The organism is Kitasatospora sp. NPDC086009 (genome assembly GCF_044540385.1).
Classification (GTDB): domain Bacteria; phylum Actinomycetota; class Actinomycetes; order Streptomycetales; family Streptomycetaceae; genus Kitasatospora.
This window is the reverse complement of the sequence record NZ_JBITSA010000015.1, coordinates 1-57,671: the sequence shown is the minus strand read 5'-3', so window position 1 is coordinate 57,671 and position 57,671 is coordinate 1. Positions and strand designations below refer to the sequence as shown.

At 73.5% G+C, this 57,671-nt stretch carries 48 protein-coding genes, 1 rRNA gene and 2 riboswitches; of the genes, 18 read left to right on the top strand and 31 right to left on the bottom strand.

Annotation, left to right across the window (positions count from 1 at the left end; translation table 11 throughout):
* Positions 1-117: 117 nt before the first annotated feature.
* The 3 genes from ACIF6L_RS29140 to ACIF6L_RS29130 all read right to left on the bottom strand — a co-directional run bounded on the left by ACIF6L_RS29140 (position 118) and on the right by ACIF6L_RS29130 (position 3,241).
* Entirely contained in the window at positions 118-1,584 is a 1,467-nt protein-coding gene (locus ACIF6L_RS29140) for an MFS transporter (RefSeq protein WP_396490457.1), read from the bottom strand.
* Positions 1,581-2,318, bottom strand: a complete 738-nt coding sequence (locus ACIF6L_RS29135) for an ArsR/SmtB family transcription factor (RefSeq protein ID WP_396490455.1) — start codon at positions 2,316-2,318, stop codon at positions 1,581-1,583. Before ACIF6L_RS29135 ends, ACIF6L_RS29140 begins: the two co-directional genes overlap by 4 nt.
* A 125-nt stretch (positions 2,319-2,443) precedes the next feature.
* Complete coding sequence (locus ACIF6L_RS29130) at positions 2,444-3,241, bottom strand: hypothetical protein (protein ID WP_396490454.1); 798 nt, start codon at positions 3,239-3,241, stop codon at positions 2,444-2,446.
* Between the two features lie 319 nt (positions 3,242-3,560).
* On the opposite strand from ACIF6L_RS29130, the gene polX reads away from it, so the two are divergent.
* Both polX and ACIF6L_RS29120 read left to right on the top strand, forming a co-directional pair.
* On the top strand, positions 3,561-5,288 hold the full coding sequence (gene polX / locus ACIF6L_RS29125) for a DNA polymerase/3'-5' exonuclease PolX (RefSeq protein WP_396490453.1): 1,728 nt from the start codon (positions 3,561-3,563) through the stop codon (positions 5,286-5,288).
* A 531-nt stretch (positions 5,289-5,819) separates the two neighbouring features.
* Positions 5,820-6,716, top strand: a complete 897-nt coding sequence (locus ACIF6L_RS29120) for a (2Fe-2S)-binding protein (protein WP_396490451.1) — start codon at positions 5,820-5,822, stop codon at positions 6,714-6,716.
* Between the two features lie 127 nt (positions 6,717-6,843).
* Here ACIF6L_RS29120 and ACIF6L_RS29115 read toward each other — a convergent pair whose 3' ends face one another.
* The 5 genes from ACIF6L_RS29115 to ACIF6L_RS29095 form a co-directional block, all read right to left on the bottom strand.
* Positions 6,844-7,896, bottom strand: a complete 1,053-nt coding sequence (locus tag ACIF6L_RS29115; protein ID WP_396490449.1) for a hypothetical protein — start codon at positions 7,894-7,896, stop codon at positions 6,844-6,846.
* 123 nt (positions 7,897-8,019) lie between these two features.
* A complete protein-coding gene (locus tag ACIF6L_RS29110; RefSeq protein WP_396490447.1) occupies positions 8,020-9,654 on the bottom strand; it encodes an alpha-amylase family glycosyl hydrolase in 1,635 nt (544 codons plus the stop codon).
* Between the two features lie 134 nt (positions 9,655-9,788).
* Positions 9,789-10,499, bottom strand: a complete 711-nt coding sequence (locus ACIF6L_RS29105; RefSeq protein ID WP_396490445.1) for a bifunctional 4-hydroxy-2-oxoglutarate aldolase/2-dehydro-3-deoxy-phosphogluconate aldolase — start codon at positions 10,497-10,499, stop codon at positions 9,789-9,791.
* Positions 10,496-12,118: an amidohydrolase family protein gene (locus ACIF6L_RS29100; protein ID WP_396490444.1), complete on the bottom strand. Its 1,623-nt coding sequence runs from the start codon at positions 12,116-12,118 to the stop codon at positions 10,496-10,498. The genes ACIF6L_RS29105 and ACIF6L_RS29100 overlap by 4 nt, the downstream gene beginning before the upstream one ends.
* Positions 12,118-13,419 carry an alanine racemase gene (locus ACIF6L_RS29095; RefSeq protein WP_396490443.1) on the bottom strand — a complete coding sequence of 434 codons (1,302 nt, stop codon included), beginning with the start codon at positions 13,417-13,419 and terminating at the stop codon, positions 12,118-12,120. The genes ACIF6L_RS29100 and ACIF6L_RS29095 overlap by 1 nt, the downstream gene beginning before the upstream one ends.
* A 126-nt stretch (positions 13,420-13,545) precedes the next feature.
* Between ACIF6L_RS29095 and ACIF6L_RS29090 the strand changes: the two genes are divergently transcribed.
* From ACIF6L_RS29090 to ACIF6L_RS29080, 3 genes are all read left to right on the top strand, one after another.
* On the top strand, positions 13,546-14,835 hold the full coding sequence (locus ACIF6L_RS29090; protein WP_396490441.1) for a sugar kinase: 1,290 nt from the start codon (positions 13,546-13,548) through the stop codon (positions 14,833-14,835).
* Positions 14,832-15,593, top strand: a complete 762-nt coding sequence (locus ACIF6L_RS29085; protein ID WP_329490902.1) for an IclR family transcriptional regulator — start codon at positions 14,832-14,834, stop codon at positions 15,591-15,593. Before ACIF6L_RS29090 ends, ACIF6L_RS29085 begins: the two co-directional genes overlap by 4 nt.
* Before the next feature lie 67 nt (positions 15,594-15,660).
* Positions 15,661-16,077, top strand: a complete 417-nt coding sequence (locus ACIF6L_RS29080) for a RidA family protein (RefSeq protein ID WP_329490901.1) — start codon at positions 15,661-15,663, stop codon at positions 16,075-16,077.
* A 94-nt stretch (positions 16,078-16,171) separates the two neighbouring features.
* Here the strand turns inward: ACIF6L_RS29080 and ACIF6L_RS29075 are convergent, their stop codons facing one another.
* On the bottom strand, positions 16,172-17,386 hold the full coding sequence (locus tag ACIF6L_RS29075) for an MFS transporter (RefSeq protein ID WP_359806336.1): 1,215 nt from the start codon (positions 17,384-17,386) through the stop codon (positions 16,172-16,174).
* Between the two features lie 227 nt (positions 17,387-17,613).
* On the opposite strand from ACIF6L_RS29075, the gene ACIF6L_RS29070 reads away from it, so the two are divergent.
* The gene (locus tag ACIF6L_RS29070) at positions 17,614-18,333 is read left to right on the top strand and encodes a DUF2470 domain-containing protein (RefSeq protein WP_396490439.1); all 720 of its coding nucleotides are present in this window, start codon (positions 17,614-17,616) and stop codon (positions 18,331-18,333) included.
* Positions 18,334-18,708: 375 nt separating this feature from the next.
* Here ACIF6L_RS29070 and ACIF6L_RS29065 read toward each other — a convergent pair whose 3' ends face one another.
* Positions 18,709-19,743 (bottom strand): peptidoglycan DD-metalloendopeptidase family protein, encoded by a 1,035-nt coding sequence (locus ACIF6L_RS29065; protein WP_380390687.1) that lies wholly within the window; start codon positions 19,741-19,743, stop codon positions 18,709-18,711.
* 4 nt (positions 19,744-19,747) lie between these two features.
* Positions 19,748-19,908, bottom strand: a riboswitch (cyclic di-AMP (ydaO/yuaA leader).
* A 310-nt stretch (positions 19,909-20,218) separates the two neighbouring features.
* Here ACIF6L_RS29065 and ACIF6L_RS29060 point away from each other — a divergent pair.
* Positions 20,219-21,757 (top strand): MFS transporter, encoded by a 1,539-nt coding sequence (locus tag ACIF6L_RS29060; RefSeq protein WP_396490437.1) that lies wholly within the window; start codon positions 20,219-20,221, stop codon positions 21,755-21,757.
* A gap of 7 nt (positions 21,758-21,764) precedes the next feature.
* Here ACIF6L_RS29060 and purB read toward each other — a convergent pair whose 3' ends face one another.
* The 4 genes from purB to ACIF6L_RS29040 all read right to left on the bottom strand — a co-directional run bounded on the left by purB (position 21,765) and on the right by ACIF6L_RS29040 (position 25,077).
* On the bottom strand, positions 21,765-23,195 hold the full coding sequence (purB, locus tag ACIF6L_RS29055; protein WP_359806347.1) for an adenylosuccinate lyase: 1,431 nt from the start codon (positions 23,193-23,195) through the stop codon (positions 21,765-21,767).
* Positions 23,196-23,322: 127 nt separating this feature from the next.
* A complete protein-coding gene (locus ACIF6L_RS29050) occupies positions 23,323-23,778 on the bottom strand; it encodes a MarR family winged helix-turn-helix transcriptional regulator (RefSeq protein ID WP_396490435.1) in 456 nt (151 codons plus the stop codon).
* 133 nt (positions 23,779-23,911) lie between these two features.
* A complete protein-coding gene (locus ACIF6L_RS29045) occupies positions 23,912-24,325 on the bottom strand; it encodes a DUF3037 domain-containing protein (protein WP_396490433.1) in 414 nt (137 codons plus the stop codon).
* Positions 24,322-25,077: a HipA family kinase gene (locus ACIF6L_RS29040; RefSeq protein ID WP_359806355.1), complete on the bottom strand. Its 756-nt coding sequence runs from the start codon at positions 25,075-25,077 to the stop codon at positions 24,322-24,324. Before ACIF6L_RS29040 ends, ACIF6L_RS29045 begins: the two co-directional genes overlap by 4 nt.
* Before the next feature lie 171 nt (positions 25,078-25,248).
* On the opposite strand from ACIF6L_RS29040, the gene ACIF6L_RS29035 reads away from it, so the two are divergent.
* Entirely contained in the window at positions 25,249-26,607 is a 1,359-nt protein-coding gene (locus ACIF6L_RS29035) for an NAD(P)/FAD-dependent oxidoreductase (RefSeq protein ID WP_359806357.1), read from the top strand.
* Positions 26,608-26,673: 66 nt separating this feature from the next.
* Here ACIF6L_RS29035 and ACIF6L_RS29030 read toward each other — a convergent pair whose 3' ends face one another.
* Positions 26,674-27,870, bottom strand: a complete 1,197-nt coding sequence (locus tag ACIF6L_RS29030) for a GDSL-type esterase/lipase family protein (RefSeq protein ID WP_396490432.1) — start codon at positions 27,868-27,870, stop codon at positions 26,674-26,676.
* Between the two features lie 200 nt (positions 27,871-28,070).
* The gene (locus ACIF6L_RS29025; RefSeq protein WP_396490431.1) at positions 28,071-29,408 is read right to left on the bottom strand and encodes an aminotransferase class I/II-fold pyridoxal phosphate-dependent enzyme; all 1,338 of its coding nucleotides are present in this window, start codon (positions 29,406-29,408) and stop codon (positions 28,071-28,073) included.
* Positions 29,409-29,442: 34 nt separating this feature from the next.
* Between ACIF6L_RS29025 and ACIF6L_RS29020 the strand changes: the two genes are divergently transcribed.
* The 6 genes from ACIF6L_RS29020 (at position 29,443) to ACIF6L_RS28995 (ending at position 35,131) form a co-directional block, all read left to right on the top strand.
* On the top strand, positions 29,443-30,105 hold the full coding sequence (locus tag ACIF6L_RS29020; protein WP_329490889.1) for a pyridoxamine 5'-phosphate oxidase family protein: 663 nt from the start codon (positions 29,443-29,445) through the stop codon (positions 30,103-30,105).
* Between the two features lie 9 nt (positions 30,106-30,114).
* Positions 30,115-30,738 (top strand): FMN-binding negative transcriptional regulator, encoded by a 624-nt coding sequence (locus ACIF6L_RS29015; RefSeq protein WP_396490429.1) that lies wholly within the window; start codon positions 30,115-30,117, stop codon positions 30,736-30,738.
* Between the two features lie 125 nt (positions 30,739-30,863).
* Positions 30,864-32,276 (top strand): sugar porter family MFS transporter, encoded by a 1,413-nt coding sequence (locus ACIF6L_RS29010; protein ID WP_359806366.1) that lies wholly within the window; start codon positions 30,864-30,866, stop codon positions 32,274-32,276.
* 113 nt (positions 32,277-32,389) lie between these two features.
* A complete protein-coding gene (locus tag ACIF6L_RS29005; RefSeq protein ID WP_329490886.1) occupies positions 32,390-33,091 on the top strand; it encodes an alpha/beta fold hydrolase in 702 nt (233 codons plus the stop codon).
* Positions 33,092-33,218: 127 nt separating this feature from the next.
* A complete protein-coding gene (locus ACIF6L_RS29000) occupies positions 33,219-34,496 on the top strand; it encodes an MFS transporter (protein ID WP_396490426.1) in 1,278 nt (425 codons plus the stop codon).
* 101 nt (positions 34,497-34,597) lie between these two features.
* Positions 34,598-35,131: an HAD domain-containing protein gene (locus ACIF6L_RS28995; protein ID WP_329490884.1), complete on the top strand. Its 534-nt coding sequence runs from the start codon at positions 34,598-34,600 to the stop codon at positions 35,129-35,131.
* Here ACIF6L_RS28995 and ACIF6L_RS28990 read toward each other — a convergent pair.
* Positions 35,109-35,897, bottom strand: a complete 789-nt coding sequence (locus tag ACIF6L_RS28990) for a CPBP family intramembrane glutamic endopeptidase (RefSeq protein ID WP_352291806.1) — start codon at positions 35,895-35,897, stop codon at positions 35,109-35,111. The two genes, ACIF6L_RS28995 and ACIF6L_RS28990, sit on opposite strands and share 23 nt — an antisense overlap.
* Positions 35,898-36,016: 119 nt before the next feature.
* Complete coding sequence (locus ACIF6L_RS28985) at positions 36,017-37,522, bottom strand: glutamate--cysteine ligase (RefSeq protein WP_396490424.1); 1,506 nt, start codon at positions 37,520-37,522, stop codon at positions 36,017-36,019.
* Positions 37,523-37,890: 368 nt separating this feature from the next.
* Between ACIF6L_RS28985 and ACIF6L_RS28980 the strand changes: the two genes are divergently transcribed.
* On the top strand, positions 37,891-38,463 hold the full coding sequence (locus tag ACIF6L_RS28980; protein WP_352291810.1) for a hypothetical protein: 573 nt from the start codon (positions 37,891-37,893) through the stop codon (positions 38,461-38,463).
* Positions 38,464-38,814: 351 nt separating this feature from the next.
* Positions 38,815-39,006: a DUF5999 family protein gene (locus ACIF6L_RS28975; protein WP_329490880.1), complete on the top strand. Its 192-nt coding sequence runs from the start codon at positions 38,815-38,817 to the stop codon at positions 39,004-39,006.
* A gap of 109 nt (positions 39,007-39,115) precedes the next feature.
* Here the strand turns inward: ACIF6L_RS28975 and gcvP are convergent, their stop codons facing one another.
* Complete coding sequence (gene gcvP, locus ACIF6L_RS28970) at positions 39,116-42,016, bottom strand: aminomethyl-transferring glycine dehydrogenase (RefSeq protein WP_396490423.1); 2,901 nt, start codon at positions 42,014-42,016, stop codon at positions 39,116-39,118.
* 239 nt (positions 42,017-42,255) lie between these two features.
* A riboswitch (glycine riboswitch) is annotated at positions 42,256-42,359 on the bottom strand.
* Positions 42,360-42,582: 223 nt separating this feature from the next.
* Between gcvP and ACIF6L_RS28965 the strand changes: the two genes are divergently transcribed.
* Positions 42,583-43,857, top strand: coding sequence for a DUF2382 domain-containing protein (locus tag ACIF6L_RS28965; RefSeq protein ID WP_396490422.1), 1,275 nt, complete (start codon positions 42,583-42,585; stop codon positions 43,855-43,857).
* A gap of 142 nt (positions 43,858-43,999) precedes the next feature.
* Entirely contained in the window at positions 44,000-45,490 is a 1,491-nt protein-coding gene (locus ACIF6L_RS28960) for an MFS transporter (RefSeq protein ID WP_329490877.1), read from the top strand.
* 153 nt (positions 45,491-45,643) lie between these two features.
* On the opposite strand, the gene ACIF6L_RS28955 is transcribed toward ACIF6L_RS28960, so the two are convergent.
* From ACIF6L_RS28955 to rrf, 12 genes are all read right to left on the bottom strand, one after another.
* Positions 45,644-47,059 carry a DNA polymerase IV gene (locus ACIF6L_RS28955; RefSeq protein WP_352291816.1) on the bottom strand — a complete coding sequence of 472 codons (1,416 nt, stop codon included), beginning with the start codon at positions 47,057-47,059 and terminating at the stop codon, positions 45,644-45,646.
* Between the two features lie 52 nt (positions 47,060-47,111).
* Positions 47,112-47,840 (bottom strand): ElyC/SanA/YdcF family protein, encoded by a 729-nt coding sequence (locus tag ACIF6L_RS28950; protein WP_359806385.1) that lies wholly within the window; start codon positions 47,838-47,840, stop codon positions 47,112-47,114.
* A gap of 125 nt (positions 47,841-47,965) precedes the next feature.
* Positions 47,966-48,646: a MerR family transcriptional regulator gene (locus ACIF6L_RS28945; protein ID WP_396490420.1), complete on the bottom strand. Its 681-nt coding sequence runs from the start codon at positions 48,644-48,646 to the stop codon at positions 47,966-47,968.
* A gap of 265 nt (positions 48,647-48,911) precedes the next feature.
* Complete coding sequence (locus ACIF6L_RS28940) at positions 48,912-49,388, bottom strand: bifunctional nuclease family protein (RefSeq protein WP_329490873.1); 477 nt, start codon at positions 49,386-49,388, stop codon at positions 48,912-48,914.
* Between the two features lie 74 nt (positions 49,389-49,462).
* On the bottom strand, positions 49,463-50,233 hold the full coding sequence (locus tag ACIF6L_RS28935) for a MerR family transcriptional regulator (protein ID WP_396490418.1): 771 nt from the start codon (positions 50,231-50,233) through the stop codon (positions 49,463-49,465).
* Positions 50,234-50,337: 104 nt separating this feature from the next.
* Positions 50,338-51,219 (bottom strand): FHA domain-containing protein, encoded by an 882-nt coding sequence (locus ACIF6L_RS28930; protein WP_380392504.1) that lies wholly within the window; start codon positions 51,217-51,219, stop codon positions 50,338-50,340.
* 214 nt (positions 51,220-51,433) lie between these two features.
* Positions 51,434-52,258, bottom strand: a complete 825-nt coding sequence (locus ACIF6L_RS28925) for a DUF881 domain-containing protein (RefSeq protein WP_329492359.1) — start codon at positions 52,256-52,258, stop codon at positions 51,434-51,436.
* Between the two features lie 382 nt (positions 52,259-52,640).
* A complete protein-coding gene (locus ACIF6L_RS28920; RefSeq protein ID WP_030062488.1) occupies positions 52,641-52,973 on the bottom strand; it encodes a small basic family protein in 333 nt (110 codons plus the stop codon).
* Positions 52,970-54,079 carry a DUF881 domain-containing protein gene (locus ACIF6L_RS28915; RefSeq protein WP_359806387.1) on the bottom strand — a complete coding sequence of 370 codons (1,110 nt, stop codon included), beginning with the start codon at positions 54,077-54,079 and terminating at the stop codon, positions 52,970-52,972. The genes ACIF6L_RS28920 and ACIF6L_RS28915 overlap by 4 nt, the downstream gene beginning before the upstream one ends.
* Before the next feature lie 162 nt (positions 54,080-54,241).
* Positions 54,242-56,737, bottom strand: coding sequence for a mannose-1-phosphate guanyltransferase (locus tag ACIF6L_RS28910; RefSeq protein ID WP_359806389.1), 2,496 nt, complete (start codon positions 56,735-56,737; stop codon positions 54,242-54,244).
* 124 nt (positions 56,738-56,861) lie between these two features.
* Positions 56,862-57,482 carry a CDP-alcohol phosphatidyltransferase family protein gene (locus ACIF6L_RS28905; protein WP_329490870.1) on the bottom strand — a complete coding sequence of 207 codons (621 nt, stop codon included), beginning with the start codon at positions 57,480-57,482 and terminating at the stop codon, positions 56,862-56,864.
* Between the two features lie 98 nt (positions 57,483-57,580).
* A 5S ribosomal RNA gene (rrf, locus tag ACIF6L_RS28900) occupies positions 57,581-57,671 on the bottom strand; the annotation flags it as partial.

Here is a 57,671-nt window from a genome sequence, read left to right as displayed (position 1 = left end):
CCGGTGACGCGAGCCCGTGGCACGAGCCGACGGCCCGAACCAAGGGCACGACCGCGCGGCACGACCGGCGGCGGCCGCCGGAACCGCTCGGCCGGCCTGCCGTCGGGCCTGCCCGACTCAGCCGTCGGCCTTGGCCCCGGCCACCGAGAGGAGGTGCCGGTCCGCCCCTGCGCCCGACTCCGCGGCGCCGGGCGGCGACGGCACCGGCGGCGCCGACCGTTCGGCCTCGCGGGGGTCGGCCGCCGGCCCGCGACCCCGCAGGCGGTCCATCTCCCGCCACTCGGGCCGCAGGGCCGCCAGCGAGGTGGTGGCGAAGTACAGCCCACCGCCCACCAGCAGCACGGGTATCAGGCCGGACAGGGCGACGGCCGCGCCGGCGAGGAGACCGCCGAGGGGGATGCCGGCCCAGGCCAGCGAGTCGCCGAGGGCTCCGACGCGGCCCAGCAGGTGGCGCGGCACCCGCTCGAACGTCACCGCACCGAGGATCGGGTTGAGGAAGCCGGAACCGAAGCCGCCCACCGCGAAGACCGCCAGCACTACACCGATCGGCGCGTCCAGGGCGAGGACCAGGAACCTCGGTGCTCCGCAGAGCAGGAAGCCCGCGAAGAACACCACCCGGCGCGGAAGCCGATGGGCGACGGCCGCCGCTATCAGGCTCCCCGTCACCGCCGCGATCCCCCAGGCGCTGCCGGTCAGCCCGATGGCCGCGGGGCCACCCCCGGACTGCTGCGCCCAGAGCGGCACCAGGACGGTCATGAAGCCCGCGTCCAGCAGGTTGGTCACCGCGATCATGACGATCACGGTGAGCAGCAGCGGCTCGCCGCGCAGGAAGGTGAAGCCCTCCCGGAACATCTGCCAGTAGCCGGCCGGCCCGTCGGCCCGCGTCGGCTGCGCGGACTCGACGGACTGCGCGGACTCGACGGAATCGGCGGCCCGCGCGGACTTCGCGGTGGCCGGTGCGATGGCACCCCGGCCCATCCCCCGGGGCAGCACCACCAGCACGACCAGCGCACCCAGCCCGAAGGCGACGGCGTTCAGCGTCAGACCGGCCATCGGACCGAGCAGCGCCACCAGCCCGCCGCCCACCGCCGGGCCGATCGTCGAGGCCAGCCGCTCGGTGACTCCGGACAGCCCGGTGGCGCGCTCCAGCGGCACCCGGGCGTGGTCGGCCGCCTCGGGGACCATCACCTCCTTGGCCAAGTCCCCCGGGCCGCGCACCGCGCCGACCGTCGCGACCAGGACCAGCAGCAGCCAGAACGGCAGCAGGCCAAGCCCGTGCAGCAGCGGCACCAGGGCCGCCGCGACGGCACTCACCGTGTCCGTCGTCCAGGAGACGACGCGCGGGCCCAGCCGGTCGATCACCGGGCCCGTGAACGCCTTGACCAGCACGTACGGCGTCATCTCGACGAAGGCCACCACGCCGGTCATGGTGGCGCTGCCGGTGGTGGCGAGGACGAACCAGGGCAGGGCGATGGCCGAGACCCGGGTTCCGGTGAGCGAGACGGCCATCGCCGACAGCACGCCGACCAGGGGCCGGAGGCTGCGCGGGGCGGCGACCGCCTCGACGGCGGTGGACCCGGTCATGACCGCCCCCCGGAGTCCTCGACCGAACCCCCGGGCCCGCCCGCCGCAGGCGCCGTCTCCCCGCCGCCGCGCCCGACCCCGTCCTGCTCGGCCCCGCCCTGATCGACGCCGTCCTGTCCGGCGTCGTCCTGGTCGGCGCCCCCTCGGGGCTCGGGCAGCACCTGGAGGACCACCCCGATCCGCTCGGCGCCGGCCGGGGCGTCCGCCGCGTCGAACTGCCGGTAGCGGCCGACGACGGCGGCCAGCTCCTCCGTCATGGCGCGGGCCTCCTCGGGAGTGAGCAGGACCGCCATGTCGCTGAGGTTGAGGATGTGGCGCCAGGCCCGCGGCATGGTCTCGTACCCGTTCAGCGCGCGCTGGGCGAGCAGCGTGTGCGCGGCGACGATGGACCGCAGGTAGCCGAGGGCCGCCTCCGGCTCCTCGTCCGCCAGCTCCATGTCCGACCACACGGTGAGCTGGTGGACCGCCCGCCACCACCGCTCGCGGGCGTTGCCGCGCTCGGAGTCCTCCTCGACGAACCCCGCGGCCGCCAGCTGCCGCAGGTGGTAGCTCGTCGCGCCCGACGTCAACCCCATCTGCTCGGCGAGCCGGGTCGCGGTGGACGGCCCGCCACGGCGCAGCAGCCCGATCAGCTGCACGCGGACAGGATGGGCCAGCGCCCGCAGGCCCTTGGCATCGAGCACGACGTCCCGCTGCGGGTCGGGACTGTGCGGCCACCGCTTCTCTTCGGTCATGGCAGCAGCCTAGGACCGCAAAGACTTCTTCGCAAAGGGTTTTTGCGAAGAAGTCTTTGCGGTCCTCCCGGACGGCCTTCCGGCACCCCCGCCCGGCCGTCACGGCCCGTCCGCGGCGCCCCGTCTCACTCCCGGGCGACCGACAGGGCCAGCACCACGGTGAGGCCACCGCCCGGAGTCTGCTCCACCGCCAGCCGCCCGCCCGCCGCACGGACCAGGCCGTCCACCGCCGGGCCGGCCGCACCGGCGGAGCGCAGGCCGGCGAGCAGCCACTGCCGGGCCTCCGGCAGCTCGCTCTGCCCGCGGTCCACCACCCTGAGCTCCACCCGGGCCCGACCGGCGCCGGGACCCGCCGCGCTCGCGAGCCCCGCCGCACCCCCGGCCCCCGCCCCCGCCCGCGGGACGTCCCGCCCACCGAAGTCCCGCACACCGGGGTCCACCGCACCGGCGTCCACCACATCGGCGCGCACCAGCACCCTGGCCCCCCACGGGCTGCGCCTGATCGCGTGATCGACCAACCCCGCCAGCGCCGACTCCAGCCGCCGGGCGTCCGCGACCACCACCGGCAGGCCGGCCGGTATTCGGACCGCCACCTGCCCCGCGCGGCCGCCCCCGCGCAGGACCCGCTGGACCACGTCGGCCACCTGGACGTGCGGCGCCCGCGGACCGCACCCCTCCGCCCGGTCCGTCCACCGCACCCGCTCCAGCTCCGGGCGGCTGAGTTCGCGGGGCCCGGCCATCACCCCGGCCGGCGGCCGCCCGAGACCGTCCGCGGGTCCGAACCCCGCCTTCTCCCCGGTACCGTCCTCGCCCGCGCCCGGACCACCGCCCCGGCCGCCCCCGGCGGCGGCGCCGAACGCACCGAACCCGCCGAGCGCCCGGGCGCCCGACGCGACATAGCCCCAGAGCTTCCCGCGTGCCATCGCCCTGCCCCTCGTACCTCACCGATCGTCGCCGCCGGCCGCACGGCGGACCGGAGTCGGCCGCGCTCCGGGTCCTCCGCCAAGCCTGCGCCCGGACCGCACGGGTGACAATCCGGCTCCCGGGCACGAACCGGGCACAGTACCCCGCCGACCGACCGGGAACGAACCCGTCGACCGACGGGGGTCCGGTCGCCCCCGCTCGCACGGCGCCGCCCGAGCGCACCGGCCCGGCCCGCACGCCCCGACGCGCGCCCGCACGCCCCGAGGCCACCGAGCCGCACCCCCTGCCCGATCGGGCCGCCGAACCTAGACTGACCCCATGACCCGGCTCAACGACCAGGTCCAGGAGCTGCTCCAGGAGTACGCCGACCTGATCTCGATCACCGGCGGGGACGCCTTCCGGGCCCGCGCCTACGAGAAGGCCGCCCGTGCGGTGGGCGGCCACCCGGAGGACATCGCCGGGCTGGACGCCAAGGGCCTCCAGAAGATCCCCGGCGTCGGGAAGTCCACCGCCGACAAGATCGCCCAGTACCTCGCCACCGGCCGGATGGACGCGCTGGAGACGCTGCGCGCGGCCATCCCGGCCGGGGTCCGCGCCATGACGGCCGTTCCCGGTGTCGGGCCCAAACGCGCGCTCGCCCTCTACCGCGACCTCGACATCGCCTCCGTCGACCAGCTCGCCGAGGCCATCCGCGCGGACCGGCTGAGCGCCGTGGCCGGGTTCGGCGAGCGCAGCGGCGAGCAGATCCTGCGCGGCATCGAGCTGATGCGGCAGGCCGGCGGGCGGACGCTGCTCGACGCGGCCACCGAACAGGCCGAGCAGATCGTCGCCGCGATCGCGGCCGTCCCGGGCTGCACCCGCTGCGCGTACGCGGGTTCGCTGCGCCGGATGCGCGAGACGGTCGGCGACATCGACGTGCTCGCCACCGCCGAGGACTCCGCGCCGCTGATGGCCGCGCTCGCCGGACTCCCCTCGGTGGCCGAGGTGATCGCCCGCGGGCCGACCAAGACCTCGGTCCGCACCGCCAAGGGGCTCCAGGTCGACCTGCGGGTGGTGCCGGAGGACGACTGGGGAGCGGCGCTGGTGTACTTCACCGGCTCCAAGGCGCACAACATCAGGCTCCGCACGATGGCCGTCCGGGCCGGACTCAAGCTCTCCGAGTACGGCCTGTTCGACGCGGAGAGCGGCGACAAGGTGGCCTCGGCGACCGAGGAGGAGGTCTACGCGGCGCTCGGGCTGCCCTGGATCGCGCCGCCGATGCGCGAGGACCGCGGCGAGATCGAGGCAGCCCTGGAGGGCGAACTCCCGGTGCTGGTCACCGAGGCGGACCTGCGCGGCGATCTGCACACCCACACCGATCTCACCGACGGGCTGGCGAGCCTGGAGGAGATGATCGACACGGCGGCCGCCCGCGGTTACGCGTACTACGCCGTCACCGACCACGCGCCGGACCTCGTGATGCAGCGGATGACGGACGAGAAGATGCTCGCCCAGCGCGAGCGACTGCGCGAACTGGCGGGCCGGCACCGGCGGATGCGTCTGCTGCACGGCACCGAGCTGAACATCGGCCCGGACGGCGGGGTGGACTGGCCCGCCGAGTTCCTGGCCGGTTTCGACGTCTGCGTCGCCTCCGTCCACTCGCACTTCGGGGCCGACCGCGCCGCCCAGACCCGCCGGCTGATCCGCGCCTGCGAGAACCCGCACGTGCACGTCATCGGCCACCTCACCACCCGGCGGATCGGCCGGCGCGGGCCGATCGACGTCGACCTCGACGCCGTGTTCCGGGCCGCCGCCCGGACCGGCACCGCGATCGAGATCAACAGCTCACCGAACCGCCTCGACCTGCGCGACGAGGACGTGCTGCGGGCGAAGCGCCACGGGGTCCGCTTCTCGATCGACAGCGACGCCCACTCCACCCCGCAGCTGGCGTACCCGAGGTACGGCGTCGGCACCGCGCAGCGGGCCTGGCTGCCCGCCGAGGACGTGATCAACACCTGGCCGTGGCAACGCCTGAAGCGGTTCCTGCGCAAGGACGCGCTGCGGTAGCGCGCGGCAGCCGCCCCCAGATGCCCGCCAGGTCGCCGCGGGTGCGCCCGACCCGCCCCGGATCCGGGTAAATTGCCCCGATTCATGAGGAAAAGCCCTGGTGCCCGGGGCGCGGGAGGCGCATCATGGAGGTGGACCTGCGAGGAGCTGTGGGAGTTCGACCGCAGGAGGCAGTGGCGACAGATCGAGACGGATCAGGGTCTGCCGCTGGTACCTCGGTCGACGATCGAACTATGAGGCCGGAGGACGCGACGTCCGGAGGCCATCCCCCTCCTCGCAGGTTCCGCACGCCCGGCGACCGCAGGTTCGGCACGCCCGGCGGCGGGGGCCGCGGCTCCGGGGCCAGGACTCGGGCGCCCGTGGCGCGGTAGCGTTCATCACCGCCGACACCGGCCACTCGACCGTCCCGGGGCCGACGCCCCCACGGCCCGCCCCGGAGGACCGCCCGATGACCGACGACCGCCCGCCCGCAGGCAGCCCGGGGCTCCGCCGGCCGACCCCGTGCCCGCCGGTCGCCCGGGCGGTCGGCCGATGACCACCAGCGCGCCCGACTACCGCCGGCTCTCCGCCGTCGGACCGTACTTCGCCCTGGACTCCGGCGCCTCGCCCGCCGAGGCCGCCCCTCCGGGATTCCGCCCGCTGCGCGAGCTGTACGCGCACGGACCCCGCTCGCCGCTGGCCGAGCGGGTCCGGGTGGTGGCCCACCGGCTCGGCACCGCCGAACCCCGGGTCGCGGCCTCGATCCTGCACCTCGGGCTCGCCGCCCGGTTCTGCTCGGTGGGCCTCGGCGCCGCCGTCCTGCTGGGCACCGTCCCCGCGCTGGACCCCTACCGCGCCTACGTGCGCATCCCGGAGCAGGGCCCGATCGACCTCTGGACACCGCACGAAGCGGCACCGCACGAGGCGACATCGCACGAAGCGACACCCCACGACGGAACGCCCCACGGCAGGACACCGGACCACCGAGCGCCGGACCACGACGCACCCCACCCCCCACAGCCGCCCGCCCCGGCTCCGACCGGCCCCCGCGCGAGCGACGAGCAGCTGGCCGACCGGCTCCACCACGTGCTCGTCCAACGCCAGTTGACGCTGCTCGCGGCCGCCGTCCGGGCCGCCGTGCCGCTCTCCGGCAGGCTGCTCGACGGCAATGCCGCCTCCGCCCTGGCGGGGGCCCTGCGCATGCTCGACGCCCACGCGGCCCCCGGCCGGGCCCGCGCCCTCGTCGCGGCGGTCCTCCGCCGGCCACCGCTGGCCGACACCGGCGAGCTGCGCGGCACCGGCTTCCGGCGCACAAGTTGCTGCCTCTACTACCGGGTCGGCCCGGGCACCGGCGTCTGCGGCGACTGCTGCTTCACCAGCCCGCCCGGACCACGCCGCCCCGAAGCACGCCGCCCCGAACCGCGCCGCCCCGAACCGCGCCGCCCCTGACCACGCACCCTCGCCCGAGGCGCGGCGCTGCGGCCCGCGTGCGGCCTGTCCGGGGCCGGGCGCGGGCCGCCGATCCCCACCCGGCGCCGATGCCCGTGGCGGCGGGTGAAGCCTTCCGGCGTCACGGTCAGACCGCGACCGCCTCCGCCATCTCCTCCTCGGCCTCCACCTCCGCCTCGACCGCCGACCGGCCGCGCTTCTCGTACGCCGCCGCGCCGACCATCACCGCACCGCCCAGCGCCAGCCAGAGCGCCAGGGTGAGCACGTGCCCGCCGAGCCCGGCGCCGCCGTCGAAGTACAGGACGCTGCGGGCGCCCTCCAGGAATCCGGCGCCGGTCCAGAAGGCGTGCAGGGCACCGAAGAAGCCGTTCTGCAGCTCGGGCCGGTAGATGCCGCCCGAGGTGGTGAAGTTCAGCATCACGAACAGCACCATCATCGTCAGTGTGGTCCACCGCTTCAGGAAGCTGTGCAGGCCGATGCCGATCGCGAGGACACCCGCCGAGTACAGCCAGCCGAGCGCCCAGACGGCTGCCAGGTCGTGGTCCACGACGTGGAAGACCGGCCCGGCGGTGCCGATGCCGATCACGCTCACCGCCAGCGAGACGGCGAGGCCGACCAGGGCCCGGGTCCGCATGCCGAGGGCGGCGCCGGCCGCGCCGATCACCGCGACGCTCGCGTAGGAGCCGATGCTGAGCGCGACCAGCAGGAAGAACAGGCCCTGGCCGGTCGGGTCGCCCTTGCCGGGCGTGGTGAGGTCGGTGACGGCCAGCGGCACGCCCTGCTGGTCGGTGACGTTCCGGAACACCGCCTCCGCCGCCATCGCGGAGGTGTCGGACCCGCCCTTGGCGACGATCAGTTCGGGGCTCCGGGCGTCCGGGAGGAACGCGCCGACCAGGTCGCGGTCGCGCAGCTGCTGCTCGGCGGCGTCCTTGGTCGCCAGGGTGCTGACGTCGAGCGCCGGGCCGGCCTTGGCCCGGACGGCGTCCGCCAGGCCCTGAGCCTGCGGGGAGGTGCCGACGACGGCGACCTTCAGGTGGTGCGGCTCGGGCTGGTGGAACGCCCCCTGGTAGGCGAGCGCCATGCCCAGGCACATCAGCAGCGGGGTGAGCAGGTGGACGGCGAGGTGCTTGAGCGCGTGCCCCGGGGTGGGCGCCGCAGCGGTGGTCTGGGGTGCACTCATGGCGTTCGTCTCATCCTCCGTTGCCGGGCCTAGAAGATGGTAAATGCAACCATCTGGATGCAGTGTACAACCATTTCGAGGATGAGCGAAAACCCGGACCCACCCCCGCGCGGCCCGCCCGGCTCAGACCAGCTCGAACACCCCGTACGAGAACCCGTCCGCCCGGAGCTCTCCGTCGACCACCCGCACCCCCTGCACGTCCAGCGGCCGCACCGCGACCGGATCAGCCGCGCCACCCGGCCGGACCGTACCGCCCCGACCGCCCGGCAGCGCCGACCCGAGCGGCACCACGCCCGGCTCCCGCCGCGGATTGACCACCACCAGGAACCGCCCCGCCCGGGTGTACACCAGCGGGTAGCCGGCGCTGCGGACCGCGACCGCACCGCCCGCCCCCAGGCCCGGATGGGCCCGCCGAAGCGCGATCAGGCGCCGGACGGTGTGCAGCAGCGAGGTCGGGTCGGCCCGCTGCGTGGCCACGTCCGGGCGGTGCGGGTCGGGGTCGACCGGCAGGTAGAGGCGCTCGGCGGGAGCGGTGGAGAAGCCGGCGTTCACCCCGGGCTCCCACTGCATCGGCGTGCGCGAGCCGGCCCGGTTGTACCGCGGACCGAGCGTGCTGCCCTCCACGTCGGGCAGGCCGGGAAGATAGCGCATGCCGATCTCGTCGCCGTAGTAGACCGCCGGCAGGGTGGGCCAGGTGAGCTGGAAGGCGAAGGCGGGGGCGAGCTGTTCGGCGGTCCGCGGGCCGGTGGCGAGCCGGGAGAAGTCGTGGTTCGCGGTGGGCAGCGCGATGTACCCGGCGCCCTCGGTGAGTTGGGCGGCGCTGCGCCAGGCGTCGAGGAAGACCCGCGGGGTGCCGCGGCCCTCGGCCTCGAAGTAGCAGGGGCCCTGCTTCCAGTACTCCTCTACCGTGCCGGTGCCGTTGTTCCACAGCGAGCGGAGCGGCAGACCGTGGTCGGCGCCGCCGAACTGGAGGAAGAAGTCGGCGTGGAAACCGGCCGCGACGGCGGCGGCCGGGTCGCCCCACTCGGCGAGCAGCGCGGCCTGCGGGTGGGCGCGGTCGAGCCAGTCGCGCAGCTCCGTCCAGAGCTTGGAGGTCTCGACGAACCCGGGGTCGTCCTTGACCAGCGAGGAGGCCATGTCGACGCGGAACCCGGCCAGGCCGAGGTCCAGCCAGTGCGCCATGATCCCGCGCAGCGCGGCGCGGTTCGCGCGCGGACCGTCGGCGTCCACCGGCTGTCGCCAGGGCTGGTCGGAACGGCTCTGCGCGTAGCCGAAGTTGAGCGCCGGCTGGCAGTCGAAGAAGTTCGGCCGGTACCAGCCGGGGCGGCTGCCGGGGGAGGCGACGAAGCCGTCGACCGGCCGGTCCGACCAGATGTAGCGGTCGTCGTCCCGGTCCTCGGCGGCGGCCAGGAACCAGGGGTGCCGGTCGGAGGTGTGACCGGCGACCAGGTCGAGCAGGATCCGGATGCCCCGGCCGCGCGCTGCCTCGACCAGCGCGGCCAGGTCCTCGGTGGAGCCGTACCGGGGCGCGGGCGTGAGGTAGTCGCTCACGTCGTACCCGGCGTCCCGGAACGGCGAGGCGAAGCACGGGTTCAGCCAGACCGTGTCGACCCCGAGCCAGGCCAGGTGGTCCAGGCGGGCGGCGATGCCCGCGAAGTCCCCGATGCCGTCGCCGTCGGAGTCGGCGAAGGTCTGCGGGTAGATCTGGTACAGGACGGCGTCGGCCAACCAGTCGGGGCCGGGGCGGGTCGAGGTCATGGGGTGGATCCTCCTACCGGGTGCCGGGGTCCGGAACCACCGATTCTCGTCCAATCCCGGCCGTCCCGACAGCCCCCCTGCGGCACCGCTCCCCCGGGGCCCGGGCCTTCCCCGGCGCCCCGGCCCCGCCGCGCCTACCGGCCGCCCACGGCGCAGGCCCGGGTGAACACCCGCGCCCGCCGGGCGATCTCGGCCCAGTCCCCGGCCGCGACGGCCTCCGGCGCCACCACGTCCGTCCCCGCGCAGACCGCGAGCGCGCCCTGTGCCAGGAACTCCGCCGCGTTGCCCGCGTTGACGCCGCCGGAGGCGACCAGCGGGACGTCCGGGTAGGGGCCGCGGAGGTCCTTGAAGTAGCCGGGCCCGAAGGTCCGGGCCGGGAAGATCTTGACGGCCGCGGCGCCGAGGTCGACGGCCTGCGCGACCTCGGTGGGGGTGAGCGCGCCCAGCACGACCGGTACCCCGGCGGCGTGCCCGACCCGGGCCACCTCGGGCCGGCAGCCGGGCGTGACCAGGAAGGACGCGCCGGCGGCGATGCCGCGCTCGGCCTGCTCGGCGGTCAGCACCGTACCGACCCCGACCCGGTGGCCGGCCTGCGCCGCCCTGAACAGATGGTCCGTCACACCGGGTGTGGTGTAGGTGAATTCGGTCCAGATGATGCCGCCCTCGGCGAGCGCGGCGCAGAGCGCGGCGGCGTCGGGTATCCGGGGGGCACGGACGACGGCGATCACCGGATCGGCGGCCAGCGCGGCACGCGCGGCCGCGAGGACGGAAGCGGCCGCGGGAACGGAAGCGGCCGCGGCAGCCGTCACGGAAACGGCATCGGAGACGAAGGGCGAAGGGCTCATGCGGCTCGGGTTCCTCGATCGGTTCGGCGCAGGGCGCGCCCGGGCCGGGCGCCCGTGGTGCGGCCCTGCTGGACGACGGCGGTGCCGTTGACGTAGACGTGCTCGATACCGGCGGCGGGCCGCCGGGGCTGTTCGAAGGTGGCGGTGTCCTGGACGCGTTCGGGGTCGAAGAGCACCAGGTCGGCGTGGAATCCGGGGGCGATCCGGCCGCGCCGGTCCAGCCGCAGCCGGGCGGCGGGCCGGCCGGTCATCCGGGCGATCGCCTGCTCCAGGGTCAGGACATCCAACTCCCTGCTGTAGTGCGCGAGATAGCGGGGGAAGGTGCCCCAGGCCCGCGGGTGCGGCCGGGCCCCGACCAACAGGCCGTCACTGCCAGCGGTGTGCGCGCGATGCCGCATGATCGCCCGGACGTTCTCCTCGTGGCCGACGTGCTGGAGGATGGTGGTGGCCAGCTCGTCCCGGCGCAGCAGGTCGAGGAAGACCTCCGTCCCGCTGCGGCCCTGCTCGGCGGCCAGCTCGGCGACGGTCCGGCCGACGGCTCCCGCCAGCTCCTGGTTCCGGACGCCGGAGAGCTGGATGGTCGCCCAGTCGGTGACCACCCCGTGGCAGCCGTCGCTGCCCTTCACCTCCACCTCGTACCGGATCCGCTCGCACGCGTCCGCCTCACCGAGCCGGGCCAGGGTGGCCTGCGGGCCGCCCTCGGTGGCCCAGCCGGGCAGCAGGGCGGCCAGTGTGGTGGAGCCGGGCAGGTAGGGGTAGCTGTCCAGGGTGAGGTCGATGCCGTCGGCGAGCGCCCGGTCGACGAGGTCGAGCAGTTCGCCCGCCCGCCCCTGGTTGACGCCGAAGTTCATCGTGGCGTGGGTCAGGTGCAGCGGGCAGCCGGACCGGCGGGCGATCTCCACCATCTCGGCGTAGCCCTCCAACGCCCCTGACCCGTAGGACCGTTGGTGCGGTGCGTGGAATCCGCCGCACTCGGCGACGACCCGGCAGAGGGCGACCAGCTCGGCGGTGTCGGCGTACATCCCGGGCGTGTAGGTCAGGCCGCTGGAGAGGCCGACGGCGCCTTCGGCCAGGCCCTGGGCCAGCAGTTCGCGCATCCGGTCGAGCTCCCGGGCGCTCGGAGCCCGGTTCTCCCACCCCATGGCCAGCATCCGCAGCGAGCCGTGCGGGACGAGGTAGCAGGCGTTGACGGCCGGCCCGGTCCGGTCCAGCCGGTCCAGGTACTCGCCGACGGTGCGCCAGTCCCAGTCGAAGCCCTCCGGATCGCCGTTCCACCCGGCGATCTGGCGGCGCAGCGCGGGCAGGGTGCCGTCGTCGACCGGGGCGTAGGAGAGGCCGTCCTGGCCGAGGACTTCGCAGGTGACGCCCTGGGTGACCTTGGCCGGGTGGTCGGGTTCGAGCAGCAGGGCCAGGTCGGAGTGGGCGTGCATGTCGATGAAGCCGGGGGCCAGTACCAGGCCGTCGGCGTCCACTTCGCGGGCGCCGCCGAGCCCGTGCCCGAGCTCGGCGATCCGTCCCTGCCCGATCCGGACGTCGGCCCGGTACCGGTCGGCGCCGGTGCCGTCGACGACGGTGGCCCCCTTGAAGACGAGGTCGTCGACCGGAGACTGAGGCTCCATCAGAAGTACGTCCTGATCAGTCCGGTGACCTTCGGATCGGCCGCGGAGGCGTCGTCCAGTACCGGGATCATCGTCCACTTGTCGAAGGCGGTGCACGGGTGGGACACCCCGAGCCGCAGAACCGCGCCGACCGGCGCGAGGTCGCCGGCGTCCCGCAGGAAGGCGTGCTGGTCGTTGAGCGCGGTGACCCGGGCCGCCGTGCCGGTCAGCACCGGTCCGCCCCGGACGAGTTGGGGCTCCGGCAGGCCCTCGTCGAAGGGCAGGTCGCGCTTGCCCGCGTCGAGCAGGGCCAGCTGCGGCTCCGGCCGGGAGACCACCCGGGCCCAGCCGTGCAGGGCGCCCCGGAAGGGCGTCGGACCGGCCCCCCGGGCCAGCGGGGAGATCCCCCGGTAGAAGCCGTCGTCGTGGGCGACGTAGGCACCCGAGCGCAGGACCACCGAGGCCTCCGGCAGTGCGGCCAGCTCCTCGACCACCAGGTCGAAGTAGGCGCTGCCACCGGCCGTGACGATCGGCGGGGCACCGTCGGCGTAGCCGCCGGCCAGCCGTCCGTGCAGGTCGGCGAGGGCGCGCAGGTAGCCGCGGACGGTGGCCAGGCCGTCGGCGCCGGCGTCGTGGGCCAGTGCGCCCTCGTAGCCGCCGATCCCCGCCAGTCGCAGCGTCGGCGCGCGCAGCACCGCGGCGGCGACTTCGACGGCCGCGTCGACCCCGCGGGCGCCGGTCCGCCCGCCGGGGCCGCCGAGCTCGATCAGGACCTCGACCGGTCGTTCGGCGCCGGCCGCGCGCAGCGCCTCGTCCATCAGCCGGACGCTCTCGGTGGAGTCCACCCAGGAGACGAAGGCGAACGACGGGTCGGCGGCCAGCTCACCGGCGAGCCAGCCGAGCCCGGCCGGGTCGAGCAGGGTGTTGGCGAGCAGGATCCGCCGGACGCCGAACGCCCGCGCCACCCGGACCTGCGGCAGGTTGGCCAGGGTGATGCCGTGGCTGCCGGCGTCCAGTTGGGCCTGCCAGAGCGCCGGCGCCATCGTGGTCTTGCCGTGCGGGGCGAGGGCGACGCCCGCCTTGGCGCACCAGTCGGCCATCGTCCGCACATTGTGGTCGAGCGCGGCGGCGTCCAGGGTGAGCAGCGGGGTGCCGAAACCGGCGAGCGTGGGCCCGGTGGCGAGGTAGTCCCGCACGGTCGACCCCCACGCGGCGGGCGGCAGCGCCTTGAAGCGCCAGTCGAGCACCTCGTCGGCGAGGGCCGCGACCGCGCCGGTGTCGATGCCCGGTCCGATGCCGCTGCTTACGAAGGTCTGGTCCACCGTATTCTCCTTACGTGTTGCAGCATGTGCAACGAGGGTTGCACATGCTGGCATCACGGTTCTAGCATCGGCGCCGGACGAAGGTCAACGGAAACGGTCAGCCGCAGCACACGAGGAGCCCACCAGATGCCCCGACAGGACGCCGCCGTGAGCTCGGGCACCCCTCCGCTCGACAGCCTGACGGCGGCCGGCCGGGCGGAGCCGGGCCCGACGGCGGCACCGGGCGGACCGTCGGCGCACGACGGCCCGGTGGCCCACGGCGGAGCGGCGACGCGCCCGACGCCCGGGACCCCGACGGCGGTCTGCGTGGGCGAGTCGATGGCTGTCCTGCTGCCGGACCGGCCGGGCCCGCTGGAGGCGGTGGAGAACTTCCGCCTCTCGGTCGGCGGCGCCGAGTCCAACGTGGCGGGCGCCCTGACGGCGCTCGGCGTGTCGAGCGCCTGGATCAGCCGGGTGGGCGACGACGGCTTCGGCCGCCGCCTGGTCGGCGAAGTCGCCGCCCGCGGGGTGGACGTCTCGGCGGTCGCCGTCGACCCGCACCGCCCGACCGGCCTCTACCTCAAGGAGGTCGGCGGCTCCACCGGTGCCCGGCACGACCTCGGTCCCGGGCGCAGCCGGCTGCACTACCACCGGCGCGGCTCGGCCGCCGCCGCGCTCTCGCCCGCCCTGTTGGACGACCCGGCCGCCGTCCGCCTGCTCGCCGGTGCCCGGTTGCTGCACCTGTCCGGCATCACCGCTGCCCTGTCCGACGACTGCCTGGCCCTGCTGCGCGCCCTGCTCGCCGACCGCCGCCCCGGCCGGCTGACCAGCTTCGACCTGAACTGGCGCCCCGCGCTCTGGCTGAACCGCGACCCGGCCGTCCTCCCCCCACTGCTGGACGCCGCCGATCTGCTGCTGCTCGGCGCCGACGAAGGCGAGGCCGCCTTCGGCACCGGCGACCCGCTGGCGCTGCGCCGCCGGTTCCCCTCCCCCGCCACCGTGGTGGTCAAGGACGCCGCCCGGACGGTCACCGCGCTGGAGCGGGACGGCGCGGCCGTCACCGAACCGGCCCTCGCCGTCGAGGTGGTCGAGGCCACCGGCGCGGGCGACGCCTTCGCGGCCGGCTACCTCGCGGCCACCGTCCGCGGCCTGGACCAGCGCCGCCGGCTGCGGCTCGGCCACCTCAGCGCCGCCTGCGCGCTGACCGCCCACGGGGACCAGGCCGAACTGCCGCCCGAGCCGGTGGTCGCCGCGCTGCTGAACGCCTCCCCCCGGGAGTGGGCCGCCACCCGGGTCTCCGCGGATGGCATCGTGTCCCCCGTACTGCCCGCGGCGGCGCCGCCCCGGCCGGTCCCGTCCGCGACGGCGGCGCCGGTGACCGGGGGCGGTGTCACCGACCCTCGACCGGCCGCCTCCCCGGCCCTTGGAGCACGATGAGCCAGACCGTCACCCGCGCCCTGCGCATCCTCGCCGAGCTCGGCGAGGGCGAGCGCTCGCTGGACCAGCTCGCCGAGGTGCTCGGCGTGCACAAGACCACGGTGCTGCGGCTGCTCCAGAGCCTCGAAGAGGAACGATTCGTCTACCGCGACCCGGCCTACCGCTACCACCTCGGTGCCGGCCTCTTCGCCCTCTCCGGCCTCGCCCTGGAGCAGCGCGGCGTCCGCCGGATCGCCGCGCCGCACCTGGCCGAGCTGAACGCCGCCACCGGCCAGACCGTGCACCTGGCCGCGTACGAGGGCGGGGAGGTCGTCTACATCGACAAGTACGACTCGCGCCACCCGGTCAGGATGTACTCGCGGATCGGCCTGCGGGCGGCCCTGCACAGCGCCGCCGTCTCCAAGGTGCTGCTCGCCGACCTGCCGGTGCCCGAGCGGCGCCGGGTGGTGGCCGGCATCGACTTCACCCCGCACACCGCCCGCACCCTGACCACTCCCGAGGCGCTGCTCGCCGAGCTGGAGAAGGTCGCGGCCCAGGGCTGGGCGCAGGACCACGCCGAGCACGAGGCCTTCATCAACTGCGTGGCGGCGCCGATCCGCGACGCCAGCGGACGCGTCGTCGCCGCCGCCTCGATCTCCGTCCCCGACGTCGTCCTCCCCTACGAACAGGTGCTGGAGCTGCTGCCCCAGCTGCTCGCCACCGCCCGCGCCGTCTCCGCCGACTGCGGGCAGAACCCCCAGGCTCCCCAGACCGGCTGACCCGCCGAACCGGCCGGCCCCGCCGGCCCCGGACCTGCCGACCCGCCACCACCAACCGAGGAAGCCCATGAGCGACCAGAGCGACAAGACCGAGATCCGCACCGACGGCGCCCCCGCCCCGGCCTGGATGTTCTCCCAGGGCGTCCGCAAGGGCCCCATCCTCCAGGTCTCCGGCCAGGGCCCGCAGGACCCGGCCACCGGCGAGTACCTGCACCATGGCGACGTGAAGGCCCAGACCCGCCGCACGCTGGAGAACGTCAAGGCGATCGTGGAGGCCGGCGGCGCCACCATCGAGGACGTGGTGATGTTCCGCGTCTACCTGACCAAGCGGGCCGACTTCCCGCTGATGAACGAGGTCTACGCCGCGTTCATCGAGGAGAACATCGCGCCGGGCGGTGTGAAGCCCTGCCGCACCACGATCTTCGTCGAGCTGCCGCAGGAGCCGATGCTGGTCGAGATCGACGCACAGGCCGTGATCGGCTGACCGGCCACCGAGAAACGCGAGCCGTGATCGGCTGACCCGCCGCGACACGACGCGCGGGGCCCGGACGAGTGTCCGGGCCCCGCGCGTTCCGCGCTCACCGCCCGGCGGTGACCGCCTCCTCGGCGGCCGCTCCACCGCGCGCCACGACCCTGCCACCGGCGCCGGCCCCCCGACGCTCCAGCGCGCCGGAGAGCAGCGCGACCCCCAGGGCGGCGGCGGCCATCAGCCCGCCCACCCAGTTCGGCGCGTCGTAGCCGAGCCCGGACGAGATGACCAGCCCGCCGAGCCAGGCGGCGAGCGCGTTGCCCAGGTTGAAAGCCGCGATGTTGGCGGCCGAGGCCAGCGTGGGCGCGCCGGCGGCCTGGTCCATCACCCGCTTCTGCAGCGGTGCGACGGTCGCGAAGCCGAACACGCCGATCAGCGGAATGGCGACGATCGCGCCGACCCTGCTGTGCGAGGCGAGGGTGAAGGCGAAGAGCAGCACCGCCAGCACCGCCAGGATCACGTACAGGCTCCGCATCAGCGCGCGGTCGGCGAACCAGCCGCCGAGCAGGTTGCCGATGAACAGGCCGACGCCGAACAGGAAGAGCAGCCAGGTCACGCTGGAGGGGGCGAAGCCCGCCATCTCGGTCATCATCGGCGTGATGTAGGTGAACATCGCGAAGATGCCGCCCCAGCCGAGCACCGTCATGCTCAGCGCGAGCCAGATCTGCGGCTTGCGGAAGACGGCCAGCTCCGGGCCGAGCCGGGTGTCCTCGGCGCGCGGCTGGACGGGCACCAGGGCCGCGATGCCGGCGAAGCCGATCGCGCCGAGCGCCGCGACCACGTAGAAGGTGGAGCGCCAGCCGAAGTGCTGGCCGAGCAGGGTGCCCATCGGCACGCCGAGCACGTTGGCGGCGGTGAGCCCGGTGAACATCAGGGCGATGGCGCCGGCCCGCTTGTGCGGGGCGACGAGGTCGGCGGCGACCACCGAGCCGATGCCGAAGAAGGCGCCGTGCGCGAAGGCCGCGAGCACCCGGCCGACCAGCAGCAGACCGAAGGCGGGCGCGACGGCGGAGACCAGGTTGCCGGCGATGAACAGGCCCATCAGCATCAGCAGCATCCCCTTGCGGGGGATCCGGGTGCCGAGGACGGTGAGCAGCGGGCCGCCGATCACGACACCGAGTGCGTAGCCGGAGATGAGCAGGCCGGCGGTGGGGATGGACACCGAGAAGTCGCCGGCGACCTCGGGCAGCAGGCCCATGATCACGAACTCGGTGGTGCCGATGCCGAAGGCGCTGATCGCCAGCGCCAGGAGCGCGAGGGGCATGAGGGGACCGCTTTCCAGAGCGTACAGAAGCGTACAGAAGATTGCGTGTGCAACTACCAGCGTCGACAATACGACCGAACGCCAGATACTTGCAAGCGCTCGCTATCTCCATCTGCAACCCCTTGGACCCGCGCACCCTCCAGCGCGACCCGCCAACCACCCGCGCGCACCTTGCCCTCCCCTGGCGAAGTGATTAGGTTAGCCTCACCTAACCAACGGAGGTCGTCATGAGCCCCAGCCCCGTCGACGTCGAGGCGCCCGAACCCACCGCCGCCGAACGGGTCTGCAGCCTGCTCAGCACCACGTCCTCCGTGGTGATCCGGGCCTGCGGCGAGTACCACGACCTGGACACCCCGGTCTCGGTACACGGCTCCCGGCTGCGCCTGAGCGCACCGCTCGACTCGCCGCTCACCCTCGCCGTGACCCGCGAGCAGGACGGCCTGGCCGTCGTCCTGGACCTCACCGACATCGCCCCGGTCGCCGTCCGCGACCGCGTCCGCGGCCGTCTCACCCTGGCCGGCCGGCTGCACCTCGCCCACCTCGCCGACGACGGCCTCAGCGTCCACCTGCGGCTGGACGTCGCGCACGCCGTCCTCTCCACCCCGTACGGCACCACCGCCCTCACCGGCGCCGACCTCGCCCTGGCCGCGCCCGACCCGCTGGCGCGCTTCGAGGCGGCGATGCTCACCCACCTCGCCGACGACCACCCGGACGCCCTCGCCCTGCTCACCCGGCTGCTGGACCGCGATTTGCTCGTCGGACACCCCAACGTCCGCCCGCTGGCCCTCGACCGGCACGGCCTGGTGCTCCGTCTGGACCACCCCTACGGCCACCGCGACGTCCGCCTGGTCTTCCCCGCGCCGGCCCGCGACGCGGACGAGTTCGGCCACCGCGTGCACCAGCTGCTGACCGCCGCCAACAGCGACCTGCCCGCCCACCGGTCCTGACCCCCCGCCGGGGCGGCCCATTCCTTTCACCGCGACCGCCGACCGAGAATTGACGGCCCGTCCGACCGCGGACGGCCCGTCGTCATCGCCCGGAAGGCCCCCAGGAAGGCCTTCCGGAAAGGCCTTCCGCACGACGGAACCGACCACTCGGAAAAGCCGGACGGAAACCCTGATCGCGGGGGGGCATCTGCCTGTCAGAAGGGCACGAAAAAGGCCGGCCCGGCTCGCGAAGGAAATTCGCGAGCCGGGCCGGCCAGGGCGTGTCCCGCGCCCATGATCCGCTGACGGTGCGGCGATCACCCGGTCGAGCGGTCACCCGACATGACCATCCCGGGAGGTCGTACGCCCCGCACCCAGCGGAAGTCCGACCTCAGGTCAGAGGGAGACGCCGTGCGCCCGCAGGTAGGCGATCGGGTCGATGTCCGAGCCGTACTCCGAGCCGGTGCGGATCTCGAAGTGCAGGTGCGGGCCGGTCACGTTGCCGGTGGCACCCGAGAGGCCGATCTGCTGGCCGGCGGTGACGGTCTGACCGATCTTCACACCGATCGAGGACAGGTGCGCGTACTCGGCGTAGTGGCCGTCGGCGAGCTTGATCTCGACCTCGTTGCCGTAGGCGCCGCCGTTGCCGGCCTTCACCACGGTGCCGGCGCCGACGGCGCGCAGCGGGGTGCCGGTGGAGGCGACGAAGTCGGCACCGGTGTGGTGACCGGAGGCCCACATCGAGCCGGCCACGCCGTAGGCGGTGCCGAGCTTCGGGTTGGCGAGGGGGGCGACGAAGCCCGAGGTGCTGGCCGCGGCGGCCGGCGCCGCGGGAGCGGCCGGAGCGGCCGGCTTGGCGGCGGGGGCGGCCGGCTTGGCGGCCGGGGCCTCGGCGGGCTTGGCGGCCTGGACCGGCTTCGGGGCGGCGTGCTGGGCGGCCGGCTTCTGCGCGTCCTGCGAGACCTGCGGCTTGGCGGCCGGGGCGGCGGGCTTGGCGGCCTCGGCGGCGGCCGGAGCGGCGGCGGCCTTGGCACCCAGCGCGAGCTGCTGACCCGGGAAGATGAGGTTCGGGTTGGCACCGACGACCGAGCGGTTGTGGTCGTAGAGGGCCTTCCAGCCACCCTCGACCTGCTTGGCGTCGGCGATCTTCGACAGGGTGTCCCCGCCGACGACCTTGTAGCTCTCCTCGGCCGGCGCGGCGGCCGGCTTGGCGGCCTCGGCGGCCGGCTGCGCGGCAGCGGCCGGCGCGGCATCGACGCTGGTGGCGCCGGTCCAGGTGGAGGTCTGCGCGGGCTTGGCGGCCGGGGCGGTGTGGGCCTGGGCGCTGATGGTGGTCACCAGCGGGAGGGCGAAAGCGGCGCCGGTCACGGCGGTGGCGATGCCGATGCGGGCGGCGCGGGGCAGGGTGATACGACGAGCCTGTGCGGGCATGGCGAACTGTCCTCTCCGACGCCTGCGAGGTGAGCTGTCGGGTTCGGGCTGGAGTTGCCCGGCCGCATAGCGCGGCTTCACCCCAAGCCGGACCGTGAATTCCGGTCCGGCGACTTACCTTTGGGTCCCCCGCTCCTGCCGTACAGAGTTCGGTTCGTACCACCGGGCAGCGGCAGGACTAGGCGTTCCACCCGGTGGCCACCCGGTCCAATGCCGGGCGGTCGCTGAACTAAAACTCATCCGCCCGGGCGAAGCAATGTCGATCTCTTGAATCGACAACCACTACCGGGAAGGCCGTGACACTCCGAATGATCGGCTGCACAGTATGTGCACAATCGATTCACCGCGTGCCACTGATCCACGACGCTCCGCCGATTTCGGTGTCCGTACGCATGCGATCACCTACGGAAAGCCATCCGCCGACACACCCCCGGTGACCCTTGTCACGTCGCCTCCCGGAGCGCAGGATCAGGCGGTGGCCACCTCCGAGGCCGGCACCCTGCGCCTGGGCACCGCGCAGGGCCGCTGGGTACTACTGGCGACGGTGCTCGGCTCCAGCATGGCGATGCTCGACGGCACCGTCGTCAACGTCGCACTGCCCCGGATCGGCACCGATCTCGGCGCTCCGCTCGCCGCCCTGCAATGGACGCTCAACGCCTATCTGCTCACCCTGGCCGGCCTGATCCTGCTCGGCGGCGCGCTCGGTGACCGCTACGGCCGGCGCCGCGTCTTCCTGATCGGCGTGCTCTGGTTCGCCGCCGCCTCGGCGGCCTGCGCCGCGGCCCCCACCATCGAGGTGCTGGTCGCCGCCCGCGCGGTGCAGGGCGTCGGCGGGGCGCTGCTCACCCCCGGCTCGCTGGCGATGCTCCAGGCGGTGTTCCACCCTGACGACCGCTCGGCGGCGGTCGGCCTCTGGTCCGGCCTCGGCGGGGTGTCCGCCGCGATCGGCCCGTTCCTCGGCGGCTGGCTGGTGGACGGCCCCGGCTGGCGGTGGATCTTCCTGTTGAACGTCCCGCTCGCCGCCCTGGTGGTCGCGGTGGCCTCCCGGCACGTCCCGGAGAGCCGGGACGAGAGCGCGACCGGCCGGTTCGACGTCCTCGGCGCGGCGCTGGCCGCGCTCGCGCTGGGCTCGGTCACCTACGCGCTGACCGCGGCGGGCGACGGGCTCTCGGCCGTGGTGTGGGTGTCCGGCGCGGCCGGCCTGCTGCTGGGCACGGCCTTCGTGGTGGTCGAACGCCGCGTCCCGGAGCCGATGCTGCCGCTCGGCCTCTTCTCCTCCCGCCTGTTCACCGCGGTGAACCTGGTCACCCTCTGCGTCTACGCGGCGTTCAGCGGCGTCTTCTTCCTCCTGGTCGTCCAGCTGCAGATCGTCTCCGGCTTCTCCCCGCTGGTCTCCGGGCTCGCCCTGCTGCCGATCACCGTGCTGATGCTCGCGCTGTCCGCCCGGGCCGGCCGGCTCGGCAAGCGGATCGGCCCGCGCCTCCCGCTCACCGTGGGGCCGCTGCTCTGCGCGACGGGGGTCCTGCTGATGCTGCGGATCGGCTCCGACGCCTCGTACTGGACGGACGTGCTGCCGGCCGCCACCGTGATGGGCTGCGGGATGGTCCTGCTGGTCGCGCCGCTGACCGCGACGGTGCTCGCGGCGGTGGAGGTCCGGCATGCCGGGATCGCCAGCGGCGTCAACAACGCCGCCGCCCGCGCGGCCGGGCTGCTCGCGGTGGCCGCCCTGCCGGCGCTGGCCGGGCTCAGCGGCGAGGCCTACCGGGTGCCGGCCGCGGTGGACTCCGCCTTCCGGACCGCGATGCTGATCTGCGCCGGGCTGCTGGTCACCGGCGCGGTGACGGCGTTCACCACCGTCCGGGGCAATGTGCTGGCCCCCGAGGACCACCCGGTCGCCGAGCCGGACTGCACCTACGCCTGCGGCACCGCCCCTCCGCTGGATCCGGGCCATGCCGCCGCCGGACACGGCGAAGGCCCCGCCACCGGATCGGCGGCGGGGCCCACGAAGGCCTGAAGCAACGTCAGAGGATGTCGCCCGGGGCGTACTTGGCGGCCTCGGGGTAGGCGGTCGCGACGGCCTCGACCTGGCGGACCACCTCGGCGACCTGGGCACCGGCCGCGCCGGTGAAGGAGAGCCGGTCGGCCAGCAGCGCGTCCAGCCCAGCCCGGTCCAGCGGGATCCGCGCGTCCGCCGCCAGCCGGTCCAGCAGCTCGTTCTCCCGCGCGCCGGCCCGCATCGCCAGCGCCGAGGCGACGGCGTGCTCCTTGATGACCTCGTGCCCGGTCTCCCGGCCGACGCCCGCCCGCACCGCGCCCATCAGCACCTTGGTGGTGGCCAGGAACGGCAGGTAGCGGTCCAGCTCGGCCTCGATCACGGCGGGGAAGGCGCCGAACTCGTCGAGGACGGTCAGGAAGGTCTCCAGCAGGCCGTCGAAGGCGAAGAAGGCGTCCGGCAGCGCGACCCGGCGGACCACCGAGCAGGAGACGTCGCCCTCGTTCCACTGGTCGCCGCCCAACTCGGCGGTCATCGAGGCGTACCCGCGCAGGATGACGGCCAGGCCGTTGACGCGCTCGCAGGAGCGGGTGTTCATCTTGTGCGGCATCGCGGAGGAGCCGACCTGGCCCTCCTTGAACCCCTCGGTGACCAGCTCGTGGCCGGCCATCAGGCGGATCGTCTTGGCCAGGCTGGACGGCCCGGCCGAGAGCTGGACGAGGGCGGTGAGCACCTCGAAGTCCAGCGAGCGCGGGTAGACCTGGCCGACGCTGGTCAGCACGTGGTCGAAGCCGAGGTGACCGGCCACCCGGCGCTCCAGCTCGGCGAGCTTGTCGGTGTCGCCGCCGAGCAGGTCCAGCATGTCCTGGGCGGTGCCGACCGGGCCCTTGATCCCGCGCAGCGGGTAGCGGGCGATCAGCTCCTCCAGCCGGCGGAAGGCGACCAGCACCTCGTCGGCGACGGTCGCGAAGCGCTTGCCCAGGGTGGTGGCCTGCGCGGCGACGTTGTGCGACCGGCCGGCCATGACCAGCTCGGAGTGCTGGGCGGCGAGCCGGCCCAGGCGGACCAGCACGGCGACCGTGCGGTCGCGGACGTGCTCCAGCGACTGGCGGATCTGCAGCTGCTCGACGTTCTCGGTCAGGTCCCGGGAGGTCATGCCCTTGTGGATCTGCTCGTGGCCGGCGAGGTCGCTGAACTCCTCGATCCGCGCCTTCACGTCGTGCCGGGTGACCCGCTCGCGGGCGGCGATCGAACCGAGGTCGACCTGGTCGATCACCCGCTCGTAGTCGGCGACGGCGCCCGCGGGCACCTCCACGCCGAGGTCCTGCTGGGCCTTCAGGACGGCGAGCCACAGGTGGCGCTCAAGGACCACCTTGTGCTCGGGGGACCACAGCTGGGCCAGGGTCGCCGAGGCGTACCGGGAGGCCAGGACATTGGGGATCTGGGGCTTCGCGCTCACGCTTCGCAAGCCTAACAGCCGAGGTCAGCGCGAGCGGCGGCGGACCGGGCGCTGCCGCCTCCCCCGCCCGCCCCGGCCGATCGCCGTGCCGCTGTGCCGCTGTGTGCCGCTGTGTGCCGCCGAACCGCTACACCGTGCCGGGCGAGCGCCCGGCGAGGACCGGCAGCACCTGCGCGCAGATCGAGTGCAGCGAGATCCGCTGCTCGTCCGTCATCGCCTCGAAGGCCTGGTGGGTACGGCTCATCTCGCCGCGGATCAGCCCGAGGATCTCGCGGCCCTGCTCGGTGATCACCACGATCTTGACCCGCCGGTCACCGGCCGCCGCCTCGCGGTGGGCCAGGCCGAGCGACTCCAGCCGGTCGACGATCCCCGTCACGTTGGAGGCGTCGCAGCCCAGCCGGCCGGCCAGCGCGCGCATCGGCACCGGCTCCTGCACCGCACCGAGCGCCTTCGCCTGGGAGGAGGAGAGACCGTGCCGGGCCGCGGCTCCCGCGAAGTCCTGGAAGTAGGCGGCGCCGACGGCGGCCAACGCCTCCATCAACTCGGCGTTGGTCGGTACGGTCGTCGTCGCTGTCGAACCCATGGGGCCAGCGTACGACCGAGTGCTTCACCAACTCAAGCTTTGACCGGGGCAAAAGTCCGCAGGTCAACCGCTCGGCCCCGGAAGGGCCCCCGGACGGCCCCCGGACGGCCCCCGGGCACCCGACCGGTCGCCCTCAGAGCACCAGCTGGTCGAAGAGCCGCCGCAGCTCGGTCTCCGGGTCACCGGTCAGCCCGGTGTGCACCGGTCCCGGCTGGACGACGGCGCTGCGCGGCGCCGTCAGCCAGCGGAACCGCTGCCCCGGACTGTCGCCCGCCGCCGGACCGGCCGCGGGCCCGCCCGCGCAGACCGCCTCGATCCCATGCAACGCCCGCCGCACCCCGGCGACGTCCGCCACCGGGTCGAGCGCCAGCAGCCGGGCCTGGTCCAGATGGGTACGGGCGCCCAGGTGCGCGCTCTGCCGGCAGTACAGCAGCACCCCGACGTTGACGCACTCGCCGCGCTCGACCCGGGGCACCGCCCGGATCACCGCGTACTCGTAGTCGTGCAGCTCGACGGCCGGCGGGGCCGGCGTCACGGACTCGCTCATGCGGAGACTTCCGGCAGCCAGTCACGCGGACCGGCCAGTCGCCCGGTCAGCTGGGAGCGGTACGCGGCGCGCACCGCCTCGGGCGAGTCGAAGCCCGGCTCGTCCGCCAGCCAGACGTCCGGGATCTGCGCCACCGCCGCCTCCACCGCCGCCTCGGCGAGCGGCGCGAGCGCCTTGTCCGCGGCCACCAGATCGGGCTCCGCGCGCAACAGCGCGTGGTCGGAGGCGTCGTACGGGCGGCGGATCCAGCCGGCCGCGCCCGCCCAGTGGTGATGGAAGATCAGGCTGGCGCCGTGGTCGATCAGCCGCAGCCCGCCGGTGGCCACCAGCAGGTTGGGGTTGCGCCACGAGCGGTCGACGTTGCCGATCAGGGCGTCGAACCAGAGCACCTGCCCGGCCAGCCCGGCGTCCACCTCGAAGCAGAGCGGGTCGAAGTTGAGCGCCCCGCTGACGAAGGCCATCCCGAGGTTGCGGCCGCCACTGGCCCGCATCTGGTCCTGGATCTGCGGGTCCGGCTCGCTGCGGGCCAGCACCGGGTCGAGGTCCACGGTGACCAACTCCGGTACCGGCAGCCCGAGCCGGCGGCCCAGCTCACCGGCCAGCACCTCCGCCACCAGCGCTTTGCGGCCCTGCGCGGCGCCGACCCATTTCAGGGCGTACAGCCGCCGGTCGTCGGCCTCGACCAGGCCCGGCATCGAGCCGCCTTCTCGCAGTGGCGTCACATAACGGACCGCCGTCACCTCGGGGAGCACGCCGGACAGCCTATCGGGCATATGCGCGGACCGGGCGCCGCGTGCCGTCCCCGCCCGGCGCGGGCCTGCGCCATCCGCGCCGTCCGGTGGCAGCGCCCGCTCCGCCGTGCGAGTGTGGCTCAGAGTAGTGGGGACCTTGCACGGTACGAACTGCACTGTAAGGGATGAACGATGGAACGAGCTCGGATCCTGATCGTGGGCGGTGGCTTCGCCGGACTGGAGTGCGCTCGCCGGCTCGAACGCAAGCTCACGCCCTCGGAGGCGGAGATCTCGCTGGTCACGCCGTTCAGCTATCAGCTCTATCTGCCGCTGCTCCCGCACGTGGCGGCCGGGGTGCTGACCCCGCAGTCGGTCGCGGTCTCGCTCCGCCGGACGCTGCGCCGCACCCACATCGTCCCCGGCGGCGCGATCGGCGTCGACCCGCGCTCCAAGGTCTGCGTGGTCCGCAAGATCACCGACGAGGTGGTCGCGCAGAAGTACGACTACCTGGTGCTCGCGCCCGGCAGCGTGACCCGCACCTTCGACATCCCGGGCCTGACCGACTACGCGCGCGGCATGAAGACGCTCGCCGAGGCGACCTACGTCCGCGACCACGTCATCGCCCAACTCGACCTCGCCTCCGCCACCCTGGACCAGCGGGAGCGCGAGTCCCGGCTCCAGTTCGTGGTGGTCGGCGGCGGCTACGCGGGCACCGAGACCGCCGCCTGCCTCCAGCGGCTGACCACCGCGGCCGCCCGGCGCTACCCCCGGCTGGACGCCCGGCAGATCAAGTGGCACCTGATCGACATCGCCCCGAAGCTGATGCCGGAGCTCGGCGACGCCCTCGGCGTCGCCGCCCTGGAGGTGCTGCGCGAGCGCGGCATCGAGGTCTCGCTGGGCGTCTCGGTGGCCGAAGTCGGCGCCGAGTCGGTCAAGTTCACCGACGGCCGGGTGCTCCCCTGCCGGACGCTGATCTGGACGGCCGGCGTCGCGGCCAGCCCCCTGATCGGCACCCTGGACGCCGAGACGGTCCGCGGCCGGATCGCGGTCACCGCGGAGATGCGGGTGCCGCAGTTCGAGGGCGTCTTCGCACTCGGCGACGCCGCCGCCGTCCCGGACCTCGCGAAGGGCGACGGCGCGGTCTGCCCGCCCACCGCCCAGCACTCCGCCCGCCAGGGCCGGGCGGTGGCCAACAACGTGATCGCCGCGCTGCGCAACCAGCCGCTGGAGCCCTACTACCACAAGGACCTGGGCCTGGTGGTGGACCTCGGCGGCAAGGACGCGGTCTCCAAGCCGGTCGGCGTCGAACTGCGCGGCGTCCCCGCCCAGGTGGTCGCCCGCGGCTACCACCTGATGGCGATGCGCACCAACGCGGCGAAGTTCCGGGTCGGCGCAAACTGGCTGCTCAACGCCACCGCCGGCGACGACTTCGTCCGGACCGGCTTCCTGGCCCGCCAGCCCGCCCGGCTGCGGGACTTCGAGTACACCGACGCCTATCTGACGAAGGACCAGGTGCGCGCGCACGCCGAGGCGCTGCTCGCCAAGGGCTGACCCGCCGCGGTCGGTCCCCGTTCCCGCCCACTCGGGCCCGGGGACGGGGACCGGCCGCGCCGCGCGCTACCGCGCGGTGAGGTACATCCCGCTCGCGTCCTTGCCGGCCGTGTTGCGGCAGCCGTAGTTGCCGGTCGGCCGCGCGTACAGCAGGGTCAGGCACTGCCCGAGGGCCTGCTGGCCGTAGTAGTTCGGGTGCATCGACTCCTGGATCGTGCCCTGCGAGGCGCTGAGCCCGCCGTCGACGAACCGCGCCCACTCACTCGTGGTGGCGGACGGCGCGCTGCTCGAACTCGCCTGCTTGGTGGCCTTGGAGCAGACCTCGCGCCCCTGCAGCATGTCCGCCAGGTCCAGGAACTGCGCCCCCTTCGCGGCGGCGACCCCGGCCAGCGCCCGTGAGATCTGCGGCACCAACGAGTCCCGGGCCCAGTCCGCGTCGCCGTTCCAGAACGGACAGCCGCCGGTGTCGGACCGGCTCCAGCCGCTCTCCGGGTAGCGCATCTCGGCGCCGCGCGGGATCGGCGAGGGGTAGGACTGCAGCACGACCCGGTAGTCCCCGGTCGCGTAGCCCGCACCGGCCATCACGGTCCGGATCTCGTCCAGCGCCTTGCCGACCCCCGCCATCGCGCCGGGCATCCGGGAGTCGATCTCGCCCTGCTGGTCGTCGTGGCAGTAGGAGTACCAGACGAGGTAGTCCGTGACGCAGCTCTGGATCACGTCGGCGAAGCCGAGGTCGTTCCCGCCGATCGAGAGCGTGATCAGCTTGACGTTGTACTGCCGCGCCACGGAGGCGAGCTGGTCGGCCTGCGGCGCCTCGCCCTTGAACGACTGGCCGCCGTTCGCGGCCCGGAAGACGTTGGCGGCGACGGCCCCCGAGCAGGCCAGGTTCAGCTGGGTCTGGGTCACGGTCGGGGCGCTGCGCACCTCGGCGACGTCCGAGCGGTCGCACCCGCTGGCATACGTCGCGCCGTAGACCCCGCTCGGGTCGTAGGCGCTGCCGGTCCAGGCCCGGTCGGTACCGGACCGGCTTCCGCCGGTGACAACCGAGTTGCCCTTCCAGCGGCCGGCCTCGCCGGAGATGTAGCTGTCCCCCAGGGTGACGCTGGCGGTGGGCCCGGCCGGCACCGCGCCGGCGGCCGCGGCCGGTGCGGCGGTGCCGGCGACCAGGCCGGCCGCGCCGAGCGGCAGGGCGAGAGCGGCGGCGAGCAGCCGCCGCGTGAGGCGGGTGGTTCTGCGAGTGATGCTCGAACGGTTTTCGGGCACGGCGGAACTCCTGCGGTCGGTCTCGTCCGCACGGTGGGGGCGGGGAGACGCGGAGGTGAGGGTGGGCCGCCGGCCGGTGGCGCGATGAAGATGACATGCTCGCGCTTGTTACCGCTAGGTATCTGCACCAGGTTTCTCACTCTGTTACCGACCGGTTCAGATCGGTCGTGCACAGGATTCCCGGCCTGTTACCGACCGGTTCAGATCAGTCGCGAACCGGCACCGTCCGCTCCGAGCACGGCCGCCAGGTCGTCGGCCAGCCGCCGTGCCTCGGCCGGATCGAGCCGGGCGACGGTGATCCGCAGCCCCGGCGCGGACTGCAGGCGGAACCGCGCGCCCGGCGCCACGACCCAGCCGCGCTGCACCAGCGCGGCGAGCGCGCCGGTCTCGTCCGGGACGGGCACCCAGACGTTCAGCCCGCTCGCGCCGTGCGCCTCGATGCCACGGGCGGCCAGCTCCCCCAGCAGGGCGTCCCGGCGCGCCCGGTAGGCGGCGGCCACCCGCACGGCCGGCGCCGCGTCGGTGCGCCACAGCTCGGCGACCGTGCCCTGCAGCAGATGGCTGACCCAGCCGGCCCCGAGCCGCTGACGGCCCTGCACCCGGCCGATGGTGTCGGCGTCCCCGACCGCGAAGGAGAGCCGCAGGTCCGGCCCGTAGGCCTTGGCCGCCGAGCGCACCACCACCCAGTGCTCGGAGCCGGCCCCGACCAGCGAGTGGAAGGGCTGGTCGACCATGCCGTGGCCGTGGTCGTCCTCGATCAGCAGCACCCCGGGATGGCCCGCCAGCACCGCCCGCAGCGCGGCCGCCCGGGCGGCGGTGACCACCGCGCCGGTCGGGTTCTGCGCGCGGCTGGTGACGACCACCGCGCGGGCCCCGGCCGCCAGCGCCTCGGCGAGCGCCTCCGGCAGCGGTCCCTCGTCGTCCAGCCGGACGGGGGCGGGCCGCAGTCCGAGGGCGGGCAGCAGGTCCATCAGGCTCCCCCACCCCGGGTCCTCGACGGCGACGGCGTCCCCGGGGCGCAGCCGGGTGGCGAGGATCCGCTCGATGGTGTCGAGCGAGCCGGAGTTGATGGCGATCGGCGCGTCGGGCAGGCCGTCGGCGCGGAAGCCCGCACCGGCGAGGGCCAGGAGCCCCGGATCGGCGGAGGGGCGCCCGTAGAGCACCGGGTCGCGGCGGGCGGCCTCGGCCGCGGCGGCGAGGGCCGGGGTGAGGTCGGGGAGCAGCGCCGGGTCGGGGTTGCCGTTGGAGAGGTCCCGGGCGTCCGGCGGGACGGGCACCCGGATCTGGTCGCGCGGAGTGAGCGCCGGCCGCGGGCGGATCCGGCTGCCCTTGCGGCCGGCGGTCTCGATCACCCCCCGGTCGCGGAGCAGCCGGTAGGCGGCGGCGACGGTGTTGGGGTTGACGCCGAGTTCGGCGGCCAGGTCGCGCAGCGGGGGCAGTGCGGTGCCTGGCGCGAGCCGCCCGCTGCTGACGCCCTGCTCGACGTCGGCCGCGATCTCGCTGGCGCGCCGTCCCTTGATCGGATAGTCTCCTAGCACAAAAGAGATTATGCACTAGTACATAGAGGTTGTCATGTCAGACGGCACCGCGTCCTACGCCCGTACCCCGCGCACCACCCCCACCCGCTACAAGGACCGCGCCACCTGGGAGCGGGACGCGATCCACGCGATCCTCGACAGCACCTACCTCTGCCACCTCGGCTTCGTCGTCGACGGCGCCCCCGTCGTACTGCCGACCATCTTCGCCCGGGTCGGCGACCGCCTCTACGTCCACGGCTCCACCGGCAGCCGGCCGCTGCGCGGCGCCAAGGGGGACCAGGGCATGCCGGTCTGCGTGACCGTCACCCTGGTCGACGCCCTGGTGCTGACCAAGTCCGCGTTCAACCACTCGATCAACTTCCGCTCGGTGGTCGCCCACGGCACGGCCCACCAGGTCACCGACCCGGTGGAGCTGTCGGTCGCGCTGGACGCGCTGGTCGACCAGACCGTCCCCGGCCGCTCCGCCGAGGTCCGCCCGGCCAACGCCAAGGAGCTGGCCGCCACCGCCGTCGTCCGGCTCGACCTCGACGAGGTCTCGGCCAAGACCCGCGCCGACGACGCCGACGACGACGAGGCGGACCTCGACCTCCCGTACTGGGCCGGCGTCGTGCCGGTGACCACGGTGTACGGCGCCCCCGTGCCGGACGCCTCCACCGCCGTGCCGCTCCCCGCGCACCTGCGCGACTTCACCCGCTGAGGGGCTCCCATGCTGATCAGGTCCTGGGACCGGGGTGACGAGGCCGAGTGGCGGGCCTGGCTCGCCCAGGGCCGCGACTTCGGCCTGCTCGCCGCCAACGGCCTGCCCGGCCAGGGGCCCGTCCTGGTCCCCACCCACTTCCTGCTGGACGTCGAGCGGGGCGAGGTCCTGCTGCACCTCGCCGCGCCCAACCCGCTGTTCGCCGCCGTCCGGGCCGACCCGGAGGTCACCCTCGCGGTCACCGACGACTACGCCTTCGCCCCCGGCCACTGGCGCGGCGAGCCGGGTACGCCGACCAGCTACTACGCCTCCGTCCAGTTCCTCTGCACGGCCGAGATCGTCGAGGACGCGGCCGGCAAGGCGGCGATCCTCAACCGGCAGCTGGCGCACTTCCAGCCGGAGACCCCGGACACCCGGGTGGCCCCGGGCGAGGCGCCCTTCGGCCCGCTCCTGTCAGGCCTGTGCGGGCTGCGGCTGACGGTCCGGATGGTGCGCGCCAAGTTCAAGTACGACGACAAGAAGGGCGCGGCGGAGCAGCGGGCCGTCGCCGACCGGCTGGCCGAACGCGACCGGGGCCTGGACGCCGCCGCCCGCACCCAGCTCCTCAGGCGTAACGCGCGGCGCACGGGGTAGCAGCGCTGACGCCAAGTCACCCGATCGGCTCGATTTCGGGCGAAGCCGGGACGCCGCTGATCGAATGTGTGACGAATCCTGCCCCCTCGGCTGTGCCGGCGGGCCCGTCCACCCGGGGAGCGCGCGTGTCCACAGCCACATCCCGTCCGGCCTCCGGTGAGGCGCATCTCGGACACGTCGTCTTCATCTCGGCGGCGGCCGCGATGGGCGGCTTCCTGTTCGGCTACGACAGCGCGGTGATCAACGGTGCGGTGACCGGCATCCAGAAGCACTTCGCGGTCGGCAACGGCGAGACCGCCTTCGTGGTGGCCATCGCCCTGCTCGGCTCGGCCGGCGGGGCGGTGATCGCCGGCCGGCTCGCCGACCAGTTCGGCCGGGTCCGCACCATGCTGCTGGCCGCCACGCTGTTCGCGATCAGCGGCATCGGCTCGATGTTCCCGCCGAGCATCCAGGTGCTGGCCACCTGGCGGGTGGTCGGCGGCGTCGCGATCGGCATCGCCTCGGTGATCGCCCCGACCTACATCGCGGAGGTCGCGCCCACCGCCTACCGCGGCCGGCTGGCGTCCTTCCAGCAGATGGCGATCGTGCTCGGCATCACCGTCTCCCAGCTCGCCAACTGGGCCCTCAACCAGGCCGCCGGCGGCGACTCCACCGGCCACCTGGGCGGCATCCAGGCCTGGCAGTGGATGCTCGGCGTCGAGACCGTCCCGGCCCTCGTCTACGGGCTGATGGCGCTGGCCATCCCGGAGTCGCCGCGCTACCTGATCGCCGACCGCCGCGAGGCGCAGGCCCGCAAGGTGCTGCTGGAGGTGGAGGGCGAGGGGGTCGACCTCGACGCCCGGGTCACCGAGATCCGCGCGGTGCTGGAATCCGCCCACAAGCCCCGGGCCAGGGACCTGCTGGGCGGCCGCTTCGGGCTGCTGCCGATCGTCTGGATCGGCATCGGCGCCTCGGTGTTCCAGCAGTTCGTCGGCATCAACGTGATCTTCTACTACTCGTCCTTCCTCTGGCAGTCCGTCGGCATCAACGAGTCCAACTCGCTGCTGATCAGCCTCTCCACCTCGATCGTCAACGTGGTCGGCACGGTGGTCGCGATGGCCCTGGTCGACCGGATCGGCCGCAAGCCGCTCGCGCTGGCCGGGTCGGCCGGCATGGCGCTGGCGCTGGGCACCGCCGCCTGGGCCTTCTCCTTCCGGCACGGCACCGGCGACGCCGCCACCCTGGACGACACCTACGCCACCGTCGCGCTGGTCGCCGCGCACGTCTTCGTGTTCTGCTTCGCCTTCTCCTGGGGCGTGGTGGTCTGGGTCCTGCTCGGCGAGATGTTCCCCAACCGGATCCGGGCACTCGCCCTCTCGGTCGCCGCCTCGGCCCAGTGGATCGCCAACTGGGCGATCACCGTCAGCTTCCCCGACCTCGCGGACTGGAACCTGTCGGCGACCTACGTCATCTACGCGGCCTTCGCCCTGCTCTCGATCCCCTTCGTGGCCTTCTGCATCAAGGAGACCAAGGGCCGGGCGCTGGAGGAGATGGGCTGATCCGCCGCGCCGGCGCGGGGGCCGGCGCCGACCACGCTCCCGGCCGCCCCCGCGGCGCCGGCCCCCAGCAGCCCTCGCCGCGCCGCGCGGCCCGTCCCCACCGAGAGGAAGCCATGCCTGAGCAGGGCGGCTCCCGGCAGAACGTCACCTTCCCGAGCAACGGCCGCCAGGCCCACGGCTATCTGGCCCGGCCCGAGCGGGGCGTCGGCCCCGGCCTGGTGGTGGTGCAGGAGTGGTGGGGGCTCACCTCCCACGTGGCCGCGATGGCGGACCGCTTCGCCGCCGAGGGGTTCACCGTCCTCGCCCCCGACCTGTTCGGCGGCGCGACCGCCCACGACAGTGCCGAGGCAGCCCGCCTGAAGCGCGAACTCCCGGTCGAGCGGGCGGTGGTGGACCTGCGCGGCGCGGTCGGGTACCTGCTCGGCCTGGACGGCGTGGTCGGCGACGCGGTCGGCGTGGTCGGGTTCTGCATGGGCGGCGGCTTCGCGCTGCTGCTGGCCGCCGCCGAGGGCGACCGGGTGGCCGCCGTGGTGCCGTTCTACGGGCTGCCACCCGATCCGGACTTCGACTACCGGGGCCTCACCGCCCACGTGCTGGGGCACTACGCCGAGCACGACCGGTCGATCCCGATGGCCGCCGTCGACGAGGCGGCGATCCGGATCGGCGAGGCGACCGACGTCCGGCCCGAGATCCACTTCTATCCGGCCGGGCACGCCTTCATGAACGACGAGAACCGCCCCGGCTCCTACGACCCGCTCCAGGCCCGGACGGCCTGGCGGCGCACCCTCAGCTTCCTCCGGGGCCACCTCGGCTGAGCGCGCCCGCCGGTGAGGCACGCGGCGCCCCGGCCGCGTGCCGTGAGGCCCGCACGCCCCCCTCGGCCCCCGCCGTAAGGCCCGAAACCCGGTGGACAGCTGTCACGTCCCCCGGCATAGTCACCAGGTGCAGAGCCAACCCCCTCCCCCGCACCGGCGCCGCTTCCCCTGGGCCGGCCGCAACTTCCGCATCCAGACCGCCGCCACCGTGGTCAGCGGCGTCGGCAACGCCGGAGCCCCGATCGCCACCGCCTTCGCGGTGATGGCGAGCGGCGGCTCCACCGCCGAGGTCGGCTACGTCACCGCCGCCCGGCTGGTCCCGGTCGTCCTGCTGCTGATGATCGGCGGCGCCCTCGCCGACCGTCTGCCGCGCCACCACGTCATGGTCGCCGCCAACCTGTTCAGCGCCGTCTCCCAGGCGGTCCTGGCCGCGCTGGTCCTGGCCGGCCAGGCGCAGCTCTGGCAGCTGATGCTGCTCTCCGCGGCGGGCGGCGCCGGGCACGCCTTCTACGCCCCCGCCTCCGAGGGCATGATCATGCAGAGCGTGGCCGCGGAGCACGCCGGCCGGGCGTTCTCGGTCTTCCGGCTGGCGCTGAACTCCGCCCAGATCGGCGGCATGGCGCTCGGCGGCGCCCTCACCGCCGCCGTCGGCCCGGGCTGGGTGCTCGCGGTGGACGCCGGCTGCTTCCTGGTCGCCGCCGCCCTGCGGTTCTTCCTGGAGGCCGAGGCCGCCGCCCCCGCCGCGGCCGGCGGCGGCATGCTGCGCGACCTGCGCGAGGGCTGGCAGGAGTTCGCCTCCCGCCGCTGGCTCTGGGTGATCGTGCTCCAGTTCGCCGTGCTGATGGCCTGCATCACCGCCGTGGACGCGGTGTACGGGCCGATCGTCGCCGAGCAACGACTGGGCGGCGCCGGCGACTGGGGGCTGGCGCTCGCCGCGCACGGGATCGGCCTGGTGGTGACCGGCCTGCTGATGGTCCGCTGGCAGCCCCGCCGGATCCTGCTGATCGGCAACTGGGGCGTCTTCCTCTTCGGCCTGCCGGCGCTGGCCCTCGCGCTGGCCGCGCCGCTGCCGGTACTCGTCGCGGCGATGTTCCTGTCCGGCGCCGGGGTCACCGTGTTCGGCGTCAACTGGATGGTCGCCCTGCAGCAGGAGATTCCCGCCGAGATGTTCTCCCGGGTCTCCGCCTACGACCAGCTGGGCTCGCTCTCGCTGGCCCCGGTCGGCACCGCGCTGGCCGGGCCGGCCGCGGTCGGGCTGGGCCTGACCGGCGCGCTCTGGGCCTGTGCGGCGCTCTGCCTGCTGCTCAGCGCCCTCGTCCTGCTGGAGCCGCAGGTCCGCCGGCTCTCCCGGCGCTCCGCTCCGGCCTCGGTCGCGCGGCCCGTCGAGCCCGCCACCGTCGGCTGAGCGCCCCCGCGCCCCCCGCGCGCGCCCTCCGCCGGGCAACCACCGGCGTACGCCACTCGTCCGACCGGATGACAGAGACGTCTTGACCTGGGGGGCGCCCGGTGCCGAAGCCACTGCTGTTCCTGGATGTCGACGGGGTGCTCAACCCCGTCTGCCCGAGACCCGAGGCCGGGTTCGACGCGCACACCCTGCTCGGCTACAGCGTCCTGCTCTCCGCCCGGCACGGCGAGTGGCTGCGTGAACTGGCCGACACCTACGAACTGGTCTGGGCCACCACGTGGGAGGAGGAGGCCAACACCCACATCGCCCCGGCGATCGGGCTGCCCCGGCTGCCGGTGGTCCGCTTCGCCGGCTACGTCCCGCAGCCCGGCGACCCGCGGGTACCGCTGATGGAGCTGTTCTCCGCACACAAGTGGGCCCCCCTGCTGCGGTACGCCGCCGGCCGGCCGTTCGCCTGGACGGACGACGTCATCCCGCCCCGCCTGGTCCGCAACGCCATCTGGCGCCGTGACCGCCTCCTGCTGCCCATCGACCCGGGCCAGGGCCTGGAGCGCCGGCACGTGGACCGGCTGCTGGCCCGCCCGCCGCGCCCCCTGGCCGTCCGCCCGGCGGTCAGCCGGTGGGCAGCCAGCTGACGTGGCCGGCCAGCAGCGCGTACCCGACGAAGGCCACCGTGTCGATCAGCGCGTGCGCCGCCACCAGGGGCATCACCCGCCCCCAGCGCCGGTACAGCAGGCAGAACACCGCGCCCATCACCATGTTCCCGACCAGCCCGCCCACCCCCTGGTACAGGTGGTACGAACCCCGCAGCACCGAGCCGGCCACCAGCGCGGCCGGCCACGACCAGCCCAGTTGCCCGAGCCGGCGCAGCAGGTAGCCGAGGACGACGACCTCCTCCAGGATGGCGTTCTGCCAGGCGGAGGCGACCAGCACCGGGATCCGCCACCAGACGTCGGGCAGCCCGGACGGCGCCACCGTCAGGTTGTAGCCGGCCGCCTGCGAGCCCAGGTAGAGCACCAGCCCGGTGCCGCCGATCGCGGCCGCGACGGCGGCGCCCCGGCCGAGGTCGCGCAGCTTCTGCCCGAGGTCGAACCCGAGCACCCGCAGCGAGGTGCCCTCGCGCACCAGCAGGTAGCCGACCAGCACCACCGGCATCAGCCCGCGCGCGATGTAGTAGACCTGCCAGGCGAGGTCCAGCCAGGGGCGGCCGGGCGCCCGTGAGGAGTTCAGGGTGGCGACCTGCTGGCCGAGCTGGAGCGTCTCGGTCAGCGAGCCCGTGAAGCTGATCAGCGCGCCGACGCCGCTGGCCCCGAGGGAGAGGCCGAGGACGATCAGCAGTTCCACGCCGAGCAGCCGGCGCGTGGGCCGCGCGGTCTCCGGTTGGGTCGGGGCGGTGGTCACGGGGTGCTCCAGCGGTCCGGCGTCGCTCCGGCCGTCGGCCGACGGCCGGAGCGGTCATCCTTCCACAGGGCACTCCCCGTCAGGGCCGCGGAGTGCCCCCGCCACGGGGCCGCCGGGCCCTACCCCACCGGCCAGGTGTGCACGGGCTCGCCGGCCCGCATGTACTCGATGTAGCGCCGGGTCATCGCGGCGAGCGCGGCCGGGCGGTCCATCCCGAACTGCTCGCGCAGCCGGTGGAAGGTGGCGCTCTGCCAGGAGGCGCCGTTCACCCGGCGCAGGCAGCGCTGCTCGATGATGCCGAGGTAGCGGTCCCGGTCGGCCGGCTCCACGCCCCACTCGTCCAGCCCCTGGTAGGCCATCGGCAGCAGCTCGTTCAGCACCAGGTCGACCGCGGGAACGGTGGCCAGGCCCCCGCCGCGCCCGGCCCGGCCCTGCCGCGGCCACTGGAACACGGCGTCGACGCCGTACCGGGCGGCCTGCCGGAAGTTCTCGTCGGCCCGCTCGAACGGCAGCCTGCTCCAGATCGGCCGCGACTGCTCCGCGAGCACCCGGACGAGCCCGTAGTAGAAGGCCGCGTTGGCCAGCGTGTCGGCGACGGTCGGACCGGCCGGCAGCGCGCGGTTCTCCACCCGCAGGTGCGGCACGCCGCCACTGACGTCGTACACCGGGCGGTTCCACCGGTAGATGGTGCCGTTGTGCAGCCGCATCTCGGCCAGCCGCGGCACGCCGCCGGAGGCCAGCACCTTCACCGGGTCCTCGTCGTCGCAGATCGGCAGCAGCGCCGGGAAGTACCGCAGGTTCTCCTCGAACAGGTCGGACGCCGAGTCCACCCAGCGCTCGCCGAACCAGGTGATCGGCCGTACGCCCTGCGCCTTGAGTTCGGCCGAACGGGTGTCGCAGGCCTGCTGGAAGAGCACCGGCCTGGTCTCCCGCCACAGCTCCCGTCCGAACAGGAACGGCGAGTTGGCGCCGAGCGCCAGTTGCGGGCCGCAGATCGCCTGGGCCGCGTTCCAGACCGAGGAGAACCGCTCGGGGGTGACCTGGAGGTGCAGTTGCAACGAGGTCGCGGCGGCCTCGGCGACCATGGTGATCGACTCCAGCTGGAGGTGCTCGACGCCCTCGATGTCCAGCGTGATGTCCTCCCCCCGGGCGGCCAGGATCTGGTCGCTGAGCAGGCTGTACCGCTGGTTGTGGGACATCGCGTCCAGCCCGGTGTGATCGTGCTCCAGGGTCGGCAGGATGCCGACCATCACGATCCGCGCGCCGGCCTCGGCGGCCCGCCGGTCGGCGTAGCGCAGCCCGGTGTCGATCTCCTCGCGCAGCTCCTCGAAGACGTGGCCGGCGAGCCGGTGCGGGGCGATGTTGACCTCGATGTTGAACTGGCCCAGCTCGGTCTGGAAGTCACTGGAGCCGATCGAGCTGAGCACCTGCGCGTTGCGCATCACCGGCAGGCCCTGCTCGTCGGCCAGATTGAGCTCGATCTCCAGCCCCATCACGGCGCGGGGCCGGTCGAAGCGGTCCTCTCGCAGCATCCGCTCCAGCGCGTCCTGGCAGGACTGGAGCTTGCGCCGGTAAAGCTGCCGGTCCGACAGGTCCGCGCGCGTCGCCACGACCTTCTCGCCCATGGTCCCCTCCTCCTGAGCGGCCGGCCGACCGACCGTGCAAGCATCATGCCCACCCCGAAGATCGATACCCGATCGCTTCGACCGGCTTGCAATGCAAGGGAACTGATGGTCTTTCAGCACATCCGTCGACTTGCCCGGCGCCACCGCCTGTGATAAACAGGTCACCCTGTGCACCTGTTCGATAGAATTCGCACTGCGCCCAAGGCCGGCCCGCTGTCGATCCGAACACCCTCGTCGACGGCAGCGGCGGCGCCCGCACCGCGATCATGCACAACCGGACACGGCCAGGTTCCGTCACCGACGACACACCGCGCCATGCCGGTATGCCGCACTCGCACGCCGATCTCGCACGGAGAGGCGACCCCGCCATGACTCTGCAGACTCCCCAGCCCCCGCCCAGCGCCCTGCGCGCGGTCCTCGCCGCGCTCGACTCGGAGACCGCGCTGCGCCAGCCCGCCGCCGCCGCGCTGCGTCATCCGACCGGCCCGCTGCTGCCCGCGCATCCGCTCGCGGTCCACGTCCTGGACGGGCCCCGTCCCGAGCTCGCCGCCGCCCGGCGGACGGGCTGGCGGTTCCTGATCAAGGACGGCGCCGAGGTCGCGGCCGCGGCCGAGGTGGTCCAGGGCGTCGAGGGCCACGTCTTCTCCCACTTCACCGCCGGGCCGTACCTGGACTCCACCGTCCGGGCACTGCGCCAGGCCTGGCAGCTCGCCCAGACCTCGCGGACCCGACGGCAGCCCCGGCTGCTCACCTTTCCGGGCCAGTACGCCACCGCGCTCTGGCTGCACAGCCCGGACGCCGGCCCCGACGCGGACCAGCTGATCCCACTGGCCCCGGCCCCGCTCGGCGTCACCGCGCACCGCGCCTACCCGGCGGCGGACCTGCTGCCCGTCCTCACCCGCGCCCCGCTCGCCAGGCCACTGCTGCTCGGCTCCTCCTGAACGCTCCCCCGTCACCCCCGCGCCACCCGTACCCACCCGGACGGGTCATAGGGCATGGCCGAATCGAGTCAGCCGCCCCTTGACCCGTCCGGCGCTCATTCACGTCTGCTGCCACCTGAACGGGTGATCTCTGCCCGGTAGTTGTGGCGCATGTCACGAAATTGCTGCGCGATCGCCCCGGGATGCCGACACTGGGAACCAGCGTGGAAGGACCCCCTGTCCTACCCACTTGAGCGCCGGTCCACACCTGGCCCGGCGCCGGACAGGATCCGACTACCGCGGCGGCTCCCGCCGGTCACCCGGCGGCGCCGCACCACGGGGAGGATCGCCAAGCGAAGCGAGGGTACGCGTATGTGCCAGCACCGTCCTGAGTGCCCGTCGGCGGAGTCCGAGGACCGCGAGGCGGCCGTACCGGTGGCCTGCCACCCGGAGCAGGGCTGGAGCCTGCTCTGCAACGGCGTCCTGGTCTTCGAGGACACCGGCGAACTGCTGCCCGACGGCCGGGTGATCGCCCCGCGCCGCCCCGTCGCACACGCCGCCTGACCGGCCGGCGGCGGGGTCGGCCGCCGAGCGGCACCGACGACGCAGGACAACGGGCAGGGCCCCGGCGGAGAAGACTCCGCCGGGGCCCTGCCGTACCGCGTCAGTCGGCTCAGGAGCCGTACTCGTCCAGCGGCGGGCAGGAGCAGACCAGGTTGCGGTCGCCGTACGCGCCGTCGATCCGGCTGACCGGCGGCCAGTACTTGTCCGCCGGGTTCACGCCCGCCGGGAAGACGGCCTCCTGGCGCGAGTAGCCGTGCGCCCAGTCACCGGCCAGCGCGCCCGCGGTGTGCGGGGCGTTGCGCAGCGGGTTGTCCTCGGCCGGCCACGCGCCCGAGCCGACCTTGTCGATCTCGGCCCGGATCTCGATCATCGCGTCGCAGAAGCGGTCGATCTCGTGCAGGTCCTCGGACTCGGTCGGCTCGATCATCAGGGTGCCGGCCACCGGGAAGGACATCGTCGGCGCGTGGAACCCGTAGTCGATCAGGCGCTTGGCGATGTCGTCCACCGTCACGCCGGTCTCCTTGGTGAGCGGGCGCAGGTCGATGATGCACTCGTGCGCGACCAGGCCGCCGGGACCGGTGTAGAGCACCGGGAAGTGCGGGGCCAGGCGCTTGGCGATGTAGTTGGCGTTCAGCACCGCCACCTGGGTGGCCCGCTTGAGGCCCTCCCCGCCCATCAGCCGGACGTACGCCCAGGAGATCGGCAGGATGGCCGCCGAGCCCCACGGGGCGGCCGAGATCGGGCCGACGCCGGTGGCCGGGCCCGCCTCGGACTGCAGCGGGTGGTTCGGCAGGTACGGCGCCAGGTGCGCGCGCACCGCCACCGGGCCGACGCCCGGGCCGCCGCCGCCGTGCGGGATGCAGAAGGTCTTGTGCAGGTTCAGGTGCGAGACGTCCGCGCCGAACTTGCCCGGCTTGGCGAGGCCGACCAGGGCGTTCAGGTTGGCGCCGTCCACGTAGACCTGGCCGCCGGCCTCGTGCACCAGGGCGCAGATGTCGGTGATCTGGGTCTCGTACACGCCGTGGGTGGACGGGTAGGTGACCATCAGCACCGCGAGGTTGTCGCGGTGCTGCTCGATCTTCGCCCGGAGGTCCTCGACGTCCACGTCGCCGTCGACCAGGGTCTTGACCACGACCACGCGCATACCGGCCATCACGGCGGAGGCCGCGTTGGTGCCGTGCGCGGAGGACGGGATCAGGCAGACGTCGCGCTGCACGTCACCGTTGGCGTGGTGGTAGGCGCGGACGGCCAGCAGACCGGCCAGCTCGCCCTGCGAGCCGGCGTTCGGCTGGATCGAGACGGCGTCGTAGCCGGTGACCTCGACCAGCTGCTGCTCCAGCTGGCGGATCAGGGTGAGGTAGCCCTGGGCCTGGTCGATCGGCGCGAACGGGTGCAGCTGGCCGAACTCCGGCCAGGTCACCGGCTCCATCTCGGTGGTCGCGTTGAGCTTCATGGTGCAGGAGCCCAGCGGGATCATGCCGCGGTCCAGCGCGTAGTCGCGGTCCGACAGGCGGCGCAGGTAGCGCAGCATGGCGGTCTCCGAGCGGTGGCTGTGGAAGACCGGGTGGGTCAGGTACTCGTCCTCGCGCAGCAGCGCGGCCGGCAGCGCCTCGGCGCTCTCCGGGGTCTCGACGCCCTCGACGCCGAACGCGGCCCAGACGCCCGCCAGGTGCTCGCGGGTGGTGGTCTCGTCGGTGGAGACCGAGATCCGGTCCTCGCCGTCCTGGTACACGTTGATGCCGTGGGCGCGGGCGGCCTCGGCGATCGCGGCGGCGCGGCCGGGGACGACCGCGGTGACGGTGTCGAAGAACTCGCCGTGCAGCAGCTCGACGCCGCCGGCCCGCAGGCCCTCGGCGAGGGCGGCGGCGTAGCGGTGGGTGCGGCGGGCGATGTCGGCCAGGCCGTCCGGGCCGTGGTACACGGCGTACATCGAGGCCATCACGGCCAGCAGCACCTGGGCGGTGCAGATGTTGCTGGTGGCCTTCTCGCGGCGGATGTGCTGCTCGCGGGTCTGCAGGGCCAGCCGGTAGGCGCGGTTGCCGTCGGCGTCGACGGAGACGCCGACCAGGCGGCCGGGCAGCGAGCGGGCGTACTCGGCGCGCACCGAGAGGTAGCCGGCGTGCGGGCCGCCGAAGCCCATCGGCACGCCGAAGCGCTGCGAGGTGCCGCAGGCGATGTCGGCGCCGAGCGAGCCCGGGGACTTCAGCAGGGTCAGCGCCAGCAGGTCGGCGGCGACGGCGACGATCGCACCGAGGCCGTGGGCCTGCTCGATCACCGGGGCGAGGTCGCGGACCACACCGGTCGCGCCGGGGTACTGGAGCAGCACGCCGAAGACGCCGCGCTCGGCGACCTCGGCCGGGATGCCGGCGGAGAGGTCGGCGACGACGACCTCGACGCCGGTCGGCTCGGCGCGGGTCCGGATCACCGCGACGGTCTGCGGCAGGGTCTCGACGTCGACCAGGAAGACGCCGCCCTTGACCTTGGTGACACGGCGGGCCAGGGACATCGCCTCGGCGGCCGCGGTGCCCTCGTCCAGCAGCGAGGAGCCGGAGGTGGGCAGACCGGTGAGGTCGGAGACCACGGTCTGGAAGTTGAGCAGCGCCTCCAGACGGCCCTGCGAGATCTCCGGCTGGTACGGCGTGTACGCGGTGTACCAGGCCGGGTTCTCCAGGACGTTGCGCAGGATCACCGGCGGGGTGAAGGTGCCGTAGTAGCCCAGGCCGATCATCGGCTGGAGGACGGTGTTGCGACCGGCCAGCTCGCGCAGCTCGGCGAGGACCTGGGCCTCGCTGCGGCCGGCGGGCAGGTCCAGCCCGGTGATGGAGCGGATCGCCTCGGGCACGGCGGTGGCGGCGAGCTCGTCCAGCGAGCCGTAGCCCACCTGGGCCAGCATCTTCTCCTGCGCGGCGACGTCGGGGCCGATGTGGCGGTTCTCGAAGGGGCTGGCCTGCTCGAGCTCGGTGAGGGTCACGGGGGTGGTGGTGCGTCCCGCGTTCGGCTGGGCGTTCATGGTGGTCGAGGCCTCCTGGTCACGGACCGGCGGGGGTACGCACGCCGGGCGGCACCGCCGCTGCGGACGACAGCGGACAGGCCTGGGGCGGACGGACCCGACAGGCCTCCCCCTCTGTCATCGGGACCTGAGAGCTTCACCCGCGCGAGGCGCTGTGGCGCCCCGCCGGCTTGCACCGTCGGTGAGGGTGGTGCCGCCGGCTCCCTCGCCGGCAGTCCTGCCCTGCTTTCCAGAGTGACCTATCCCACACGGTACGGATGCCTGAGAGATTCCGGGGAGGAGTTGCTCCTTCGGCGCCCCGACCAGCGACTTCCGCTCTCGGGGACTCTCCCGAGCGGGCTCGGCGGTCGCGCCCAGGGTACCAGCGGCAGGCGCCTCGATCACGGGTGCGTCCTGGCACGTGAACAGCCGGTCCGTGACCCGGACGGCGCAGCACCGGGCCCGTCCGGCCGCACCCCGGTCGCGCCGGTCCGGTTCATGGCTTTTGGTGTGAAGTGGCGGATGGGACGGGCGGGCCGGCCGCCGGCCTGCGGGCGTTCCGCAGGCGCAACGCACTGGAGGAAAGAGTGCAGACCGATATCGACCCCCGGGACCTCATCGGCCACAAGGCGGTCGACCGCAACGGAGACAAGATCGGCACGGTCGACGAGGTGTACCTCGACGACGCCACCGGGCAGCCCGAATGGGCGGCCGTCCGGACCGGCATCTTCGGCCGGGACGCCTTCGTCCCCCTGACCACGAGCGAGTTCTCCGGCGACGAACTGCGGGTGCCCTACGACAAGTCCCTGGTGAAGGAGTCACCGGACTTCGGCGTGGGCCAGCACCTCTCACCCGCCCAGGAGCTCCAGCTCTACCGCTACTACGGGCTGGACACCCAGGTGGACGGCCGGCCGTCCACCGGCGACGGCTCCGGCTCCGAGCCGGCCGACCTCGACTTCGGCAGCGTGCCGGCCGCCGCCCCGGCGGCAGCGGCGGGCACCGCCGCGGTGGCGGGCGTCGCCGCGGCGAAGCCCGCCGACCAGTCGGCCTCGGCGAAGCCGCTCGCCTTCCATTCGGCCGACAGCATGGCCCCGCCCCTCACCGTCCCCCCGGCCGCCGACCTCGGCAAGCCGTCCGAACCTGCTACGGAGCCCAACGTGCGGACCCTCGACACCACCGCGCCCGCCACCACCCCGTCGGCGCCCGTCGCACCGGAGCAGCGCCCGCCGGCGGCCCCGCTCGTCACGGGCGGCCCCGACGGCGCCGAGGTGGCGGCCCCCCGGGCCGCCACCTCCGGTACCCCGGCGCCCGACCGCGCGGGCGCGGCCTCGTCGGCGCCGAACGCTCCGGTGGAGATCACCTGCCGTGAGGAACGACTGGACATCACCACCGAGTGGCATGTCGTGGGCACCGCGAAGCTGCGCAAGTACGTGACCAGCGAGGCGGTGGAGCGCCGGGTGCCGGTGGTCCGCGAGCGGGTCCGGGTGGAGCGGACGCCGGTCGGCGAGGCGGAGCGGGCCTCGTTGAGCGACAAGGACATCGCCGAGGCGGTGGAGGAGGTCACGCTGCGCGAGGAGCGGCCGGTGGTCCGCAAGTACCTCGCGCCGATCGAGCGGGTCCGCCTGGTCGTCGAGCGCTACACCGACGAGGAGGTGATCCGGGACGAGCTGCGGCGCGAGCACGTCGAGGTCCACGACAACACCGCGGCCGCCCCGACCCCGGGCCCCTCGTCCAACCACGCCCCGTCCGCCACTCCCGACGGCGCCGGCGGGCGCCCGGGCGGCGGCGAACACGCGGGCGCCGGCGGGCACTTGGGCGCTGGCGAGCCGTCCCGGCCGGCCCCGCTGAGGCCGCTCGCCTGACGGTCCGCCCCAGGGACCCCGAACCTCCACGGTCCGGGGTCCTTCGACTTTGCCAAAGCTTCACCGATCGATATTTGACACACTGAAGTATCTCCCGGCATGGTTGCTTCAGTTCATTCACTATGTACGGGAGGAAGCAACCGTGAGTGAGGCACCACAGCCCACCACCGCGGCCGAGAAGCAGAGCAGCGCCCGGGTCCTGCCGGCCCTCATCCTGGCGATGCTGTCGTTCAGCGTGGTGCAGACCGCGGTCGTTCCGATCCTGCCCTCGCTGGCCAAGGAGCTCGACGTCTCGGGCTCCAGCATCACCTGGCTGATGACGGCCAACCTGCTCTCGGCCGCCGTGCTGACCCCCCTGCTGGGCCGCTTCGGCGACCTGCGCGGTCGCAAGCCGATGCTGCTGATCTCGCTGGCCGGTCTCGTCGCGGGCTCGGCGCTCGCCGTCAGCACCCACTCCTTCACCTGGCTGGTCGTCGCCCGCGTCCTCCAGGGCGCCGGCGGTGGCGTGCTGCCGCTGGCCATCAGCATCGTCCGCGACGAGCTGCCGAAGCAGAAGGTCACCGGTGGCGTCGCCGCCATCAGCGCCTCGATGGGCGTCGGCAGCGGCCTCGGCCTGGTCGCCACCGGCCTGCTGCTGGAGCACTGGAGCTACAAGTCGATCTTCTGGATGGGCCTGTTCTTCGGCCTGCTCGCGGTCGCCCTGGTCGCCTTCCGGGTGCCCAGCGACCCGGTGACCGACAAGGAGGGCGGCGCCGACCCGCTCGGCGCGATCACCCTGGCCGGCTGGCTCTCCGCCCTGCTGGTCGCGGTCAGCCAGGGCAACACCTGGGGCTGGACCTCCACCAAGACGCTCGGCCTGTTCGCCGTCGCCGCCGTGATCGCCCTGATCTGGGGCGTCATCGAGGTCAAGGTCAAGCACCCGCTGGTCGACATGAAGATGATGTCCCGCCCGGCCGTCGCCTTCACCAACCTGGCCGGCCTGCTGATCGGCTTCGGCATGTACGGCTCGTTCATGGTGATCAGCAACTTCGCCCAGACCCCGGAGAAGCTCACCCACTACGGGTTCACCGCGACCGTGCTGCACGCCGGTGTCATGCTGCTGCCGTCCGCGCTCGGCTCGATGGTCGCCGCCCCGGTCGGCGCCCTGCTGATCGCCCGTCGCGGCCCGCGCCTGCCGCTGGTCCTCGGTGGCGTCCTCGGCGCCGTCGCGATGGCCTACCTGGCCGTCCGCCACAGCCACGAGGCCGACATCTACACCGCCTCGGCGATCTTCGGTCTCGGCATCGGCCTCGCCTTCTCGGCGATGCCGGCCTACATCAACGGCGCCGTCCCGGTCGAGCAGAGCGGCATCGCCAACGGCATGAACGCCGTGCTGCGCACCGTCGGTGGCGCGATCGGCACCGCCGTGATGGCCGCGATCCTCACCGGCGACACCATGAAGCTGCCGATCCCGGTCTCGCTGCCCACCCTGGACGCCTACAAGCACGCGTTCTGGGTCGCCGCCGCGGTCTGCGCGATCGCCGGCGCCGTCCCCTTCCTGATCCGCAGCGTCAAGCCCTCCGTCACCGTCGCCGGTGGCAAGGGTGCGGCGGACCTCAGCCCCAGCCCCGAGCTGGTCAAGACCGACGCCTGACGAGGCGTCCACCCCCCGCGCCCAGGGACAGGGCGCGGGGGACCGGTCCCCGAACGGTCGACGAGGGCATCGCGACCGCCCGAGGGCCGGCCGTGCACGCGGTCCCACCCGGCCCCCTGCCGGGTGGGGCCGCTTCGTGCGTTCCAGGGGGGGTCAGCCCACCGCCGGTTCACCGCCCCCCGCCCCGGCCGACGGCCCGTCCTCGTCGCCGCGCAGCGGCAGCGGACGGGCCGGCTCCAACGCCGGGTCCTCCACCGCGAAGGTCCGCACCCGGCCCGGTCCGCTCCACGGCGTCTCGAACCGCACCGTCACCCGGCCGACTCCGCTGCCCTGCACCCACCCCGGGCCGAGTTCGGCGTGCCGCACGTCCTGGCCCGGCATCCAGTGCCGCGCCACGACCACCGCGGGCTCCGGGGCCTCGTCCTCCTGGGCGTCGGCCTCGACCGCCCCCGGCTCCCCCGCCTCCTCCCGGACGGCCTGCGCGAAGAGGTCCTCCTGGGTGTAGTCCGCCAGCTGCGAGACCCCGACCCCGAGCAGCCGGACGCCGCCGGTGATGTCCACCTGGGAGGCCAGCCGGCGGGCCGTCTCGACGATCACCGTCTCGTCGTCCGTCGGACCGCGCAGGGTCTCCGAGCGGGTCAGCGTGGAGAAGTCGAACCGCCGCACCTTCAGCACCACCGTGCGCCCCGACCGTCCGGCGGCGCGCAGCCGCCGCACGCACCGCGCGGCCAGGACGTCGACCTCGCGCAGCACCCGGTCCCGGTCGGCGAGGTCCACCTCGAAGGTGTCCTCCACCGACACCGACTTGGCGTCCTGGTCGGCCACCACCGGCCGGTCGTCCAGCCCCAGCGACATCTGGTGGACACCGGCGCCGTGCGCCCTGCCCAGCAGCTGCACCAGCTCGGACTCCCCCGCCTCGGCGAGGTCGGCCACCGTGTTCAGCCCCGCCCGGCGCAGGACCTGCTCGGTGGCCGGGCCGACGCCCGGCAGCGCCCGCACCGGCATCGGGCCCAGCACCACCCGCTCCTGGCCCGGCTCGACCAGCACCAGGCCGTCCGGCTTGGCCTGCTCCGAAGCGATCTTGGCCATCAGCTTGGACCCGGCCGCCCCGACCGAGGCGGTCAGCCCGGTGCGCCGGTGGATGTCCGCCCGGAGGTCCTCCGCGAGGGCCGTCACCAGGTGCTCCCCCGTCCCGTGGTCCGCCGCCAGCAGCGCCGGGCCGTACGGGCCCGCCTCCAGGTCGACGAAGGCCTCGTCCAGGCTGAGCGGCTGCACCAGGGGCGACAGCTCCCGCAGCAGACCCATGACCAGCTCGCTCACCGCCCGGTAGGCCTCGAACCGCCCGGACAGGAAGGCCGCGTTCGGGCAGAGCCGGCGCGCCTGCGCCATCGGCATCGCCGAGTGCACCCCGAACTTCCGCGCCTCGTACGAGGCCGTGGAGACGACCCCCCGGCCGCCCAGGCCGCCGACGATCACCGGTTTCCCGCGCAGGCTCGGCTTGGCCGCCTGCTCCACCGCCGCGAAGAAGGCGTCCATGTCGAGGTGGATGATGCTCGGCAGTGACCGCACCCGCCGATCATGCCGCACGGGTCCGACAGCGCGGCCGAACCCCGCCGCCGCCTCAGCCCCGCGCGGTCCCCGCGTCGGCCAGCGCCTTCGGGATGCCCTCCTCCCGGGGCCCGAGGAAGAACGGGTCCGGCCGCAGCCAGGCGTTCAGCAGCGCCTTGCCCGCCCCCGGGATCTCCCGCAGCCCGCCGTACAGCCAGGTGGCGTCGTGCAGCTCCGGCACCCCGACCGCGTACGCGTCGATGCCCGCCGCCTCACAGAGCGCCAGCGCCCGCCGGACGTGGAAGTCCTGGCTGACCAGGACCGCCCGGTCCACCCCGAACACCCGGTGCGCCCGGGTGCAGGAGTCCCAGGTGTCGAAGCCCGCGTAGTCGCCCACCACCCGCACCTGCGGCACCCCGTGCTCGATCAGGTACTGCCGCATCGCGTCGGTCTCGTCGTAACCGGCCCGCCCGTTGTCACCGGTGACCAGGATCGCCTGGACCTTCCGCTCCCGGTACAGGTCGACCGCCGCGTCCAGCCGGTGCGCCAGATACGGTGACGGCCTGCCCTCGAAGAGCCCGGCGCCGAACACCACCGCCACCGGCGCGTCGGGCGCGCTCCGCACGGTGCCGACCCGGTCGCCCGCCGAGACCCACAGCCAGGCGCTCGGTGCCAGGGCCAGCGAGCAGAGCACGGTGACGAGTTGGAAGATCCTCCGCTGGGTGCGCCGCTGCCGCAGCCGGACGCCGAGCCGCCGCGCCCGTCGCCGCAGCAGGCCGGGTATGCCGGAGCCGAACCGCACGTGCCCTCCCTGGGTCGATGATCCACCGGGCACGACGAGGCCGTGGGCCCGGACGGTTCCCCGTCCGGGCCCACGGCCTCGTGATTCTGCGGCGCCGTGACCACGCGGCCCCCTGCTCCCGCGGCTCAGACCGCCCGGTTGCGGCGCTGCGCCAGCTCGTCCCCCGGATCGTGGCCGACCACGGTCTCACCGGTGTCGGTCCGCTCCGCGTGCAGGCGGCCGAGGGCCAGCTCCAGCTCCTGCCAGACGGCGCCGACGGCGATGCCGAAGACCCCCTGACCACCCTTCAGCAGATCGACCACCTGCTGCGGTGTAGTGCATTCGTACACGGTCGCGCCGTCACTCATCAGCGTCAGCCCGGTCAGGTCGCCGGCCTCGGCGGACTGCAGATGGGCGACCGCCACCCGGATGTTCTGCAGGGACACACCCGCGTCCAGCAGCCGCTTGACGATCTTCAGCAGCAGGATGTCGCGGAAGCTGTAGAGCCGCTGGCTGCTCGCCGGATAGACCGAGCGGACGCTGGGTTCCAGCAGCCCCGTCCTGGCCCAGTAGTCCAGCTGGCGGTAGGTGATCCCGGCCGCCGCGCAGGCCGTCGGGCCGCGGTAGCCGATCAGCTCGGAGGTGGGGGCCGGCCGCTCGGCGGCGGGCGCGAGCCGCTCGATGGCCGGCTGGCCCGGCTGGACGGCCGGGAACCGGCCCACCCGGGGCAGGTCCGTCCGGGGCAGTTCAGCCACGCTGCGGGCGGCGCGCGGCATGTGCACGGTGCACAGGCCTCCCACGGCCGCTTCATCGCCGGTGCCGGTCATGCCTACCTCCGTCCACTCGTCCTGCGGGCAACCCAGACTGCGGGCGACAGGCACCCGGGCAGCCACTCCTGACGGTAGGCAGTCCCCTATGACCCGTCAACGATCGCCACGCCGGGCAGGACAAACAGCGTCACTCAGGAGAGTGGTTTTTCGTGCCCCTAGTGTGGGTAGGTGGACGCTATTTGGCAAAACGGACGAACGAATTCGGCAGGACGGCCACGGCCTGCCCCACCGACGCTCAGCGCCGGGTCCGTACCACGGCGGACTACTGCGGCGTACCGCCGCCGAAGTCCTCCGGAGAGACCTGGTCGAGGAACTCGCGGAACTTCTCGACCTCGTCCTCCTGCTCGTCCGGGATCGCGATGCCCGCCTCGGCGAGCACCTCCTCGCTCCCGTAGATCGGCGTACCGGTCCGCAGGGCGAGGGCTATCGCGTCGGACGGCCGGGCACTGACCTCGACCCCGCCCGTGAAGACCAGCTCGGCGTAGAACACGCCCTCGCGCAGGTCGGTGATCCGTACCTCGGTGAGCTGCTGGCCGAGCGCCTCCAGGACGTCCTTGAAGAGGTCGTGCGTCAGCGGACGCACCGGCGTCATGCCCTGCTGGGCGAAGGCGATCGCGGTCGCCTCGCCGGGACCGATCCAGATCGGCAGGTACCGATCGCCCCCGACCTCCCGAAGCAGCACGATCGGCTGGTTGGAAGGCATCTCCACCCGGACACCCACGACGTCGAGCTCATTCACACACGCAACCCTATGGCCCTCGCCCCGGATATGAAAGCGCAGAGCCGACAGCGCTGGTCAGCGGGGTCGGCGCGTCACGAGCGGGCCCGCAGACCGGCCTGCACCATGGCGGCGTGCAGCCGGACGGAGAGGGTCGCCAGCTCCCGCGCCGTGGCCTCGGCGTGCGCCCGGGTCTGCGGGTTGCGGTGCCGGCGCAGGGGCGCCACCACCTGCTCCACCAGGGCGATCTCACGGTCGGCGGCGGCCTTCATGGCCCGCAGGTGGCGCGGCTCCAGTCCGTACCGGCCCAGTTCCGCGACCAGCCGGGCCACCTGCAGCGCCTCGCCGTCGTAGCCGCCGTCCGATCCGGCCGCGACCAGCCCGTAGGACTCCCACTCCACCAGCTCGCCCTCACCGGCCTCGGCGGCGGCCAGCAGCTCGGCCCGGCCCAGCCGGACCCCGACCGCGGCCTCGGCGGCCGCCACCAGCTCGCGGTCCGCCTCCTCCATCGGCCCGGGACGGGCCTCCGCGGCGGGCAACGCCGGTGGGGCCTCGCCGCGCTCGATCGCGTCCAGGTGTTCGCGGATCACCCGCAGCGGCAGGTAGTGGTCACGCTGCATCCGCAGCACGTAGGCCAGCCGTTCGACGTCGGCCGGGCTGAACTTGCGGTACCCCGACGGCGTGCGCTGGGGCTCGACCAGGCCCTCGGCCTCCAGGAACCTGATCTTCGAGATGGTGACCTCGGGGAAGTCGTCCCGCAGGAAGGTCAGCACCGCGCCGATGCTCAGCAGCTCGTCGCCGCCGCGCCGTCGGCCACCCCCGGCGGGCCGGTCCGGACGGACCGGCTGCCTGGGGGCCGCGACCACCCCCCGCGCGCCCTGGTCCGGCAGCGGACCGGACGACGCGGGGTTGGCCGCCCCGAGAGATGAAGGAGGGTTCGCGCTCACTCGGGCTCCTGCCGACGTTGGTTTCAGTACCCCCGGTGGTGACTGGCGAAGAACACCAGCCGGTACTTCCCGATCTGCACCTCGTCGCCGTTGTTCAGCGGCACCTCGTCGATCCGCTCACGGTTGACGTACGTCCCGTTCAGGCTGCCGACGTCGGCGACGGTGAAGCCGCCTCCCGGCGTCCGGCGGAACTCCACGTGCTTGCGCGAGACGGTCACGTCGTCCAGGAAGATGTCGCCCTGCGGGTGACGCCCGGCCGTGGTCTTGTCCGAGTCCAGCAGGAACCGGCTGCCCGAGTTCGGACCGCGCTGGACGATCAGCAGCGCCGAGCCCGGCGGCAGCGCGTCGATCGCCGACAGCACCTCCGCCGACAGGGCCGGCGTACCGGTGCCGGTGGTGGTGTTGGGGTCGTAGGACTCCAGGCCGGAGATCGAGATGGTCGACGTGGTCTCCGCCGGCCCCTCGGGCAGCGCGCCCCCGCGCAGCGCCGTACCGCAGTTGGAACAGAAGCGGGCCGCGGCCGGGTTCTGGTTGCCGCACCTGGGGCACGGAGTGGGGCCAGCCATGTTCACAGCCTCCTGGCGCGGCACACCCGACGGGTTGTGCCCGGCGTACGGGTCCGGGGCAAACCCTCCACCAGAGGTTGAGGGTCCTGACGGGAAACCTATGCGCGGGGCGCCGGAGGGGTCAACCGACGCGCCGTAGCCCGCCTGATTGCCCGCGTACTGCGCGTCGCCACCGTCCCGGAACATCGGACGCTCGGCGTACTGGCCGCCCTCGGGAGCGGGACGCATGCCCGGCACGGCGGGCTCTTCGTCGGCCCGGCGGTGACGCGCGGTGGGTGCCTCCACGGCAGCCGCGTCACGGCCCTTGTTACGACCGAACAACTTCGAGAAGAAACTCACGGGCGAATCCCCTTGCGTGTGACAGACCCGCCCGCGGGGCAGGGTGAGAACCTCGGACAGGCTGCGGGCCCGGTCGCGGATCGGGCCTGCTGGAGTGGTACTCCGACGTGTGATGTTCCGGCTTGTGCTGGTGCGGACCAGTCTCGCCCACCTGACGGCGGTACCCCGCACCGGGGGGTACCGGCAGATGACGGACCGTTCGGCAGGTACCTCGTCACTTCGGAGCCGGCTTGGCGTACTGCGGCGTCTTCAGGTCGAGGAGGGCGTCGACGAGCACCTTCTGCTGCGGGGAGATGGTCGCGCGGGCCTGATGACTCTCAAGAGTACGGACCACACCTCCCGGAATGTTCAGTGCGGGTGTGAGGTCCTGCGGGTTCCCCACCACGGTGAACCGGTAGGGCTGCGAGACCTTCTTCCCGTCGATCTGCACACCGCCGCCGGACACGTCCGTGAAGTAGGTGTTGACCACCACGCGCACATCGTTGATCTGAATCGCCTCCGCCCCCGCCGCTCGGAGTTCCTGCAGGGTGTCCAGCAGCATATCCGCCTTCACCTGCCCTTGGGGATCATCGACTGTCAGTACGATGCCCGGACCAGTGGCTTTGACGGTCCCGGCGAGCACGCCGAGCTCCGTCACCTTCTTCCTGGTCTGCTCCTGGGCCTCCTTGGCCTGGTTGGAGCTGTTCTCCAACGTGGCCAGGGACTGCTCCAACTCCGCCTTCTCCTGCTGGAGACGCTGCTGGCGGCCGTCCAGTTCGTCGAGGATCCGGACAAGGTCCTCCTGGCGGGCACCGCGCAGCTGGCTGTGGTGGTCGTTGGTGGAGCGGACCTGGATCGCCAGGGCGAGGCCGAGCGAGAACAGCAGCACCGCGACCACCAGCTGCCCGCGGGAGAGCCGCGGGGGCCAGAGCGCCGCCTTCATCCGCCGCCGGCCCGCGTTGCGCTCGTCGGGGGCCTTCCCGGGCTCGGTCGCCGCCTCGGGAGCGGGCTCAGGCGTGGGAGCGGGCTCGGGCTCCAGGACCGGCTCCGGCTCGGGCAGCGGGGCGCTGAGGGGCTCAAGCGCCGCCTCCTCGCGGGCCTGCGCCGGCTCTTCGGCCTCGGCGTCCGCCTCCGTGCCGGCTTCGGGCGCGGCTGCCACCGGCCGCCGCGCATCCGCCGCCCGGGGCGCCGGTTCGACGGCGTCCTCGCCGCCCTGGGCCGGGGCCCCCGGCCGCACCTCGGGCGCAGGCTTCACCTGTTCGGCGGGCTCGGGCGGCGCGTTCTCTGCCGCCGGAGCCGCCCCCCGCTCCCCGTTCCCGCCCTCGCGCGCGCCGTCGCCCGCCCGCGCGTCCGCCTTCTCGACCACCTTGTCGACAGCCTTCTCGGTCGTCTTCTCGGTCGTCTTCTCGGTCCGATTCTCGTCCGCCGGCTCCCGGCCGGGCTCAGGCGCGGAAGACATGGCGCCTGATCGCAGCGGCGTTGGAGAAGATGCGGATGCCGAGGACGACGACCACACCGGTGGACAGCTGGGAGCCGACACCGAGCTGGTCCCCGAGGAAGACGATCAGGGCCGCCACCACCACGTTGGACAGGAACGACACGATGAACACCTTGTCGTTGAAGATGCCGTCCAGCATCGCCCGGACGCCGCCGAACACCGCGTCCAGTGCCGCCACCACCGCGATGGGCAGGTACGGCACGACGGCATCGGGCACCTCGGGTTGGACGAAGAGCCCGACGACCACCCCGATCACAAGACCCAGTACGGCAATCACGGTCTGGCTGCTCCTGTCCCTGCGGGGGGCGCCCCGGTCGTGGGCGCGGTGGGCGAGTGGGCTGTCGTGGTCTTGGCGGAGCCGCTCGGCGAGCGCTTCCCCGGGGGCGAGGTGCTCGGGGTGGCCGGCCGTGAGGGCCCCGCGGACGGGCTCTGCGACCCCGTGTCGGAGGCCGTGGGGCTCGGGGAGGCCGCAGCGGGGGCGGAGGGGCTCGCCGACGGCGACGGCTCCGGCGTGGCCGGCTGGGCGGTCCGCAGCGTGATGCCCACGGCGGCGGGCAGCGTGAGCTTCTTCTGGGCGGAGATCGTCGACTTGATGCCGTACTTCTCCTGCAGCAGCCGCAGGTACTGACCCGCCATGTTGCTCTCGAAGGTGGCGACCAGCTTCGACCCGTCCCCCAACGCCTGGACGTTGTAGGGCGGCACCAGCGGCCGGTTGTCGACCAGGACGGCCTCACCGGCGGCGCGGATCGCGGAGAGCGCGGTGAGCCGCTGCCCGTTGATCGACACGGCCTCGGCGCCGGACTCCCAGAGCCCGTTCACCACCAGTTGCAGATCGCGGTCGCGCAGCCGTCCGCTGTTCGAGAAGCCCTGGCCCGCGCGCGGGTCGACGTTCCCTCCGGCGCCGGTGCCGGAGGCGTCCTCCAGGACCAGCTTGACGCCCGGCCCGGTCACCTCGGCCAGACCCACCGCACCGGCCAGCGCGGCCGGGTCGCTGTCGCCCGGCGACAGTGCCTGCTGCTGGGTGGTGTCGACCTTCCGCCGCAGTTCCTGGACCTGCTGCTGGAGCCGCTCCGCCGAGCCGTTGCTGTCGTTGATCCGGTGGATCAGCGCATCGCGCTCCTTGGCGAGCGTCGGCTCGGCCTTGTGCGCGTTCACGGCGCCCACCGTCACCACCGCCCCGACCAGGGCCAGCCCGAGACCCAGCGTGAGCAGGCCGCGGGCCGTACCGGGTATCCGGCTGTCGCGGTCACCGCCCCGCGCCGCGGCCGCCTCGGCGTAACCCTCGTCCAGGCTGTGGTCCATCACGCCGGTCAGCAGGGACATCGAGGCGTCCGGACGGTTGTACCGTCCGTCACTGGCACTCGGCGTCGGCGTCGCTGGCATGCGGACCATCGTCCCATGTCCGCGGAGGGGTCCGTGCACACCCCCTGACCTGCGAAGTCACCACAAGCGACGGATCGTTATCAAGCATGACAAACCGGGCAGCGGGAGGCGCGGCACTCGCCGCACCTCCCGCTGCCCGGCCATGTCATGGCGGCCCGGTCGTCAGCGCCCGGCGCCGTCGACCACCGTCGCCCACTCGTCCAGCAGCGCCTCGGTGGCCTCGTCGTCCGGACCCTCCGCCCAGAGGTGGGTGACCGCCTCGGCGGGATCGGGCAGCACGAGCGTCCAGCGGCCGTCCGCCTCGACCACCCGGACACCGTCCGTGGTGTCGAGCTGCCGGTTGCCGGCCGCCTCCACCACCGAACGCATGACCATGCCCTTGGCCGCCCACGGCGTCGCGATGTCCCGTCGGCGGATGTGCGCCTGCGGGATCCGCGCGTCGATCTGGCTGAGCGTGAGCTGGGTACGGGCCACCAGCCCGACCAGGCGGACGAACGCGGCCGCGCCGTCCAGCACACCGCTGAACTCGGGAACGACGAAACCGCCGCGCCCGTCGCCACCGAAGACCGTGCCCTCGGCCGAGGCCGCCTTGGCCAGGTCGTCCGGCGTGGTCGTGGTCCAGACGACCTGTGTGCCGTGGTAGGCGGCGACCTGCTCGGCGATCCTGGTGGTCGTCACGGGCAGCGCCACCTGCCCGCTCCGGCGCTCGGCCGCGACCAGGTCGAGCAGCACCAGGAGCGCCCGGTCGTCGTCGATCACCCGGCCCAGCTCGTCCACGAAGGCCACCCGCTCGCCGACCGGGTCGAACCGGACGCCGAACGCCGCCCGCGAGGAGGCCACCAGCTCGCCGAGCCTGGCCAGCCCCGCCCGCCGTTCTTCGGCGTCCTCGGTCGGCCGTGCCTCGTCCAGCCCGCTGGAGACGGTGAGCGCCTCCACGCCGAGCCGGCCCAGGATGCTCGGCAGCACGAGCCCGGCACTGCCGTGCGCCGTGTCCACCACCACCTTCAGCCCCGCCTCGCGGACGCCGGTGGTGTCCACCGCCCGCAGCAGGTTGCCGGCGTAGGAGTCGAAGACACTGGACGGGAAGGTCAGGTCGCCGATCTCGCCCGGGAACGCGCGCCGGTACTCCTGACGGGCGTAGACCCGGTCGAGCTTGCGCTGCCCGGCCTGGGAGAGGTCGGCTCCGCGCTCGTCGAAGAACAGGATGTCCAGCGAGTCCGGCACCCCGGGCGTGGTCCGCAGGAAGATCCCGCCGGCACTCCCGCGGGCCGTGTGCTGCCGGGCCACCGGCATCGGCACGTTCTCCAGGTCGCGGACGTCGATCGCGCTGGTCTGCAGCCCCGAGATCATCGCCCGCTTGAGGGCACGCGCACCACGCGAGTGGTCACGCGCGATGGTGACGGTCGCCCCCTTCTTCAGGGTCGTCGCGTACGCACCGGCCAGCCGGACGGCCAGCTCCGGTGTGATCTCGACGTTGAGGATGCCCGACACGCCGCGCAGCCCGAAGAGGTGCTCCTGACCGCGGGACTCCCAGATCACCGACGTGTTGACGACGGCGCCGGCCTCAATGGTCTTGAACGGGTAGACCCGGACGTTGGCGCCGATGATCGACTCCTCGCCGACCAGGCACTCGTCGCCGATCACCGCCCCGTCCTCGATCCGCGCGGCCCGCATCACATCGGTGTTCTTGCCGACCACGCAGCCCCGCAGGTTGCTCTGCGGCCCGACGTAGACGTTGTCGTGGATCACCGCCTTGTGCAGGAACGCGCCGCGCTTGACGACCACGTTGCTGCCGAGCACGGTGTGCTCGCGGATCTCCACGCCGGCCTCGACCTTGGCGTAGTCCCCGATGTAGAGGGGACCGCGGAGCACCGCCTCGGGGTCGACCTCGGCGCCTTCCGCCACCCAGACGCCCGGCGAGATCTCGAACCCGTCGAGCTCGACGTCGACCTTGCCCTCCAGGACGTCCGCCTGGGCCTTGCCGTAGCTCTCGTGGGTGCCGACGTCCTCCCAGTAGCCCTCGGCCACGTAGCCGTAGACCCGCTTGCCCTCCTTCAGCAACTGCGGGAACACGTCGCTCGACCAGTCGACGGACTCACCCGCCGCCACGTAGTCGAAGACCTCGGGCTCCATGACGTAGATACCGGTGTTGACCGTGTCCGAGAAGACCTGCCCCCAGGTCGGCTTCTCCAGGAAGCGCTCGACCCGGCCCTCGTCATCGGTGATCGTGATGCCGAACTCCAGAGGGTTCGGTACCCGGGTGAGACAGACGGTGACCAGAGCGTCCTTGCTCCGGTGGTACTCGATCAATTCGGTGAGATCGAAGTCGGTCAGTGCGTCACCGGAGATCACCAGAAAGGAATCGTCCTTCAGGGCGTCCTCGGCGTTCTTGACACTCCCCGCAGTGCCGAGTGGCGTCTCCTCGTTCGCATACGTGAGATGCATACCCAACTCTTCGCCGTCACCGAAGTAGTTCTTCACCAGTGAGGCGAGGAACTGTACGGTCACGACGGTGTCGGAGAGGCCATGCCGCTTCAGCAGCCGAAGCACGTGCTCCATGATCGGCCTGTTGGCGACCGGTAGCAGCGGCTTGGGCATGCTGGAGGTCATCGGGCGGAGTCGGGTGCCTTCGCCCCCTGCCATTACAACGGCTTTCATTACGGGTGCGTCCTCCTTCGCGGTGGTGGACCCTGCAGGTCCATCAAACCGTTCCAGAGGGTGTCTACCCGGAAGATTTCGTCCGACGCACCGTGGTGGCGTGGGACTTCTCTCAGATCACGTCTCAGACTGCGGACGCGGAGGAGGCGGAGCCCGCCCGGATGATCTGTCGCGCCTGGACGGCGTAGAGAATGCCGGCCCACCAGTACAGCGTGGTCCCCCACCAGATGAAGGCCCAGCTGACGGCCTCGGCCGGCCGCGCGATCCAGGTGTCGCCGGTGCCGAGCAACAGAAGCGGGAACGCGTACATCAGATTGAATGTCGCGGCCTTGCCCAGGAAACTCACCTGCAACGGGCCGTAGCCGTGCCGGTTCAGAATCGGAAGGAGACTCGCGATAAAGAGCTCACGCGCGATCAGGATCGCCGTGAGCCACCACGGCAGGATCTCACGCCAGGTCAGACCCAGCAGGGTGGAGAGGACGTAGAGCCGGTCCGCCAGCGGATCGAGCAGCTGGCCGACCCGGCTGATCTGCCCCCACCTGCGAGCGAGCTTTCCGTCGAGGTAGTCACTGATGCCGCTCAGCATCAGGATCAGCAGCGCCCAGCCGTCGTTGTTCGGCCCGTCGAACACCGGCCAGAGGATCAACCAGAGGAAGAGCGGAACACCGACCAGTCGGCCCATGCTCAGCAGGTTGGGGATGGTGAGGACGCGATCGGTCTGGACCCGCGTCTCCTGGACCTCCACCCGGGGGCCTCCTGTACCGTGTGACGACTTCTGCATGCTGACCCTACAACAGAGAAGCCCCCGTCCGGTTCCCCGGCGGGGGCTTCTCTAGAAGAATTGTTCGGCGGCGTCCTACTCTCCCACAGGGTCCCCCCTGCAGTACCATCGGCGCTGTGAGGCTTAGCTTCCGGGTTCGGAATGTAACCGGGC

Coding starts and splice junctions, on each gene's coding strand:
- ACIF6L_RS29110 (WP_396490447.1), bottom strand. CDS start 9,654: ATGACCTCGACCCGCCCCGGCCCCGACTGGTTGGCCGACGCCGTCCTG.
- ACIF6L_RS29050 (WP_396490435.1), bottom strand. CDS start 23,778: ATGGGTTCGACAGCGACGACGACCGTACCGACCAACGCCGAGTTGATG.
- ACIF6L_RS29005 (WP_329490886.1), top strand. CDS start 32,390: ATGCCTGAGCAGGGCGGCTCCCGGCAGAACGTCACCTTCCCGAGCAAC.
- ACIF6L_RS29070 (WP_396490439.1), top strand. CDS start 17,614: ATGAGCCCCAGCCCCGTCGACGTCGAGGCGCCCGAACCCACCGCCGCC.
- gcvP (WP_396490423.1), bottom strand. CDS start 42,016: ATGAACGCCCAGCCGAACGCGGGACGCACCACCACCCCCGTGACCCTC.
- ACIF6L_RS29045 (WP_396490433.1), bottom strand. CDS start 24,325: ATGAGCGAGTCCGTGACGCCGGCCCCGCCGGCCGTCGAGCTGCACGAC.
- ACIF6L_RS29090 (WP_396490441.1), top strand. CDS start 13,546: ATGCCCCGACAGGACGCCGCCGTGAGCTCGGGCACCCCTCCGCTCGAC.
- ACIF6L_RS29065 (WP_380390687.1), bottom strand. CDS start 19,743: ATGCCCGCACAGGCTCGTCGTATCACCCTGCCCCGCGCCGCCCGCATC.
- ACIF6L_RS28910 (WP_359806389.1), bottom strand. CDS start 56,737: ATGAAAGCCGTTGTAATGGCAGGGGGCGAAGGCACCCGACTCCGCCCG.
- ACIF6L_RS29075 (WP_359806336.1), bottom strand. CDS start 17,386: ATGCCCCTCGCGCTCCTGGCGCTGGCGATCAGCGCCTTCGGCATCGGC.
- ACIF6L_RS28975 (WP_329490880.1), top strand. CDS start 38,815: ATGTGCCAGCACCGTCCTGAGTGCCCGTCGGCGGAGTCCGAGGACCGC.
- ACIF6L_RS29085 (WP_329490902.1), top strand. CDS start 14,832: ATGAGCCAGACCGTCACCCGCGCCCTGCGCATCCTCGCCGAGCTCGGC.
- ACIF6L_RS29120 (WP_396490451.1), top strand. CDS start 5,820: ATGACCACCAGCGCGCCCGACTACCGCCGGCTCTCCGCCGTCGGACCG.
- ACIF6L_RS28945 (WP_396490420.1), bottom strand. CDS start 48,646: ATGACCGGCACCGGCGATGAAGCGGCCGTGGGAGGCCTGTGCACCGTG.
- ACIF6L_RS28985 (WP_396490424.1), bottom strand. CDS start 37,522: ATGGGCGAGAAGGTCGTGGCGACGCGCGCGGACCTGTCGGACCGGCAG.
- polX (WP_396490453.1), top strand. CDS start 3,561: ATGACCCGGCTCAACGACCAGGTCCAGGAGCTGCTCCAGGAGTACGCC.
- ACIF6L_RS29135 (WP_396490455.1), bottom strand. CDS start 2,318: ATGACCGAAGAGAAGCGGTGGCCGCACAGTCCCGACCCGCAGCGGGAC.
- ACIF6L_RS29115 (WP_396490449.1), bottom strand. CDS start 7,896: ATGAGTGCACCCCAGACCACCGCTGCGGCGCCCACCCCGGGGCACGCG.
- ACIF6L_RS28980 (WP_352291810.1), top strand. CDS start 37,891: ATGACTCTGCAGACTCCCCAGCCCCCGCCCAGCGCCCTGCGCGCGGTC.
- ACIF6L_RS29020 (WP_329490889.1), top strand. CDS start 29,443: ATGTCAGACGGCACCGCGTCCTACGCCCGTACCCCGCGCACCACCCCC.
- ACIF6L_RS29100 (WP_396490444.1), bottom strand. CDS start 12,118: ATGGAGCCTCAGTCTCCGGTCGACGACCTCGTCTTCAAGGGGGCCACC.
- ACIF6L_RS29130 (WP_396490454.1), bottom strand. CDS start 3,241: ATGGCACGCGGGAAGCTCTGGGGCTATGTCGCGTCGGGCGCCCGGGCG.
- ACIF6L_RS29015 (WP_396490429.1), top strand. CDS start 30,115: ATGCTGATCAGGTCCTGGGACCGGGGTGACGAGGCCGAGTGGCGGGCC.
- ACIF6L_RS29035 (WP_359806357.1), top strand. CDS start 25,249: ATGGAACGAGCTCGGATCCTGATCGTGGGCGGTGGCTTCGCCGGACTG.
- ACIF6L_RS29140 (WP_396490457.1), bottom strand. CDS start 1,584: ATGACCGGGTCCACCGCCGTCGAGGCGGTCGCCGCCCCGCGCAGCCTC.
- ACIF6L_RS28915 (WP_359806387.1), bottom strand. CDS start 54,079: ATGCCAGCGACGCCGACGCCGAGTGCCAGTGACGGACGGTACAACCGT.
- ACIF6L_RS29080 (WP_329490901.1), top strand. CDS start 15,661: ATGAGCGACCAGAGCGACAAGACCGAGATCCGCACCGACGGCGCCCCC.
- ACIF6L_RS29105 (WP_396490445.1), bottom strand. CDS start 10,499: ATGAGCCCTTCGCCCTTCGTCTCCGATGCCGTTTCCGTGACGGCTGCC.